Origin of the sequence: Acaryochloris sp. CCMEE 5410, from assembly GCF_000238775.2 — a bacterium.
GTDB lineage: Bacteria > Cyanobacteriota > Cyanobacteriia > Thermosynechococcales > Thermosynechococcaceae > Acaryochloris.
On record NZ_AFEJ02000002.1, the window covers coordinates 115,343 to 173,013 of the forward strand.

The 57,671-nt window shown below is 47.5% G+C and carries 58 protein-coding genes, 1 tRNA gene and 3 pseudogenes (2 of these 62 running past the window's edge); 28 read left to right on the top strand and 34 right to left on the bottom strand.

The genetic code is table 11. The features are described from left to right. A protein-coding gene (locus tag ON05_RS21260; protein ID WP_010469035.1) for a DUF2555 domain-containing protein crosses the window boundary here: on the top strand, nt 1-128 show its 3' portion. The gene continues 85 nt to the left of window position 1, outside the view; only the last 128 of its 213 coding nucleotides appear in the window; the start codon falls outside the window, past its left edge; it ends in the stop codon at nt 126-128. Between the two features lie 32 nt (nt 129-160). Continuing rightward, nucleotides 161-1,366 carry a bifunctional phosphopantothenoylcysteine decarboxylase/phosphopantothenate--cysteine ligase CoaBC gene (gene coaBC, locus ON05_RS21265; protein ID WP_010469032.1) on the top strand — a complete coding sequence of 402 codons (1,206 nt, stop codon included), beginning with the start codon at nt 161-163 and terminating at the stop codon, nt 1,364-1,366. 31 nt (nt 1,367-1,397) lie between these two features. Here coaBC and ON05_RS21270 read toward each other — a convergent pair whose 3' ends face one another. Together ON05_RS21270 and ON05_RS21275 are read right to left on the bottom strand one after the other, a co-directional pair. Continuing rightward, a complete protein-coding gene (locus ON05_RS21270; RefSeq protein ID WP_010469030.1) occupies nt 1,398-2,057 on the bottom strand; it encodes a type IV pilin-like G/H family protein in 660 nt (219 codons plus the stop codon). 222 nt (nt 2,058-2,279) lie between these two features. After that, nucleotides 2,280-2,353 (bottom strand) — tRNA-Arg (locus tag ON05_RS21275). An 85-nt stretch (nt 2,354-2,438) separates the two neighbouring features. Between ON05_RS21275 and moaC the strand changes: the two genes are divergently transcribed. The 4 genes from moaC (at nt 2,439) to ON05_RS21295 (ending at nt 4,960) form a co-directional block, all read left to right on the top strand. Continuing rightward, nucleotides 2,439-2,936 (top strand): cyclic pyranopterin monophosphate synthase MoaC, encoded by a 498-nt coding sequence (moaC, locus tag ON05_RS21280; RefSeq protein ID WP_010469029.1) that lies wholly within the window; start codon nt 2,439-2,441, stop codon nt 2,934-2,936. A gap of 141 nt (nt 2,937-3,077) precedes the next feature. Beyond that, nucleotides 3,078-3,269, top strand: a complete 192-nt coding sequence (locus tag ON05_RS21285; protein ID WP_010469027.1) for a hypothetical protein — start codon at nt 3,078-3,080, stop codon at nt 3,267-3,269. A 153-nt stretch (nt 3,270-3,422) separates the two neighbouring features. Next, nucleotides 3,423-4,040, top strand: coding sequence for a glutaredoxin (locus ON05_RS21290; RefSeq protein WP_010469025.1), 618 nt, complete (start codon nt 3,423-3,425; stop codon nt 4,038-4,040). 134 nt (nt 4,041-4,174) lie between these two features. Further along, nucleotides 4,175-4,960, top strand: a complete 786-nt coding sequence (locus ON05_RS21295; protein WP_010469023.1) for an ATP-grasp domain-containing protein — start codon at nt 4,175-4,177, stop codon at nt 4,958-4,960. A 30-nt stretch (nt 4,961-4,990) separates the two neighbouring features. On the opposite strand, the gene ON05_RS21300 is transcribed toward ON05_RS21295, so the two are convergent. Next, nucleotides 4,991-5,641: a GIY-YIG nuclease family protein gene (locus ON05_RS21300; RefSeq protein WP_010469021.1), complete on the bottom strand. Its 651-nt coding sequence runs from the start codon at nt 5,639-5,641 to the stop codon at nt 4,991-4,993. Nucleotides 5,642-5,775: 134 nt separating this feature from the next. Between ON05_RS21300 and ON05_RS21305 the strand changes: the two genes are divergently transcribed. From ON05_RS21305 to ON05_RS21330, 6 genes are all read left to right on the top strand, one after another. After that, a complete protein-coding gene (locus ON05_RS21305) occupies nt 5,776-6,237 on the top strand; it encodes a carboxymuconolactone decarboxylase family protein (RefSeq protein ID WP_010469019.1) in 462 nt (153 codons plus the stop codon). Between the two features lie 8 nt (nt 6,238-6,245). Next, nucleotides 6,246-6,650: a hypothetical protein gene (locus ON05_RS21310; protein WP_010469017.1), complete on the top strand. Its 405-nt coding sequence runs from the start codon at nt 6,246-6,248 to the stop codon at nt 6,648-6,650. Beyond that, nucleotides 6,614-7,534 carry an RNA polymerase sigma-70 factor gene (locus tag ON05_RS21315; protein WP_010469015.1) on the top strand — a complete coding sequence of 307 codons (921 nt, stop codon included), beginning with the start codon at nt 6,614-6,616 and terminating at the stop codon, nt 7,532-7,534. Before ON05_RS21310 ends, ON05_RS21315 begins: the two co-directional genes overlap by 37 nt. 186 nt (nt 7,535-7,720) lie before the next feature. After that, a complete protein-coding gene (locus ON05_RS21320; RefSeq protein WP_010469013.1) occupies nt 7,721-7,978 on the top strand; it encodes a hypothetical protein in 258 nt (85 codons plus the stop codon). 7 nt (nt 7,979-7,985) lie between these two features. Next, nucleotides 7,986-8,462 carry a putative molybdenum carrier protein gene (locus tag ON05_RS21325; RefSeq protein ID WP_010469011.1) on the top strand — a complete coding sequence of 159 codons (477 nt, stop codon included), beginning with the start codon at nt 7,986-7,988 and terminating at the stop codon, nt 8,460-8,462. Between the two features lie 19 nt (nt 8,463-8,481). Further along, nucleotides 8,482-8,964, top strand: coding sequence for an SRPBCC family protein (locus tag ON05_RS21330; protein WP_010469009.1), 483 nt, complete (start codon nt 8,482-8,484; stop codon nt 8,962-8,964). Between the two features lie 65 nt (nt 8,965-9,029). Here the strand turns inward: ON05_RS21330 and ON05_RS21335 are convergent, their stop codons facing one another. Both ON05_RS21335 and ON05_RS21340 read right to left on the bottom strand, forming a co-directional pair. Further along, nucleotides 9,030-9,185, bottom strand: a complete 156-nt coding sequence (locus tag ON05_RS21335) for a hypothetical protein (protein ID WP_010469006.1) — start codon at nt 9,183-9,185, stop codon at nt 9,030-9,032. Between the two features lie 102 nt (nt 9,186-9,287). Next, nucleotides 9,288-9,563 (bottom strand): hypothetical protein, encoded by a 276-nt coding sequence (locus tag ON05_RS21340; RefSeq protein ID WP_010469004.1) that lies wholly within the window; start codon nt 9,561-9,563, stop codon nt 9,288-9,290. Between the two features lie 637 nt (nt 9,564-10,200). Between ON05_RS21340 and ON05_RS21345 the strand changes: the two genes are divergently transcribed. From ON05_RS21345 to ON05_RS21355, 3 genes are all read left to right on the top strand, one after another. Beyond that, on the top strand, nt 10,201-11,925 hold the full coding sequence (locus tag ON05_RS21345) for a DEAD/DEAH box helicase (RefSeq protein ID WP_010469002.1): 1,725 nt from the start codon (nt 10,201-10,203) through the stop codon (nt 11,923-11,925). A 191-nt stretch (nt 11,926-12,116) separates the two neighbouring features. Then, nucleotides 12,117-12,479, top strand: a complete 363-nt coding sequence (gene ndhC, locus ON05_RS21350) for a photosynthetic/respiratory NAD(P)H-quinone oxidoreductase subunit C (protein WP_010469000.1) — start codon at nt 12,117-12,119, stop codon at nt 12,477-12,479. Nucleotides 12,480-12,554: 75 nt separating this feature from the next. Further along, on the top strand, nt 12,555-13,103 hold the full coding sequence (locus tag ON05_RS21355; protein WP_010468998.1) for an NAD(P)H-quinone oxidoreductase subunit J: 549 nt from the start codon (nt 12,555-12,557) through the stop codon (nt 13,101-13,103). Between the two features lie 80 nt (nt 13,104-13,183). On the opposite strand, the gene ON05_RS21360 is transcribed toward ON05_RS21355, so the two are convergent. The 4 genes from ON05_RS21360 to ON05_RS21375 all read right to left on the bottom strand — a co-directional run bounded on the left by ON05_RS21360 (nt 13,184) and on the right by ON05_RS21375 (nt 16,611). Then, the gene (locus ON05_RS21360) at nt 13,184-14,287 is read right to left on the bottom strand and encodes an inositol-3-phosphate synthase (RefSeq protein ID WP_010468996.1); all 1,104 of its coding nucleotides are present in this window, start codon (nt 14,285-14,287) and stop codon (nt 13,184-13,186) included. A 430-nt stretch (nt 14,288-14,717) separates the two neighbouring features. Continuing rightward, entirely contained in the window at nt 14,718-14,957 is a 240-nt protein-coding gene (locus tag ON05_RS21365) for a hypothetical protein (RefSeq protein WP_139025596.1), read from the bottom strand. 202 nt (nt 14,958-15,159) lie between these two features. Then, nucleotides 15,160-15,657 carry an SMC-Scp complex subunit ScpB gene (gene scpB / locus ON05_RS21370; protein WP_010468995.1) on the bottom strand — a complete coding sequence of 166 codons (498 nt, stop codon included), beginning with the start codon at nt 15,655-15,657 and terminating at the stop codon, nt 15,160-15,162. A 93-nt stretch (nt 15,658-15,750) separates the two neighbouring features. Then, a complete protein-coding gene (locus tag ON05_RS21375; protein ID WP_010468993.1) occupies nt 15,751-16,611 on the bottom strand; it encodes an ABC transporter ATP-binding protein in 861 nt (286 codons plus the stop codon). Between the two features lie 102 nt (nt 16,612-16,713). Here ON05_RS21375 and ON05_RS21380 point away from each other — a divergent pair, with 102 nt between their 5' ends. The 5 genes from ON05_RS21380 (at nt 16,714) to ON05_RS21400 (ending at nt 22,742) form a co-directional block, all read left to right on the top strand. After that, nucleotides 16,714-16,914, top strand: a complete 201-nt coding sequence (locus ON05_RS21380; RefSeq protein ID WP_010468990.1) for a hypothetical protein — start codon at nt 16,714-16,716, stop codon at nt 16,912-16,914. Between the two features lie 464 nt (nt 16,915-17,378). Further along, nucleotides 17,379-18,437, top strand: coding sequence for a glucokinase (locus ON05_RS21385; RefSeq protein WP_010468987.1), 1,059 nt, complete (start codon nt 17,379-17,381; stop codon nt 18,435-18,437). A 95-nt stretch (nt 18,438-18,532) separates the two neighbouring features. Continuing rightward, nucleotides 18,533-20,080, top strand: a complete 1,548-nt coding sequence (locus tag ON05_RS21390; protein WP_010468985.1) for a mercuric reductase — start codon at nt 18,533-18,535, stop codon at nt 20,078-20,080. 104 nt (nt 20,081-20,184) lie between these two features. Next, entirely contained in the window at nt 20,185-21,864 is a 1,680-nt protein-coding gene (locus tag ON05_RS21395; protein ID WP_010468983.1) for an alpha-glucosidase, read from the top strand. Between the two features lie 398 nt (nt 21,865-22,262). Further along, complete coding sequence (locus ON05_RS21400) at nt 22,263-22,742, top strand: hypothetical protein (protein ID WP_010468980.1); 480 nt, start codon at nt 22,263-22,265, stop codon at nt 22,740-22,742. Between the two features lie 271 nt (nt 22,743-23,013). On the opposite strand, the pseudogene ON05_RS38670 reads toward ON05_RS21400, so the two are convergent. Continuing rightward, nucleotides 23,014-23,151, bottom strand: a pseudogene (locus ON05_RS38670) (DUF5615 family PIN-like protein); the annotation flags it as partial. 100 nt (nt 23,152-23,251) lie between these two features. Here ON05_RS38670 and ON05_RS21405 point away from each other — a divergent pair. Then, nucleotides 23,252-24,640: pseudogene (locus tag ON05_RS21405) on the top strand (ISKra4 family transposase). A gap of 9 nt (nt 24,641-24,649) precedes the next feature. Here ON05_RS21405 and ON05_RS38675 read toward each other — a convergent pair. The 3 genes and pseudogenes from ON05_RS38675 to ON05_RS21415 form a co-directional block, all read right to left on the bottom strand. Beyond that, nucleotides 24,650-24,798: pseudogene (locus ON05_RS38675) on the bottom strand (DUF5615 family PIN-like protein); the annotation flags it as partial. A gap of 32 nt (nt 24,799-24,830) precedes the next feature. Next, a complete protein-coding gene (locus ON05_RS21410; RefSeq protein ID WP_010474603.1) occupies nt 24,831-25,061 on the bottom strand; it encodes a DUF433 domain-containing protein in 231 nt (76 codons plus the stop codon). Nucleotides 25,062-25,280: 219 nt separating this feature from the next. Beyond that, complete coding sequence (locus ON05_RS21415) at nt 25,281-26,555, bottom strand: DUF4336 domain-containing protein (RefSeq protein WP_039780492.1); 1,275 nt, start codon at nt 26,553-26,555, stop codon at nt 25,281-25,283. Nucleotides 26,556-27,306: 751 nt separating this feature from the next. On the opposite strand from ON05_RS21415, the gene ON05_RS21420 reads away from it, so the two are divergent. Further along, the gene (locus ON05_RS21420; protein ID WP_010474607.1) at nt 27,307-27,657 is read left to right on the top strand and encodes a hypothetical protein; all 351 of its coding nucleotides are present in this window, start codon (nt 27,307-27,309) and stop codon (nt 27,655-27,657) included. On the opposite strand, the gene ON05_RS21425 is transcribed toward ON05_RS21420, so the two are convergent. Continuing rightward, nucleotides 27,654-28,643, bottom strand: coding sequence for a phosphotransferase enzyme family protein (locus ON05_RS21425; protein ID WP_010474609.1), 990 nt, complete (start codon nt 28,641-28,643; stop codon nt 27,654-27,656). The two genes, ON05_RS21420 and ON05_RS21425, sit on opposite strands and share 4 nt — an antisense overlap. A 387-nt stretch (nt 28,644-29,030) precedes the next feature. On the opposite strand from ON05_RS21425, the gene ON05_RS21430 reads away from it, so the two are divergent. Further along, nucleotides 29,031-29,693 (top strand): type IV pilin-like G/H family protein, encoded by a 663-nt coding sequence (locus tag ON05_RS21430; RefSeq protein ID WP_010474612.1) that lies wholly within the window; start codon nt 29,031-29,033, stop codon nt 29,691-29,693. Between the two features lie 176 nt (nt 29,694-29,869). Further along, nucleotides 29,870-31,096, top strand: coding sequence for a (E)-4-hydroxy-3-methylbut-2-enyl-diphosphate synthase (gene ispG / locus ON05_RS21435; protein ID WP_010474615.1), 1,227 nt, complete (start codon nt 29,870-29,872; stop codon nt 31,094-31,096). Here the strand turns inward: ispG and ON05_RS21440 are convergent. Beyond that, nucleotides 31,062-32,615, bottom strand: coding sequence for a hypothetical protein (locus tag ON05_RS21440; protein ID WP_262562248.1), 1,554 nt, complete (start codon nt 32,613-32,615; stop codon nt 31,062-31,064). The two genes, ispG and ON05_RS21440, sit on opposite strands and share 35 nt — an antisense overlap. Nucleotides 32,616-33,089: 474 nt before the next feature. Between ON05_RS21440 and ON05_RS21445 the strand changes: the two genes are divergently transcribed. The 3 genes from ON05_RS21445 to ON05_RS21455 are packed head-to-tail and all read left to right on the top strand — an operon-like array spanning nt 33,090 to nt 35,682. Continuing rightward, nucleotides 33,090-33,839, top strand: a complete 750-nt coding sequence (locus ON05_RS21445) for a D-alanyl-D-alanine carboxypeptidase family protein (RefSeq protein WP_010474619.1) — start codon at nt 33,090-33,092, stop codon at nt 33,837-33,839. 5 nt (nt 33,840-33,844) lie between these two features. Beyond that, nucleotides 33,845-34,510 carry a hypothetical protein gene (locus tag ON05_RS21450; RefSeq protein WP_010474621.1) on the top strand — a complete coding sequence of 222 codons (666 nt, stop codon included), beginning with the start codon at nt 33,845-33,847 and terminating at the stop codon, nt 34,508-34,510. Beyond that, complete coding sequence (locus ON05_RS21455) at nt 34,510-35,682, top strand: pyridoxal phosphate-dependent aminotransferase (protein WP_010474623.1); 1,173 nt, start codon at nt 34,510-34,512, stop codon at nt 35,680-35,682. Before ON05_RS21450 ends, ON05_RS21455 begins: the two co-directional genes overlap by 1 nt. A gap of 575 nt (nt 35,683-36,257) precedes the next feature. Here the strand turns inward: ON05_RS21455 and ON05_RS21460 are convergent. The 13 genes from ON05_RS21460 to ON05_RS21520 all read right to left on the bottom strand — a co-directional run bounded on the left by ON05_RS21460 (nt 36,258) and on the right by ON05_RS21520 (nt 46,874). Then, complete coding sequence (locus tag ON05_RS21460; RefSeq protein WP_010474625.1) at nt 36,258-36,917, bottom strand: potassium channel family protein; 660 nt, start codon at nt 36,915-36,917, stop codon at nt 36,258-36,260. A gap of 82 nt (nt 36,918-36,999) precedes the next feature. After that, nucleotides 37,000-37,161, bottom strand: coding sequence for a hypothetical protein (locus ON05_RS21465; protein ID WP_010474627.1), 162 nt, complete (start codon nt 37,159-37,161; stop codon nt 37,000-37,002). A 122-nt stretch (nt 37,162-37,283) separates the two neighbouring features. Further along, nucleotides 37,284-37,898: an alpha/beta hydrolase gene (locus tag ON05_RS21470; RefSeq protein WP_010474629.1), complete on the bottom strand. Its 615-nt coding sequence runs from the start codon at nt 37,896-37,898 to the stop codon at nt 37,284-37,286. A gap of 65 nt (nt 37,899-37,963) precedes the next feature. Then, nucleotides 37,964-38,668, bottom strand: a complete 705-nt coding sequence (locus ON05_RS21475; protein WP_010474631.1) for an alpha/beta hydrolase — start codon at nt 38,666-38,668, stop codon at nt 37,964-37,966. A 551-nt stretch (nt 38,669-39,219) separates the two neighbouring features. Further along, on the bottom strand, nt 39,220-40,212 hold the full coding sequence (locus ON05_RS21480; RefSeq protein WP_139025818.1) for a catalase: 993 nt from the start codon (nt 40,210-40,212) through the stop codon (nt 39,220-39,222). A gap of 17 nt (nt 40,213-40,229) precedes the next feature. Continuing rightward, the gene (locus ON05_RS21485; RefSeq protein WP_039780479.1) at nt 40,230-41,639 is read right to left on the bottom strand and encodes a hypothetical protein; all 1,410 of its coding nucleotides are present in this window, start codon (nt 41,637-41,639) and stop codon (nt 40,230-40,232) included. Nucleotides 41,640-41,733: 94 nt separating this feature from the next. Then, the gene (locus ON05_RS21490; RefSeq protein ID WP_010474636.1) at nt 41,734-42,276 is read right to left on the bottom strand and encodes a hypothetical protein; all 543 of its coding nucleotides are present in this window, start codon (nt 42,274-42,276) and stop codon (nt 41,734-41,736) included. A 286-nt stretch (nt 42,277-42,562) separates the two neighbouring features. Further along, nucleotides 42,563-42,940, bottom strand: coding sequence for a transposase (locus tag ON05_RS21495; protein WP_010474637.1), 378 nt, complete (start codon nt 42,938-42,940; stop codon nt 42,563-42,565). 257 nt (nt 42,941-43,197) lie between these two features. Continuing rightward, on the bottom strand, nt 43,198-43,920 hold the full coding sequence (locus tag ON05_RS21500; RefSeq protein ID WP_010474638.1) for a hypothetical protein: 723 nt from the start codon (nt 43,918-43,920) through the stop codon (nt 43,198-43,200). Nucleotides 43,921-44,021: 101 nt separating this feature from the next. After that, the gene (locus tag ON05_RS21505) at nt 44,022-45,332 is read right to left on the bottom strand and encodes a sodium:proton antiporter (RefSeq protein WP_010474639.1); all 1,311 of its coding nucleotides are present in this window, start codon (nt 45,330-45,332) and stop codon (nt 44,022-44,024) included. 40 nt (nt 45,333-45,372) lie between these two features. Continuing rightward, on the bottom strand, nt 45,373-46,125 hold the full coding sequence (locus ON05_RS21510) for a Coq4 family protein (RefSeq protein WP_010474640.1): 753 nt from the start codon (nt 46,123-46,125) through the stop codon (nt 45,373-45,375). Between the two features lie 72 nt (nt 46,126-46,197). Then, nucleotides 46,198-46,353: a hypothetical protein gene (locus tag ON05_RS21515; protein WP_010474641.1), complete on the bottom strand. Its 156-nt coding sequence runs from the start codon at nt 46,351-46,353 to the stop codon at nt 46,198-46,200. Between the two features lie 134 nt (nt 46,354-46,487). Beyond that, nucleotides 46,488-46,874 carry a hypothetical protein gene (locus ON05_RS21520; protein ID WP_010474642.1) on the bottom strand — a complete coding sequence of 129 codons (387 nt, stop codon included), beginning with the start codon at nt 46,872-46,874 and terminating at the stop codon, nt 46,488-46,490. A 399-nt stretch (nt 46,875-47,273) separates the two neighbouring features. On the opposite strand from ON05_RS21520, the gene ON05_RS21525 reads away from it, so the two are divergent. Next, complete coding sequence (locus ON05_RS21525) at nt 47,274-50,876, top strand: eIF2A-related protein (RefSeq protein WP_010474643.1); 3,603 nt, start codon at nt 47,274-47,276, stop codon at nt 50,874-50,876. Between the two features lie 67 nt (nt 50,877-50,943). Here the strand turns inward: ON05_RS21525 and ON05_RS21530 are convergent, their stop codons facing one another. From ON05_RS21530 to ON05_RS21555, 6 genes are all read right to left on the bottom strand, one after another. Then, nucleotides 50,944-51,903, bottom strand: coding sequence for a hypothetical protein (locus tag ON05_RS21530; protein WP_010474644.1), 960 nt, complete (start codon nt 51,901-51,903; stop codon nt 50,944-50,946). Between the two features lie 170 nt (nt 51,904-52,073). After that, the gene (locus ON05_RS21535) at nt 52,074-53,066 is read right to left on the bottom strand and encodes a PstS family phosphate ABC transporter substrate-binding protein (protein WP_010474646.1); all 993 of its coding nucleotides are present in this window, start codon (nt 53,064-53,066) and stop codon (nt 52,074-52,076) included. A 177-nt stretch (nt 53,067-53,243) separates the two neighbouring features. Beyond that, nucleotides 53,244-53,669 (bottom strand): biopolymer transporter ExbD, encoded by a 426-nt coding sequence (locus ON05_RS21540; protein ID WP_010474647.1) that lies wholly within the window; start codon nt 53,667-53,669, stop codon nt 53,244-53,246. 4 nt (nt 53,670-53,673) lie between these two features. Continuing rightward, entirely contained in the window at nt 53,674-54,084 is a 411-nt protein-coding gene (locus tag ON05_RS21545; RefSeq protein ID WP_010474649.1) for a biopolymer transporter ExbD, read from the bottom strand. Nucleotides 54,085-54,119: 35 nt separating this feature from the next. After that, nucleotides 54,120-54,827 (bottom strand): MotA/TolQ/ExbB proton channel family protein, encoded by a 708-nt coding sequence (locus tag ON05_RS21550; RefSeq protein WP_010474651.1) that lies wholly within the window; start codon nt 54,825-54,827, stop codon nt 54,120-54,122. A gap of 147 nt (nt 54,828-54,974) precedes the next feature. After that, nucleotides 54,975-57,671: the 3' portion of an eIF2A-related protein gene (locus tag ON05_RS21555; RefSeq protein ID WP_010474653.1), read on the bottom strand. The gene runs 879 nt beyond the window's last position; only the last 2,697 of its 3,576 coding nucleotides appear in the window; the start codon falls outside the window, past its right edge; it ends in the stop codon at nt 54,975-54,977.

The following is a 57,671-nucleotide window of genomic DNA, read 5'->3' on the forward strand; positions in this document are numbered from 1 at the left end:
ATGACTACGAAACCCCCTTTGCTGCTTTAGAAGATTGGCATTTACTCCGATCCATTGCATTCCAACGTCCAGAGCTAACTGAATCTTATCTTTACCTATTAGATCTAGAAGCATTCGACGAATCCTAATCCCATCCTACGCGTGAGTTTATAGCGACCTAGTGTCTTCCCGCATCGTTATTGGTATCGGTGGCGGCATTGCTGCCTACAAAGTCTGTGAAGTCATCTCAGCATTAGTTAAATCGGGTGCTGAAGTTAAGGCAATCCTCACTTCTGCCGCCCAAGAGTTTATTACGCCCTTAACCATCACCACCCTCTGCCGACAGCCAGCCTATGAGGACACCAGTCTTTGGCAGCCCCACCATACTCGCCCATTACATATTGAGTTGGGAGAATGGGCTGATTTGTTGGTCCTAGCCCCTTTAACCGCAAATACCTTAGCCAAACTAAACGCGGGATTGGCGGACAATCTATTGACCAATACTGTTTTAGCTTCAACTGCTCCTATCCTGGTAGCCCCTGCGATGAATACCACCATGTGGCAACAGGCAGTCGTTCAACGCAATTGGCATCAACTACTTGAGAATCAGCGGTATCACGCATTGGGTCCAGCGGCTGGGATGTTAGCTTGTGACACCGTGGGAGAAGGGCGGATGGCAGAACCCGTCGATCTCTTGACCTACATCAATTCCCTGTTAATGACCACAGGCGAGCGAGATCTGTTGGGCAAACGGCTTCTGATCAGTGCTGGCGGAACACGTGAGCACCTCGATCCAGTCCGGTTTATTGGCAATCCATCATCAGGAAAAATGGGACTGGCTTTAGCTTTGGCAGCTTGGTACAGAGGGGCAAGCGTTCAGTTGGTGCATGGTCCCTTAACATCCCCATTGCCAACAACACCCCAATTAGAAACCGTTGCCGTGACCAGTTCGGCAGAAATGCGTACAGCAATGTTAGCCGCATATCCTCAAGCTGACTGGACTATCATGGCAGCGGCAGTTGGTGACGTGAAGCCAGCCCACTATTTTCCTGAGAAGCTACCGAAAAAATCCCTACCTTCGGATCTGCCCCTCAAACCTATTCCCGATATCCTGGCAGAACTTGGTCAACAAAAACAGCCACACCAAAAACTGATTGGTTTTGCCGCCCAAACGGGAGAGATTATTGCACCTGCCCAAGATAAGTTAGCGAGAAAAAACTTGGATGCGATTGTTGCTAATCCTATTGATCAACTCCAAAGTGGATTTGGTTCTGATCATAATCAAGCTATATTTCTAGATTCGGCAGGGCATCAGGTGGCTATTCCCCAATGCAGCAAATTGTTGATGGCCCATCAAGTCCTGACTCTCATTGATGGATTAGCCTGAACATAGACATATCGATTCCCTAATCCTCGCGCTAGGGTTCACAGTCTATAGGAGGAGGAGTTTTGGATGCGGATTCCGTCTCACAGATAAACGCATTGGTAATCCCATCTTTTACAGTGACTACGCCACTAAAACTTTTGGTGTCTGAGCGCTTGGATGTCGCAGTTGCATAAGCTCGGTTCTCGTCACCTGAAACAATCTGAATATCATAAGATTCGGCATTAAAACGGCTGAGTTCTAACTCTTCATAAGACGTCGCAAAAGTTGGATGCTCAAGTCGATGAGCTTGTTGGGCTCTATTTATAGATCCAAGAGCACTTTTTGCACCAGCTTCTCTCGCTCGACTTGCCTGATTATTTGCCTGACTAGTGATGGCATCAAACAAGGAAACGGGTTTGATGTTCTCAGGTAAATCAGTCTTGTCTGAAACTTTTGTGAGTGGAATTTCAAATACTTTGTCCTCTGTCGTTGTTGGGTCGGGGGCAATCAGATAGACCTTTTGATCTGGCCCTAAGACAAAGGTAACCGTTTCGCCTCTGGCTGGATCTTTCAATTCCCAAGTTCCTTGCCAAGTATTGCTTGTAGATGAATTGTCACCAGTTGGGTTCTCAGTAGAACAACTCGCCAATAATAGAAAAGCTGCAACCGTACTTAGAAGAGCAGTAGGATATCGCAATGATTTATCAGGCATAGAGTAATGGCTACCTCAAATAACAAAATGACGAACCAAAAATACTTGTCCAATAGATTAGCCTGAGTTTGACCTTTCAATAGAAATGACGGCTTTAACTCAACCTTCTTTACATGAAGTGCTTAAAGACAAAACTGGCTTTGTGTTAGGAAGCGTCGTTAGCAAAAGTAAACCCCAGAAAGGATAAAACCATCTGGGGTTACTGGTAATTTTGAAATTAAACGGGCTAGGAGGGATTCGAACCCCCGACACCGTGGTCCGTAGCCACGTGCTCTAGTCCACTGAGCTACAAGCCCCTAAGGGATTATCATCTTACCACAGCCTAACAGTATAGCAAGAACAACTTGTGAAAGCTGTCCACATTAGGAGTCCCTCATCATCATGACGAATCAAAATCCAGCCCTGACTCACCTTGATCACCAGGGGGAAGCCCAAATGGTGGATGTTTCAGAAAAGATCGCAACGGTAAGGATGGCAACTGCCACGGGCCAGGTAAAGATGACCGATGAAACCTTCGAAGCCATCCAAGCAGGGAATGCCCCTAAAGGGGATGTTCTGGGTACTGCCCGACTGGCCGGGATCATGGCAGCAAAACAAACCTCTCAACTGATTCCCCTCTGTCATCCTCTACCACTGAGTAAGGTTGAGGTTTCAATTCAGCCCCAACCCGCTTTGCCCGGATATGAAATTCAAGCCCAGGTCAAAACGAAAGCTGAAACGGGTGTGGAGATGGAGGCTCTCACAGCCGTTTCCATTGCGGCTTTAACGCTCTATGACATGGCTAAAGCTCTGGATAAATCCATGCAGATCGTCAATGTCCAATTGCTGGAAAAAATTGGGGGGAAGTCTGGACACTGGCGAGTAGGTTCTACCGATTAGGAAAGTTGGAATGCGATCGCATTCCAACTAATCGGTTAAAACCCCAATTTGTCCTCTCATACAAAGTTCATCTCCACTTCAGGAGCCTTTCTGTTAAAGCAGACATAGTACCTATAGACGAGCAGCTATTAGGAGTACACTATGTCAGCCTTTAATGTCTTAGTCACGTTGTATCGTTGGACAGAAAGATTGGATTCCGTTGAAGTCGATATTCCGAGTAGAGATCGTCCCTTCCGTGAAGATACAACTTCGGGAACTATCCTTACTGGGCTAGTGAGCGTTCCAGTGGAGTCAGAAATCCGAGAGTGGATGACGGAATGGTGGCAGCCTTAGCTCAGACTCCTGAGCCGGTCCAAATGCAAGAGCGGCCCCATCGTATATGAATTACAAAAAGGCAGGATCTCATCAAACACTAAGCCTGGTTTCAGTGCATTTTTCTTTGGAGTAGCCATAGTGGGGATGTGAAGTTAATAGCGAGCACACACTATGTCAGGCCACGAAGTTAATATCACCTTGTATCGATGGGCGGGAGCATGGGGACCTTTTAAGGTCAAAATTCCTTGTGGCGAATGTACTCTGACCAAGGATGTCATTTTAGACACTTTGGAGCATGAGTTAGCAGGCATTCCCGTCATACTCGAAATTCGCGAGTGGCTCACAGAGTGGTGGAAGCCTTTACTCAAAGGGGGATGGCATGCTCCGATTGTGATGGTCAATGGCAAAGTGATTAGCCAAGGTCATGCACTGAATCGAGGACTACTGACAGAAGCCGTTACAGCTGCCTACGCATCCAAAGCCCCTATCCAAAGAAGTCATTTATTCGGTAAAGAAAGCTGTCCCCACTGCAAACGCGCCAAAGCTTATTTAGACCAAGCGGGTATTCAGTATACCTACCACGATGTGGTTCGCAGTCCTCGCTCACTCTACGAAATGTTGGCCCGAGTAAAGCCCCTCGTTGGCCCCAAAACCCCTATAACTGTTCCCCAAATTTGGCTGGGAGGGCAGTATATTGGCGGGGCTGATCGACTAGAGCAGGTCATGCATGAGCAAGGATTATTCCGGCCTGAGTACAACACTGTGAAGACTACTCTTCAACCTAGATGAGAAAAAGGTGGGGTGTACTAACTTCCAGTTAATAACGACAGGCTAGAGTAGAGACATTGCCGTAAGCGGAAACGTTGAGTCCCGTTAAGCTAATACACGAACAACGAGAATAGGATTGATCCATTCTTGAGTAGATGAATTCTCTCGTTTCTTTATCCATGCCACCGATTAATCGAGCTTTTATTCAAGAGCTAGGAAATGGAAGACTAGAAGCAGAAGAACAACTGGTGGTTGAAGCCTTAAAACAGAAAGGAATACCGTTTTCCTTCTTCACAGCTAAGCGTATCCGTCGCCGACAGCTCCCTCTGGATGGACATTCACTGGTTATTGGCGATATCCCTTGTATTTTAGGGGCATTGAAACAACTGAATATTCCTGTGCCAGAGCTGAATGACTATCCAGTTTGCCTAAACAGCTTCTTGCATCGGCAGCTTTGGCAATCCACCTTATCTGAATTAGCCACAAGATTAGAGAAAGGGGACTATCCAGCCATTTTCGCCAAACCTTGTTCTCGTCGGAAGCAATTTACGGGGGCAATTTTCCAATCTGAGGCGGATTTAGCCCAGGCTTCGGGAATATCTAAGCATGAAAAATTGATTTGCGCCGAAGTCGTCCACTGGCGCAGTGAGTATCGCGTTTATGTTGTTCGGTCTCAGATTAGAGGGATTCACCACTATGAGGGCAATCCACTTGAACCAATAGATCGAGGCGTTGTTGAAGAGGCGATCCGTATCCTTAACGAATCGGGTGAGGCTTATGCAGGTTATGCCATTGATTTTGGTGTACTCGATTCTGGCAAAACCGCTTTGATTGAAATGAATGATGGATTTGCCGTTGGTGCCTATGGGGTAAGTGCCCAAGATTACACCGATATGGTTTGGGCGAGATGGGAAGAGCTGCTCAGCCAGATGGCAACCTAGCTGACATATAGAGAAGGCTTTACTTCAGCCTTATTCAGCATGGGTTTCTTTGGTTTGTTCTCGGATCACTTCACTCCAGTTATCGTCTTTGATCGCCGACTCCAAATTCTGACGCCGTTCTGCTTCGCTCTGGGGCTGGGTACTGCCAGCAACACCTAAAGCCATGGCCTTTTGCAACTTCACCTTTTTCTCTTCATAGGCTTGCCGCTCTTGAGCAGACATGGCTTGAATCGCTGCATCCTTGACCGTGCCAGCCCATTTACCATCTCCGGTATTTCCAGGGGGAAGACTGGGGAAAGCTGCGATCCATTCATCTCTTAACTGCTCCATTTCAGCCCGTTTGGGAAATTTAAAGGGCTGGACTTTAACTTGGGCGCAAATCTCCTCGCCATGTTGGGAAATATGGCTCTTCAAAGAGAGGGAAACATTGCGGGAATAGTTTACGTATTGAGGATTACCTGCTTGATCAAAGACCGCATAAACCCCCGCAATCTTGGCTTCTCCAGAGGCTTCACACCAAGTGGCAACAGGAATCGGAGATTCAGCAGCTTGATCTGTGGTTGGGGTCGTTGTGGTTTCAGCAGTATGTTCGTCATCGGAGCTGTAGAGAAAATCATGCAATCCTTGATGGGCTTGCGGTACATTTTGATGCTCAATTGCATTCGGATTTTCGATACCCACAGGTTTAACTCCCTTGCCGACATGCTCTCATTATCAGTCATCATGATCCCCTCGCCAGAAAATTTAGCCAAACTTGTCACAGCTGGGCCACCTCTCCCGTCTCCTATATAGACATGTAATTTTGGAGAGATTCCATGACGCAACGATTCGATATCAGTCAATCCGATCCAAACGCATATCAAGCCATGGTGGGGTTGGAAACCTATCTCCGTAAGTGCGGCCTGCAGCCACAATTACTGCATTTAATTAAAACAAGAGCTTCTCAGATCAATGGCTGTGCCTTCTGCATTGATATGCACACCAAAGAAGCCAGAGCCGATGGCGAATCGGAACAACGGCTCTATGGGCTCAGTGCCTGGGCAGAAACCCCCTTCTTCACCCCTGCGGAACGAGCTGCCCTAGCCTTAACTGAGGTGGTCACCCGGATCTCTGAGCAAGCGGTTCCTGATGCGGTCTATGCTGAAGCGTGCCAACATTTCTCTGAAACAGAAGTGACACAATTATTGATGGCCATTGTGACTATCAATAGTTGGAATCGACTTGCGATCGCATCCCAAGTCCTACCCGGCAGCTATACCGTACCTGTCGCCGCTTGAGCCACATCATGAATCATCAAACAGCCCCCATCACCCGAGTGGTGATCGCCCATACTCTGATCAGTGCTCTACATGGCCTAGCCCATCTGCTGATTCCGGTTCCGATCTCAGTCCTACAAGCCCTGTTTATTGCGGGGGTGATTTCAGCCCTGCAGATCGTTGCCGTGCTTTTGGTCTGGAGACAGCAGGTTAAATGGGCTTCAACGGTGCTGTTAGTATCAATGGCAGGGTCCTTACTCTTTGGTCTATACAACCACTTTGTTGTTATCAGTCCAGATCATTTTTTTCAGATGCCTCCCACTAGCTTGGGAGTTCTATTTCAGGTCACGGCAGTTCTACTGACCGTCTCGGAAGGCATTGGTATTGGAGTCAGTGTATGGGCACTCAACCCTCGACAGCCTCTCAGTCCCTAACAGATGATTTTTTGGAGCATTGGTCGCTTTTGTTTGCGATCGCATATCGGATGCTGGGTACCGTTATGGATGCCGAGGACATGGTGCAGGATACCTTCCTCAAATGGCAGACTGTATCTAAATCCCAGGTGCGGTCTGCTAAAAGCTATTTGACCACCATCATTACTCGGCTGTGTATTGATCGGTTACGATCCGCTCAAGTCCAGCGCGAGCAATATATTGGCCCTTGGCTACCGGAGCCGATTGTCACTGCTTTCTCAGCTGATCCCCACTATCAGGTGGAACAGGCTGACTCCCTAACCATGGCCTTTTTGGTCATGCTAGAGCGACTCTCTCCCATTGAGAGAGCCGTTTTTCTATTACGAGAGATCTTTGACTATGACTACGACGAAATTGCACCTATTGTTGAAAAGAGTACGGTGAACTGTCGCCAAATTGCTCGCCGTGCTCGTCAACAGGTAACGAAACCGCGATCACGGTTTTCAGCTTCCCCTGAACAGCATCACCAACTCACCTTGAAATTTATGCAGGCTTGCCAGCAGGGAGAGATGGAGGATTTACTCCATTGTCTGGCTGATGATATTACCCTCTGGTCTGATGGCGGGGGGCAAGTTACCGCAGCCCTTAAGCCCATCCAGGGTTCAGTAAAAGTGAGCGGTTTCCTCCGTGCTATCTATCGGTATCAGAGAAAATTGGGGTTCATTCCAGATCTTGAATTAGTACAGGTCAATGGCCAGACTGGCATTCAGTTCTCCATCGCAGGCCAAGTGGAAACAATTGCTGTTTTAGAAACGACCGACCAACAGATCATATCGATCTTTTTTATCAGAAATCCCCAGAAATTAAGGATAGAGCAAATCCATCATTCCAGCATTTTAGATTGAGAAAAATCTAAGTTCTCCTGCTCAAACTTCAATCATGATGCACTCATGATTTATGATGTCTTTTTCTACTAATGGGTAATATACTCTATAAGGGAATTACAGTAAGCTGACCATTTACTCAAACAGCTAAAAAACGAAACGTCGCTAACAGTCAGTGCAAGTTGTAAGTCAATCTATGGGGGGATTGTGACTGACCTTCATATCAAAGCCTTAGATTTAGCCCAAGAGGGGAAATGGCATGAAGCACATCAATTGGTAGAGCATCAATCGGATCAGACCTCTTGCCTGATTCATGGCTACTTACATCGGGTCGAAGGCGATTTAAGTAACGCTAAATATTGGTACCGTCGAGCTTGCGAAGAGATGCCAGATAATACTTTGGCCGAAGAGTTAAGGTGTTTGTATAAAGTTGCCAAGTCTGTAAAAAAACGCCAACAGCTATAGCAATTTTATGTCTGTCTTGTTTCAGAAAATCGTGTCCGGTGGCCAAACAGGGGCTGATCGAGCTGCCTTGGATTGGGCTATTGTTATGGAAATTGAACATGGGGGATGGTGTCCCCAAGGACGACAGGCAGAAGATGGGATTATTCCAACCTGTTACCCCTTACAAGAAACGCCCTCTTCAGACTATGCTCAACGAACAGAATGGAATATTCGCGACTCTGATGCTACAGTCATCTTTTCCCTGTCATCCTTTCTTAGTGGAGGCACCCTCTTAACCCAGCAATTGGCCAAGCAAATCCAAAAGCCTTGGATACATCTCCATGCAGGTATGGGGATAAAGAATGGCGCTGTTGTTCTCCATCAGTTTGTCAGCCAGTTCTCGATTAAAGTCCTAAATATTGCTGGCCCCCGACAGTCGGAAGAACCCACCATTGGCGAGTTCTTGACCCAAGTGATGAACACTGCCTTTACTAGAAATAATTAGCCCCTTTCCCTGGCCTGAGATGCATCATGTCCACGTCAAAATTGTGATTCGAGCTGATCAACAAACCGTTTTTCAGGCCATTTCCGACCATGAGAAGTTCTTGAATCGTCCTGAAGTTAAGTGCCAACTTATCCAAGAAGGTTTCGACTCCATCAATGGCTGCGGTGCCATCAGAGAAGTTACTCTATCCTGGGGCACTTTTCAGGAGGAAGTGACCGTTTTCCAAGCCCCTAACCATTTTGAATATAAGATTCGGTCTTTCTCCAATGCTCAGGGAGAATCAGGTCCCTTCTGGCATGATCGAGGCTGGTTGGATTTTTCATCTGAAAACGAGGGAACACAAATCGATTGGCATACTCGATTTGAAATCCCTAGTCCAATGGGTCAAAGCATCATCGAATGGTTAGCTGGGTGGCGAACCCAAAGGATGTTTATGAAACTATTGCACCAAGTCAAAACCAAACTTGAGAATTCTCTGACGGTTGATACCATAAGTTGCTAAACAGAACCATCGCCATCATGTTGTATGAGACAGTTCCATAACTTTTGCTCAAAGGCAGTCAAAGGCTAGGGAATCAGGCGATCTCTATGGATTTGATGATTCACAACGGTAGATCGAATACGCTGGGAAGCTTCCAAACTCAAAAGCCCCAACACACAATGGTGTTGGGGCTTACACAAATTCGGGATCAGCAGTTCAATCAGGTACTGTTGCTTTTGCAATATCCTTGGCTCAAGTGAGTCTAGGGGTCAACCGCCCTGTTCTAGTCCGCAATCCTGTCTAATGAGGAGCATCAAGCAGTCGAAGAAAATGTCTCAAATCGTCTAAGAAGCAGCAGCTTCAGGAGAGCCTTCCCAAGGATCTTCAACAAAAGTGACCTTAGAAGGATCTGTTTCCTGAATTAACTTCATTTCCATTAATTCTTCGATTAATTCAACCAAAGTTTCCAATGAATTATTGGCCTTAATCAAGAGTTGTTGAAAGGTGGCATTGCCCTTTTGTTGAGCAATAAATTGTAGAAGTTGTAGGGCAGGTTCACTCACATCCTGGTGAACGGTGTAGCGTATATGGGTAAGTGAGGAAAGTTTGCTCCGGGGCATGCTAGTCTCCGATAATCATCTGCTAAGGGCTCTTTCATGCCATTACTAAAAACGGCATTCTCTATACTTAGGATGCCCAAAGTTCCTAGCGATAATAAAGTCAAAAACAAGATTAATTTGAGATAGGAATCTCAGCATTTTCCAGCACTATATTGTGAATTTCTAGTCAATTTACAAAAAGGGCTATCAAAGACAAAGTTCAGTCTTGTTCACAATCCGATAATGTCACCGTTAGAAACTCAGGGGTTAGGTAATGGTCAATCAGGGAGTGTCGGGAGCATGTCACTTTTGCAAGCTAGTATTTATACTCATCTCAGAAATCTTTGCTAGCCTTGCTTTCAGACACCAAATTTTTAATTCTAAATTTTGTGCATCTGCAAAGGTGACATGCTCCCGGGAGTGTCCCCCTTGGGAGTTGAAAGATAAACCGTTCTATCCGGTTTATCAGCCCTATTTCAGAGCTATATCGTTTATGATAGTTAAGTCTTCTGTAGCTAGTGTGTTGGGTCAATCCGTCGCCACAAGCTGGCCCAGACTTCCACCCCTGCGTCCGGGGTATAGCAATATACCCATGTTGTTCCTAATGCCCGATTTGATGTGATGCTGTCAAATCCGGTTACCCATTCATTATTCCCCTATGTCACAACCTACCCTTTCTCGGTTTGCCGATCTTGCGATCGCACCTCCGTTGCTGCAAGCCGTTGAAGAAGTCGGCTACGAATCTCCTTCTCCGATCCAAGCCCAGAGTATTCCTCCGTTATTAGCAGGCCGGGATTTGCTCGGCCAAGCCCAAACGGGAACGGGTAAAACAGCCGCCTTTGCGCTCCCCCTGCTGAGCCAACTGGATCTATCCCAAGCCCATCCTCAAATTCTGGTCTTAGCGCCAACCCGAGAGTTAGCGATTCAGGTGGCCGAAGCGATGCAGACTTATGCTCGCTATCTGCCTGGCTTTCATATCGCCACCCTTTACGGTGGACAGAACATCAGCACTCAGCTCCGACAACTCCGTCGCGGCGTTCATGTGGTTGTAGGAACCCCCGGACGACTGATCGATCACCTCCTCCGAGGCACCCTCAAGCTCGACAACCTCTCGACAGTTGTTTTAGATGAAGCCGACGAAATGCTGCGTATGGGCTTTATCGAAGATGTTGAGAAAATCCTCGACGAAACCCCCAAAGGACGGCAGGTCGCTCTATTTTCCGCCACCATGCCCTCTGCGATACGGCGAGTGGCACAGCGACATCTCAACGATCCTGTTGAAATTAAAATTAAGTCGAAAACGGCAACGGTTTCGACGGTCACCCAGCGTTATTGGCAAGTTCGCGGCCTCAGCAAGCTAGATGCCCTGACCCGCATCCTAGAAGTTGAAGACTTTGAAGCCATGCTGGTCTTCGTTCGCACCAAAGTCATGGCAGCCGAACTAGCTGAGAAGTTAGAGGCGAGAGGATACTCCAGTGCAGTCCTCAGTGGCGATATTAGCCAACCTCTACGGGAAAAAACCATTGAACGAATCAAAGCGGGCCGTTTAGATATCATCGTCGCCACGGACGTGGCAGCTCGGGGACTGGATGTCGAACGAATCAGCCATGTGATTAATTACGACATTCCCTACGATACGGAAACATACGTCCATCGCATTGGGCGCACTGGGCGAGCTGGTCGACAAGGAGATGCCATCCTGTTTGTGTCTTCCCGGGAAAAGCGGATGTTGCGCTCCATTGAGCAGGCCACCCGCCAGCCCATTCAGCCCATGCCAATTCCCAGTCATGCGGATATTGCCGATCGCCGGATTGTCCAGTTCAAGCAGGTGATTACAGACACCATAGAAGATCAGGACCTTGGCTTCTTTGAAGACCTGATCTCCAACTATCAACAAGAACAGGACCTGAGCTTACGAGAAATCGCTGCGTCCCTGGCCTACTTAGTCCAAAAAGATAAGCCCTTGGTCCCCCCCAAAGAAGATTTGTCTTCAGACCCAGGCCATGCGGTTCAAACCAGTAACTGGGCCGCTGATTTGGGTAAGCCTTCCCATCAGCAAATGCAGCTCTTCCGCATTGAGGTGGGTCGCCAACATGAGGTAAAGCCGAAGAATATCGTCGGTGCGATCGCAAATGAAGTCAACCTCGCCCCCCGCTACATCGGTCAAATCAAACTGTTTGATACCTTCAGCACGGTCTATCTACCGGAGTGCATGCCGAAGCCCATTTTTCAACATCTCAAACAGGTTCGAGTCCGGGGGCAGAAGTTAAATATTAGTCTGTGCACAAAAGAGGAGCGATCTAGAAAGCGCTCCGGTAAATCCGTCCACAAAGGTCGCCATAAAAAGCATTCTCACCGCAAAGCAAAGGCTGGCAAAAGCTAAATTCGTCAATCCTTTGTCTTTCTCACTCTGAACAACCCTCAGAATGTAGGGATGAGACAACCACAGGATTGACCTTGATCAGAAAAATCTAAAGCATAGCCTCGGTTTATTTTCCTAAACCCGGGGAATAGGGAAGTCTGACCTTATAATGTTCTACAGAACTCGACGAGAACACATCCAACCTCTACTATATGTTTGCTTTAAGCGGCTACGAATATCTATTAGGCTTCTTACTCCTGTGTAGCTTGGTCCCAGCCTTAGCCCTCAGTGCATCCAAAGTCCTTCGTCCCAGTAACCAAGGGGCCGTTCGGCGGACAACCTATGAATCCGGCATGGAGCCTGTCGGTGGAGCTTGGATTCAATTCAACATTCGCTACTACATGTTTGCCCTGGTTTTTGTCATCTTTGACGTAGAAACGGTCTTTCTCTACCCTTGGGCGGTAGCGTTCCATAAACTAGGTGTTTTGGCCTTTATCGAGGCTCTGATCTTTATTGCCATCCTGATTGTAGGTTTGGTTTACGCCTGGCGAAAAGGAGCCTTAGAGTGGTCCTAGTTAGGTTAGATATCCACTCTTCCTCTTTCAAAAAACGTCTTCTTCATTTTCTAGCGCATATCAAAGGAGCAAACGGTGGCAGAGTCCTCTTCCGAATCAACCCAAGACGAACAATCTGTTGCAGAAGAACAAGCAGCACCCATTATTGAAGCAGGTCCTGTCGCCAAGCATCTTACCCAAGCAGGTTTCAAGGTTGAAGCCCTGGGTGCCGATCATCTCGGCGTAGAAATGATCAAAGTGACCGCTGACCAGCTGGTGGATGTGGCAGCTACTTTGGTCGATGACGGATATAACTATCTCATGTGCCAAGGCGGATATGATTCAGGGCCAGGCCAAGAGTTGGTCAGTATGTATCATCTGCTGAAGCTCAGTGATGATGCAGACCGTCCACCAGAAGTCAGAATTAAAGTTTTTCTCTCTCGAAAAGATCCCCGCGTTCCCTCTCTATATTGGGTCTGGAAAGCCTCTGACTGGCAAGAGCGTGAGTCCTATGATATGTATGGCATCGTCTATGAAGGTCATCCGAATCTGACGCGTATCCTTATGCCTGAAGATTGGGTCGGCTGGCCCCTACGCAAGGATTACATCAGCCCTGATTTCTATGAACTCCAGGATGCTTATTAATCCCGTCTAATTTTCGGTCAAGACGAAAGCCCCGCTGATTAAATCAAGCGGGGCTTTCATTTCTCAAAAATATAGCAATATTAGTCGTCGCGGCGGCCAGCAATAAAATCTTCAGTCATCTCGTAGGCTTCCTGATCCGTAAACTGCTGAGGTGGATGTTTCATAAAGAAAGATGAGGGAGAATGGAGAATTCCACCTTTCTTGGCTTGAAGGGCCAGTTTGCAGCAGCGAATAGCATCAATAGACACTCCGGCAGAATTAGGAGAGTCTTCTACAGACAGGCGAAGTTCCAAATTCATCGGCACATCGCCAAATAGCTTCCCTTCCATGCGGATAAAACAGACTTTATTATCCTGTTGCCAGGACACATAATCGCTTGGCCCCACATGAATATCATGATCTTCTAAGCGATCACCCAAAACCGCCTGAACCGCCTCGGTTTTCGACTCTTTTTTCGAGGCGAGGCGACTGCGATTCAGCATATTCAGAAAGTCTGTGTTACCCCCTGTATTAAGCTGATAGGTTCGCTCTAACTTTACCCCACGCTTCTTAAATAAGTCGGACAGAGTGCGATGGGTAATGGTGGCTCCTAGTTGAGCTTTAATATCATCGCCAACAATGGGGAGGTTATTTTGCTTAAACTTCTCGGCCCACAGGGGGTTACTGGCGATAAAAACCGGAATGCAATTAACAAAGCCAACGCCCGCGTCAATTGCACATTCTGCATAAAAGTTCGTAGCTTCTTCGGAACCGACGGGTAAATAGTTGACGAGAATCTCGGTCCCAGAGTCCTTAAGGGTTTTGACAATATCTGCTTTAGACGGTTCTGCTGCCTGACTGAGAATAAACGTATATTCAGGCTTGTGATCGGTCATATGCTCAGAAAAGCCATCCAAGACTTTACCCATAGAGACTTTGACGCCACTGTCGGGAATATTTGGGCAAAAGACCGTGGTGCAGTTAGGCGGAGAAAAAATAGCTTTAGAGACATCCTGACCCACTTTGCGCTCATCAACATCAAACGCTGCAACGACTTCAATATCGTGGGGTTTAAACCCACCGATATCCCAATGCATGATGCCAATGGCGTCCTCAGGGCTTTTAGTTCTGTAATATTCAATCCCCTGAATCAGGGAGCTTGCACAGTTGCCAATCCCTATTATCGCTATCTTGATTTTTTCCACTAAAACTTATCTCCTTCGCAGAATTTAGGGTTTTGAGCAACCTGTTTGTTATCCAACCAAATGGCCGTAATGTAAAGCCCTTCATCTAAAAATTTTGATGGCAGCCAAACAGATACGTTCTTGTGCGAAAAACTGCTAGAGCTGATCGCGACAATCCCTGAATATCAACAACTTTTTGGTGAAACAGTTCAAGAGTCTGATGAAAACACCCTTCCCAAGTAGATACAACGACAAAAGACCAAAACAATTGTTCCAACAGCCCAGGTTCCCATGGGATAAGAACATCATTGGGGTTGGATTCTCGCTTTAGTCTAGGTCCAGCATGCCAAGGAAGAAGATCAAATCTGTTCACCTAGTATGTTAGGGGACAACGGTATAGCGCATATCCCTGCACTCTACTAGAAGATATTAACTTAGCTTTCACCATTCGTTAACCGGAGTTAACCAAAAACCTATGGTAAACCGAAGCGGTACACAAAAGAAGTAAATTCTTGAGATGCCGGAAAATGGCACCAACCCCATATCGAACTTTATGCAGATGGGACGTTGTCGGTATGAGTTGACGATCGCAATGCTGTAGCGAGTCGAGTTGCTGAAATAAAGCGGTGTCAGTTTGGGCTAAAGCAAGGGGTAAACAAGCCCGTTTTCTCTGACATGTATCGCATAACATACAGAGTCTATATCCTTACGAATTGGGAGGTATTGACTAATCACTAGGATGAGTAAGATCTTAGGGTTTGCTGACAAATCAACCTAAAAATCGCACGTTAGATAGAAGTAACGCTCGGTTGAGTTTGACAGCCCTCGTAAATCTAGCAACCTCCATTCGAAAAAGCGGTTGCCTTGACTACAAAACTCAAATTTGATCAGCGCTAAATTTTGGGAAGCTGGTCAATCTCAAAATACTGATAGAACTGATTGGTCACCTGCACCCGGTAAGACCGTCCAGTCGATTGGCGACGTCTTTGCACAAATCCTTGATCAATCAAGTCATGAACATGCTGATAGGCACCTGACCCCCTTAATTCCACCAAATCAGTTTGGGCAATGGGACCTTTCAAGGCAATTGCCGCTAATGTTCTTAAGGCACCTACTCCAATATCAACGGGAACAAGGGTATTCACCATGCTTTTGTAAGTTTGACGGAGTTGCAGGCTATAACCACCATCAGTTTCAACAATTTCTAGAGCACTATCTCGATGGGCATAATCTTGCATTAGTTCGATCAAGGCATCCTCTGCATCATCGCGATCACATTGGGCGTATTCCACAATTTTGCTGAGGGTCAACGGTTGGGCTTTGAGATAGAGAATGGCCTCAATCACCGTTGCTAAACGGGTAGATGCGGCTGTTTCAGTAGTACCAACCACAGTAAACGCTCCTCGAACAATGCAGGGGTAAAGACAATCTGTCTTGCGCCAATGATAGCTTCTCTACCCGCGATCGCAACAATAGGCCAGGATTTAATCCAAATTGCGTCCCGTTAGTTCCACAAAAATATCTTCTAGGTTGGCAGGACGAACCATCATCCCCACCCGATGGGTTTGACGATCCAGATAGTCTTGGGCTGCCGCCAAGGTGGGGAAAAATTGGTAATCCCATTGGGGACGGCTACTTTCTCCCACCTGTTTAACCAACAACCCTTCTCCATGCTGTTGTTTGAGTTCTGCCAGGGTGCCTAGGGCAATCAGTTGGCCCTTGTCGATAATACCGATGCGATCGCACAAGGATTCCACCTCTTCCATATAGTGGGTGGTCAGTACAATTGTCATTCCTTGGTGGTTTAACTCCTGGATAATTTCCCAAATTCTTCGCCTCGATTGGGGATCAAGCCCGACCGTTGGCTCATCCAGAAATAAAATTTGAGGCTGGTGCAGAAGCGCTCTAGCAATTTGCAGTCGGCGCATCATCCCGCCCGACAGTTGGCGGACAACATCTTGCTGTCGCTGCAGCAGGTCAACATAGTCCAAGTAGTGGTGAATTCTATCCTGGCGGAGGGATTTGGGTAAATGGTGCAGGCGGCCATGCATCTCCATATTTTCCCAAACCGTTAGATCCTGATCCAAACTGACCTGCTGCAAAACCACACCAATTTTGCGCTTAATTTTTTGCCCCTGATCAATATCCAGCCCCGCAATCTGAATATTTCCTTGAGACGGTTTGGTGAGGGTGGTCATCATCCGAATCGTGGTTGATTTCCCAGCTCCGTTCGGCCCTAGCAGTCCAAATATCTCTCCTGATTGAATCCCTAAAGACAGGTTATTGACCACTGTAACTTGGTTATAGATTTTGGAAATATTCTGAAGAGAAACAGATGAATTCATGGATGTGATACGATAAATTGTTCCGCCGACTTCATCTCCTTTCGGTTAGGTGGCGTTAAAGTCCACTAAGATTCGAAGTCCATCGTCCTTGTTGAGGTATTTATGGCTAAGCGCCGCAACCTAAAAAAAGAAAAAGCCCTGCGAAATCAAGCTTATGCCCGGAAGTTTCGTAAGCGTTCAGGATCTGGCCGCTTCGGTCGACGTCAGTATAATTCTAATCGTCAAGAATCCAATTCTGACAATCAAAACGGAGATAATCAGGACTCGAACAACTCTTCTGATACAGCCACAGCTTCAGATTAGTCTTTCCTAAAGCCGTTATCCTTGCTTCGGGGGCCTTTTTCCCGAATATATCTAGCTAAACTTGAGTATCCAAGGGTGATGTAACCTTTGGATGCTTTTGTGTGGGCGGGTATAAACTGTACTTGATCCGTCCTCACTCCTTTGTAAGGTTGGTTGATAGGTTGATCGACCTCGTTTTTCTCAGTTTTCTCAGCAAACCCTCTAGTTCCTCTCAGGTTAGTGCTTTTATCTTTTCAGGAAAACATCATGGTTTTCTCAGAGTAAAACCCTAAGATACCGGCAAAAGAGCTGAGAGGAGTATATTAGATGGGATAGATTTCTAATGCTGTTCATTACACAATTAAACGGATTCTTTCACCTTCTTTTGTTATCCTTTGCAAGCTTGAATTAAAGTTGTCAGCCGCATAAAAGCTTAGGGGTACCATCGCAAGAAGACCGAGAACCGTTTAGGCAAAGGGGAGACTATGCAAACCATTCTTGCTGGGGATATTGGAGGCACTAAAACCATTCTGCGCCTCGTTAAAGCTGAACCGTCGCTGTCCCTACCCTCCATTCCCCAACTGACAACCATATCCGAGCAGACTTATCCAAGCCAAGACTTTCCAGACTTAAGCCCTATGATTGAGCAGTTTCTGGCTCAATTCGATACAGGAACGGCCACCCAGGCAGCCTGCTTTGGCATTGCTGGCCCTGTGGTCGATGACACGTCAGAACTCACCAACTTATCTTGGTCTCTAAATGCTCGTCGTCTGGAGTCAGAGTTTGGCATCAACCGTGTTGCCTTGATCAATGACTTTGCTTCAGTGGGGTATGGCATTTTGGGCTTAGGAGAGCAGGATATTGCGACCCTGCAGGCAGTCCCTGCAAACCCGAAAGCCCCCATTGCCGTCATTGGTGCCGGTACTGGATTAGGGGAAGGATTCCTAATGCCGAATACTAAAGGTTATCAAGTCTTTCCCAGTGAAGGGGGGCATGCAGATTTTGCGCCCCGCACACCGATCGAATTTCAGCTGCTCGATTTCTTGCGAGAGGAGATGAAGCTAGACCGGGTTTCTGTGGAACGGGTCGTATCCGGTACTGGGATTGTCTCAATCTATCGATTTCTGCGCAGTTTAGGGCAACATTCAGAGTCATCTGAAATGGCTCAAGTCTTTCAAGCCTGGGAGCACAGGGAGGATACAGCCGAAAATTTAGTTGATCCAGCAGCTGCGATCGCACAAGCCGCATTGCAGAAAACGGATCCCCTTTGCCAGCAAACCTTAACCCTCTTTGTCGAAGCCTATGGAGCCGAAGCCGGGAATCTAGCCTTAAAACTGTTGCCCTATGGGGGACTGTATATTGCCGGGGGGGTAGCAGCCAAAATTTTGCCCCTACTGCAGACAGGTGCATTCCTTAAAACATTTCAAACCAAGGGACGGGTTAGTCCCCTCCTTCATAAAGTCCCCATTCATGTTGTACTCAATCCCAAAGTGGGGCTCATGGGTTCTGCTATTTATGCAGCCCAGCTCTCAGCAGATTCTTAGAATTTATCCGCATAATGGTTGCGTTGATTTCGACTGCTCTGGGAAAGAGTTTTTCGTTTCTATCCCCATCTAATCCTGAGGAGTTTTAGCAGCCCATGACACAATCTTCGTTCTCTGGTGTGAACATCCCTCCCATGGATGTTCATAATCGCAAGCTGGTGAATAACGTTCATCCGCCTGATTGGGTGAATCCTACCCCGGTTGAATGCTATGACCTCGTTGTGATTGGTTCGGGAACGGCGGGTTTAGTTACCGCTAAGGGAGCAGCTGGTTTAGGGGTTGGCCTTAAGGTCGCCCTCATTGAAAAGCATCTGATGGGTGGAGATTGCTTAAACGTTGGTTGTGTCCCCTCCAAATGCCTGATCCGATCTGCCCGCGTCGCTGCTGATATGCGGGATTCTCAACCCTATGGGATTCATCCACCCACCCAGATTGATGTCGATTTTCAAGTCGTGATGGAGCGGATGCGTGAGGTTCGCGCCCGCATTAGTCCCGTGGACTCTGCTGCTGCCGCTGCTAAATCTGGGGTAGATATGTATTTAGGAGAGGGCAAATTTACAGGTCCCAATACCATATCCGTAGATGGTAAAACCCTCCGGTTTAAGAAAGCCGTGATCACCACAGGCGCAAGAGCGGTTCGCCCCCAGATCGAGGGCATTGAAGACGTTGGGTATCTCACTAACGAAACCGTTTTCTCCTTGACGGAGTTACCCCAGCGATTAGCCGTGATTGGAGGTGGACCGATTGGCTGTGAACTCGCCCAATCCTTTCATCGACTTGGTAGTCAGGTGGTGCTCTTCCATCGAGGGGCTCATCTAATGAGTAAAGAAGATGCTGATGCGGCAGAAATTGTCCAGCAAGCATTTTTAAAGGAAGGCATTAAGCTGGTGTTGGCTTGTCAGATGAAGCGGGTCGAACGTACGCCAGCGGGCAAAGTGATTCACTTTGTTTGTGATGGCCGAGAAGAATCCGTGGTGGTTGATGAAATTTTGGCCGGTGCTGGGCGCGATCCCAATGTCGATGGACTCAATCTTGAAGCGGTAGGGGTTGAATATGACAATCGCAAGGGGGTCGCCGTCAACGACTACCTGCAAACCACAAACCCCAAAATCTATGCAGCTGGTGATATCTGCATGAACTGGAAATTTACCCATGCTGCTGATGCCGCTGCCCGCATTGTCCTTAAAAACACTTTATTTTCACCTTTTGGTATTGGTAAATATAAACTCAGCGATCTGGTGATGCCCTGGGTAACGTTCACGGATCCTGAAATTGCCCATGTTGGTTTATATGAGGGAGAGGCCCAGGACCAGGGTATGGATGTTAACACCATAAAAATCCTGTTTGATGATGTGGATCGAGCCCTTGCAGACGGAGAAGAAGATGGTTTCGTCAAAATCCATCTCGCCAAAGGCTCAGACAAAATTATTGGGGCCACCATCGTCGCCCGCCATGCAGGCGAAATGATCAGCGAAATTACCACGGCCATGATTGGCAAAGTGGGTTTGGGCAGTATGGCCAGCGTTATTCACCCCTATCCCACGCAAGCATCTGCTATTAAGCAGGCGGCAGATGCCTACCGTCGCACCTTGTTAACACCAAAAACCATTAAGTTCCTGGGCTTGTTAACCAAACTCTCCTAGTCGCTTACTCAAAAACTCCAAAAATATTTGGCGCATTTTTATAGCCAGTCCATACCTCCTGGCTGTAAGTTTGGGTGTTGTTATCTATATCAAGGAAGATCTGAATGTCCTCAGCTTTAGACGCCAATCACAAGTGGTGGCACGGGGGAGTAATTTACCAGATCTATCCCCTGACTTTTGCCGATGGGAATGGGGATGGGGTGGGTGATTTACGGGGGATTATTCAACGGCTGGATTACCTAAACGATGGCGACCCGGATAAAACGGCTGACTTGGGCATTGATGCCATTTGGCTGTCTCCCGTTAATCAGTCGCCCATGGTGGATAACGGCTACGATATCAGTGATTATCGGGATATTTGCCCCATCTTCGGCACCCTAGCAGAGTTCAAAGAGCTGCTAGAGCAATGTCATATCCGAGGGATCCGGGTGATTATGGATATGGTGCTGAACCATACCTCCAATCAGCATCCCTGGTTTCTTGAATCCAGCACTAGCCAGGACAATCCCAAAAGCGATTGGTACCTCTGGCAAGATCCGGGCTATAAGGATGGGCTTCCCAATAACTGGTTGTCCTATTTCGGCGGGTCGGGCTGGACTTTTAATGAAGACCGTCAGCAATATTACTTTCACGTTTTTAATGAAAACCAGCCTGATTTAAATTGGCGCAATCCTGAGGTGAAGGCCGCCATTTATGACATGCTGCGCTATTGGCTTGATATGGGCGTTGATGGCTTTCGGCTAGATGCCTCTAGCGTCTATAGCAAGGACCAATATTATCGGGATAACCCGGTCAAATTCGGGGCAACCGATAAGAATGCCTACTATAACCAGGATCACCTCTACGACAAAGATCTGCCTGACAACCATGGGATTATTCGAGAAATTCGTGCCCTGATGGACGAGTACGAAGACCGGGTCCTGATCGGTGAGACCTTTATCGACAGCCGTTTATATGACTCCAATAGCTTCTATGGGGTCAATAATGATGAGCTGCATCTCCCCTTTGCCTTTGAATTTCCCTTTAGTCCTTGGTATCCCGGCTATTTACAACGGGAAATCGAAAAGAAGGAGCGCATCACCCCGACTGGGGCTTGGCCCACTTATTTTCTGGATAACCACGATTTACCTCGCCATTTATCTCGCTGGATTGAATGTGCCTTATGCACGAACCCCACGGAAATTGCTAAGGCCGCAGCCACTCTCCTGTTAACGGTACGGGGAACGCCTGTCCTTTACTATGGCCAGGAAATTGGCATGGTAGACAACGAAGATATCCCCCCAGAACTACAACGCGATCAGGCGGTGGTGGCTAGCCCCACAGGAGAGTTGCCCCCCAACCGAGACGGCTCCCGTACGCCGATGCAGTGGGATGGGTCTGCGAATGCTGGGTTTAGCTTTGGTAAGGAGGTTACCCCTTGGCTCCCAGTTCATGCCAACTATCAGGAAATTAATGTCGAAACGACTTTAAAAGATGAGGAGTCGATCTTAAACTTCTACCGCAAGCTACTCTATGTGCGGGCTCAAAGTGAGGCACTCCGGTTTGGCAGCTGGCGGACGCTGATTCATTATCCCTATGAACATATGGCTTATCTGCGGGAGACGGCATCTGAGCAGGTGCTGATCTTGATCAATTTTGCCTATGAGAAACCTTTAGAGTTGGATGAGTCGATCACCCCAGAGGGCTGGACGGTTTTAGCTTCGAACCAATGGGAGTCTGGGAAAACCTTGGCACTCCCTGAGAATTTGCAATCCTTCGAAATTGATGTTTTAAGAAAAGCATAAAGCTCAGGCGAACATCCCAAAATTATTGGTCCGTTTACATAATCTTCATGCAGTTTCAATAGAAATATTCACACCAATTCAGCTTCAGACAAGCGACCTTCAATCGGGTCATACCCTTTCAGCTGTTCGATGGAAATGCCTGAGTCTGACTGAGGAACTTAATCTTACAGACGTGGAGGTTGATTCTGAGCAGCAGGGGATATTACTGTTGTTGAAAGATTGACGCAATAAAGCCGAAAATAGAAGTGTCATCCGAACTATATGTCGATTTTCTATCCATAGACGACACCTGACATATAACTCCTTTGAGGAGGTAGTTCTACGACATCTGGCATCTAATATCCTGATATAGGGACATACATCAGACTGTTGTAATCATAGTTACGTGCGCAATTCAAGTGCTCTCTGAAATCAACAATCCGGAATTTGCTCGCATCAAAACCGACATCGCGGCGCACTCTCGACTCCACGGCTACTATATCCTCGGTCTTGTTTCGATTCACGCCTTTCGTACCGACGGTACCTCGCAAGAGATCATCCTCAAAAAACTCATCGATCACTTCGATGACGACCCGACCGAACCCGATCCAGACTTCGTGCCGGATCACGGATGGACCGATTACGAAACCACTCTCGATCGTGCACGTGCTCACACCATTGAATCACTGGTTGGTGGTCGCCCTATCGGTCATGCAAACGAAACAATGTCTGAACAGATGGCCGGTGAATTGTTCGATCGCTTTGTCGCAGTTTGTGGCACAAATCCTCGGTTCTATATTGGGCTTGGTATTGGTGATCGCAAATATGCGTTCATGTACGGTGTATTGATTGTCGCGGATGATCGTGCTGGAATACTATGGATCGTCGAGAGTGATTGACGAAAAGTGCACATAACCGGAGCCACGGGCCGCGCGGGGCCTGAAATCAATGTCGTTCGCCGCGGTCCTGTGAACGGTGACGTAAGATTTCATTGACACCAAAGCATCCAAAATTCAACTTCTTTTAATTCTGGAATGTAGATCAGGGGGACAGTCACTACAATACCAACCGTCTACATGGAAGAAACTATTTCTCTGAAGTTTCTCTGGGTAAGGGTTTTGCGGGTGGGGTGATGTTGCGATCGCTCACGCACCACCTCAACTAGATGAATCAGTACAGTTCTAAGCAATGTAGATCAGATTGTTCTAGGAGTTCTTGAATAGCTTCCTGTCCAGCACGGATGAGAGCTTCAACTTGATGTGTAGGTGAATTTCCACACCTTAGCCAAACTACTTTTGGGGGAGAACCTTACAATCGACTTCGGGCGTAAGCACAGAATCGGGGATGTATGGCTCAAAGAAAAACGGGTCAAGGACAATAGATCCTGTACCCGAATCAAAAACTTGTCATGAGCCTAACATCGCAATTGCCAACCGTACTAGAGCATCACGAATTTCTAGAACAGGTCGAAGCACTCAAAGAAGCACCCAGCCTGAGTCAGATGGTTTATATCGTTCTGCAAATGGGTTTGTTTTTGGCTCGCTGGCTTCTGGAGGATGAACTCTCACGGCGAGCAAAAACAGTATTGGAATGGCCGAGGTGTCCCACTTGCGGAACCCGCTTGCACTCGAAGGGATGGGAATCTCGTCAGATGCAGACACTGGTGGGAAATATTGCCTGAAAGCGACGGGTGGGTCGTTGTCCCCACAGGTGTCCAGGTAGTCTATCCGCTCCTTTGGATCAATCCATTGGGATTACCTCCTATCAGCACAGCAGTGAAGAATTGGTTCGTCTAGGCTGCTTGTTAAGTCTATTTATGCCCTATGAACTGGCCAGTTGGATGCTGAGTCAGTGGAGTGGTTTATCCGTCAGCTCATCAAGCTTGTGGAGTTGGGTGCAAGTCATGGGCAACAAAGCTTATCAGGAGCTAGAGACTCAACTCAAAGCTCAAGCCTCAGGTGACCAGACTCCTTGTGAAGCGATTTCAGAGGTGTTGTCTGTTCTACCTTTGGCCATTGCTGCTGACGGTGTGATGGTGCCCTTTCGCCCCACCCCGAAAACCCCAAGGGAAAATCCAGTGGCGAGAAGTCAAAGTTGCTATCTTAGCCCGCCTAGGAACACGGGGCACCCGAGCACAAAAGCGTGTCCCCCAACTACTACGTCGAAGACTGGTGGCAGTATTGGGCGATATCGACCAGTTCATCCCCTTACTGCACCTCGAAGCCCGCAAACAAGACTTTGAATCGGCCCCAAGCGTCATCTGGTTGAGTGATGGGGGCGAGGCTTCTGGCGAGTCTACCGCACCTTGTTCTCTCACTGTGCTGTGGCAGTTCTCGATTTCTTTCATGCAGCAGGCCATCTTGCACGAGCAACAAAAGCGATGTTTGGGGATGCTCGCTCTGCTCAAGCCCAAGCCTGGTTTCGGCGCTGGCGACACCAATTGCGACATGGGCAACACCTATTAGTATTGCGGTCCTTGACGATGTTGATTCACTCACAATTGTTTACGGGCAAATCTTTTACGACGTTGCTCCAGGTACAGGCTTATTTCCAGCGCCATCTGCGACACATCCAATATCGCCACTTTGAACAACTACAGATACCGCTGGGGTCAGGAATGGTCGAAAGTGCTTGTAAGTGGCTGATTCAACAGCGCTTTAAGGGGGTTGGTATGCGCTGGAGTGAGGATGGTTTCAATCATCTACTCATGCTGCGGCTTGCCTGGGTCAATCAACGGTTTGACTCCCTATTCCCAGGGGTAACCATTCCGAAGTCTAAGGCATCCCCGATCCATTAGCTACGCCCATCGACTTCTCTCTGCAAAATCTGCATCTTGGATCACAGTGCAGAAGTCGTTTAACTTAACTCCCAAATCTCTTTATCTGTCTTCTCTGCTAGCCCATGCAACTGGACATGGCTGGCTTTAGGGAAAACATCAGCCCAGCGAGTCACCAGTTTTCGGCTTAAATTTTGATCAAATAGTAGGTTTAAGCAGCACTCACCGAAGCGACTAAACGATGATCCCGATCAGCCGCAAATTCTAAACAGGCTCTAATGTCTGCTTCTGTCAATTCTGGAAAGTCATCAATAATCTCAGCAACAGACATACCAGCGGCTAACCAGCCCAGAACATTGTAAACCGTTATCCGCATCCGACGAATGCAAGGCTTACCACCACGCTTATCTGGCTCAATAGTGATGATGTCGCGGTAGCTCATAATCCAGTTATTACGCTTATTATGTACATCTAAGTCTAGAGCAGGCTAACACTGTGCTGCAATGGACGGAACCAAGAAGCCAAGGCTGCTGGCTGCCGTTGAATTTTGCCGTTAGATTTCATTGACACCAAAAAAGCACCCAAAATACAACGTCCTTTAATTCTTGAATGTAGATCAGGAGGACAGTGGCCATAATGCCAACTGTCTATATGGAAGAAACTATTGCTCTGAAGCTTCTCTGGGTAGGGGTTTAGCCGGTGGTGTGATGTTGCGATCGCACAAGAACTGATCCACCCGGTCCAAAAAGGCCATATCCTCCTTGGGAAAGTTCACAGAAATTGGTTGTTTTTTCGCAAACCACCCCCGTTTGGGAGAGGGTACAGGCCGTAAAAAGTCAAAGGCCTGATTAAATTTTTGGGGCGTGGTCATAATCGGTGCATCCAAATGGCAGGGAATAATGCGGCGAAAATTCCATTGCGCCACTTGATCTGCCCACTGGAGCACCACCTCAGGATTGCGGTTAAAAATCAGCTTTCGCAGAATGGGGGCGACAATCGGATTTCCATTTTGGCGAAACGTATCGAAGGCTCTCTTCCAGTCAGGATTCCACTGGACGGGGAATAAGCCAAAATAAGCTTTCTTGGATCGATCAGGGGCCTGCCGAGCATCCTTAAAGGTTTGTTTGGTGTTAACAACGTCCAACACGCTCGGCTGGAAATAAAAGGCGAATAAAGCCATGCGCTGCCACCCTTTGCGCCGAACCGTTGGCGAATCTTCAACCACATCGAAGGCATTATCCTTGGCATGGAACAGCATAGGATAGGGCGAAAACTGCAATACCTGAGGCGGGTTTACAGGAATAGAAACAATCGAATCCGTAATCAATAGGGTTTTGGTTGGTTTGTGATAGAGGGCGACTTCTTCAAATGGCCCGAGACCTAAATCCACCGGTCCTAAAATGGCATAGTCAAATTCATCGGCAAAGGGCGTATCGGCACTGCTAGCCGGAAGTTTTTGGGTTTGACGGCCAGATAGCCCCAGCCAACTCAAGGGAATATTGAGTGGAAACGTCCATTGGCTGGGAGAGACAAAAACTTGGGCTTTGGGGAACCGTTTAGAGAAAGGTCCCGTAAACACCTTATGCTCAATTCCGGATGCAGTCGGCAGGATGATGTATTTAATCTCACCATGCTGTTCAATCAGATCTTTGACCAGGCGGATACATTCCCGTGTGGGGGCAACTGGCGCATACACCAACAACCCTCCTGCAGCCAGTTTAATAACGGTCATCCGCACCGGAATAATCACATAGAGAATGCCCTGGAGCTGCTCAAAGGTCCAAATCTTTCCTTTGACAATCTCTCTGCAGAGGGTCCGACGTTGACCATAGGGGTACAAGGGCACAAAAGGCCAATAGGGCCATGACCAATCCCTGGAGCGTTGGGGTTGTTTGGGTTCTGATTGATTTTGCTCGCTTCTCTGGGTTGTTGCCACTACCACGCATCCACACTTCAATGATTGCCGCAAAGCGATCGTCTTTGCCTCAATTTAAGAGTGTAGACAAATCCTTGGCTAAAATGTTTGGCATCAAGAAATATTCTCTGGGTCAGCCGAGTCAGCAGACCGACCGATACAGACATCGATTATTGACAGAAGCTAGGACTGCGGCCAATTTAGAGAAGGGTTGATAAGTTGGTTTTGCTCTTGTACTGGCAAAGGAGAGCCAGGCAGCAAATTGGGCCAAGAATTTGACAGCCAAAATAGGGTAACCATGAGCATGACAATCATCGTGGCATGACTGAATACGACGAGGGTCTTGAACTGACTATCCATAATTGGCCTCTCTCTGTAATGCTAAAAGTAGGCTGCCGACGTAGCGATATGAGTCTACAGTGCCACAGGGAGATTCTAAACGGTCAGTTCTTTATATAAATCAAAGAAAAAAGGCCCCAAAAGTATATTTTAGAGCCATTAGCAGGTGATATCTGCATTAGAGGATTTATAGAAGCTTGCGCCCCTATGCCTATATATCGGTCGGCCCTGGAGTTTTTACGCAAGTTCTGGGAAAGATTTAGAAAAATATTTTGGTCGTGCCTGAAAATGCTTACGCCCAAAGGATTTCATAAGATAAAAATTTATACAGGAACTCAACATCAGTTCCTTTTCTCTGTTGCTAGCTCATTGAGAACTGCACCGAGAGCATTCAAGGTAGGATCAAAACCACTAGCGTTAAATCTTAGTCAACATGGCCAAGCGTTCTTCTTCCTCAGTCTCTGATCAAGCTTCTTCTCCAGAGGATCAGGACTTTACGAATTCCATGCGCATTGTCGGTGGGGTCGGCTGGTCCAGCGTCATGACCTTAATCATTGGTATTGTCTTGGTGCTAATCCCTCAATATCCAAGACCCTGGCTGTGGTATGTCATTCCTTTGTGGGTTGCATTATCAGGATTGGGCGTCTTTTTACAATGGTCCGTTGCCAGAGGCCCCTGCCCAAAGTGTGGTTTGGTTCAATCCGTACCCCCAACCTTGAAGCGCTGCCCCAACTGTCGCAGCTATCTGAAAGCGGTTGATCGAAAAATCGTCAAAGTGGGCTAGAACAATTCCCATTCAGGAGATGACAACATTTTGAGCTGCTGAATTCGATGGCTGAAGTAGCTATCGTCTAGGCGACAGTTATCGTGGACCTTGGCTGACTTTAGGCCAATGGACCATTGCCAGATGTGGGCCGCCTGGGAAAAAGGCTGAATGGAGTCTTCTTCCTTGGGAGTCACAGCCTGAACGGTCTGATAGCCCTCTAGGAATGAGTTGCGGACCTTCTTTTCCATGCCAGTGCGAGCTGATACATGAAGGAACTTGGCTAGCTCAAAGGCCCGCCAACCATACCCACATTGGTCAAAGTCAAATAAGGTGACTTGGTTATCGTCGGTGAAATGAACATTGCCACTATGGGGATCGCCCCAGCACACACTCCAAAAAGGCGGATCTTTGGGCATGCCTTGCAGTTTGTTTTTAATTTCAGCAATGATTTCGATGATGTATTCCCGATCTTTAGGGCGATGTTGTAGAAAGGGTGCGATCGCATCTAAGGAATCATCTAACAAATAATCAAGGGTTAACGGTTGCCGATGGGCCTGGCTATGAAAATCCGTCGCGACTTGATGGAGCCGACCAATGGTTTCCCCCAGTTTCTGACCTTGGGTATAGTTCAGATCTCCCAGAGGGACCTGGCCCGGCGCAAAGTCAAATAAAGCTGCATAACGCTTCCCTTCAGGGGCCTCAATTTCGATAGAGAGTTGACCATCTAGGGTCCGTAACGGTCGAGCAACCGGGATATCACGCTGCTGCAAAAAAACCAATAACTCCAGCTCAAAGTCAATTTCTGACTTCGTTCGCCAATAGGCATGAGACACCCTCAGCACAAAGGGTTGCTCCGACGTTTCCACTAAGTAGACATCACTCAAACCTCGATGCCACAGCTTGCAGTTGGTAATATCCTTGATCTGGAAATGGGGCAAGATCCGAGATACTAAAGCATCGCAGGCTAAGGTTGAGTAGGTAACGGGGAAAAAGGGTGAGGTCATGGCGAATGGTGGGTCATCCCGACTGAATCAACAAAACACCAAGCTGATGGTTAGGATGCCGTCAGAACTCTACAAAAGACTGCCAAGAACTAAACATTAAGCAGAACTTGACCATAGGAAGAAAACAAGCTGTTATTATCCTTCGCTAAATCAGAAGACAAAACAGTGTTAACGGTTACAAGTTATGAAAACTCAAACTTATTCATAGACAAAATAATATCAATATCCTGTCGATGAATAAAAAGGCGTCTCTTCTAACATCCGCCCTGTCATCTGCATTGAAGCTGTATTCTTATTGTTCTTTTTGGGGAAGACTCAACTTAGAGAACGACAAATGTTATTTTCGTATTGATTATGGCTTGGCTTAGAAACAGATATTGGATATGTGTGATTGCGAGTAGCTTACTGATTGGCTGTTCAGGCTCAGAGACAGCAAAGCAGTCTCCTCAACCCAACGTAAAGTCTCCGGCACCCAAGAGTGCACCTCAGGCTCCTCAACCCTCTCCTAAGGCCACCACAGCGGCAAAGCCAGCGTCTCAGCCCAAACCTGCAGCACCCAAACCCGCAGCGCCAAAACCTGTATCTGCTCCAGCGAAGGTGAAGCTCTCGCCCGCGCCTAAAGTAGAGCTATCGAAATCAGAAAAACAGCTGGTCAGCAAAGTCCAAAAAGAAGTGCAGAAAAAAGGCTCTGTTGCTAAACAGGATACCGGCCATACTTATTTGGGCAATGTTCTGAGATCGCAACAGGCTGAGAAGTTAGTCACCGGTCGATTCACCACCAATTTACAGAAATTAGAATCTGATTCCCCCAAAGATAGCGGTGAATTTCAACTGCAAGTACTAGAGGCCAATGAGAATAAGGCCATCGTGGCTGCGATCGCAAAACAGAACGGCATCTTTAGCTACACGGGTGCGGTCTATGCCCAGGACGCCAGCATTCCCGTTTCTGCAATTTGCAAATCGAATGAGCCCACTCAAACGCCACCGGGTACTCCAAGGCTCACAGGCTCTACAATTGTCTGTGCCCAAGGCTCAACGGTGGTTGAATAGGGCAATCCTTTGGACTAGAGACTGAATGCTGACTATCTTCAGTAGTGGCAAACATTGAATCTGAAGGCAGAGATTCCCAAGAATAGACCGCCAAACGGGGATCGATCTATGGCAAGCTAGGGGGTGGAGCGATTCTGCTCCCTGAGTTTCCTTATCGTGGCCTTACCCCCTTCACCATGCAGACTTTATCAACCCCTGTCACAGAAACTGACGAGCGGTCCACCCCTGTCTCCACATCAATCATTCGGCGTAAGACACGCCCCGTTCCCGTTGGGGATGTGATTATTGGTGGGGGCCATCCGGTGGTGGTTCAGTCCATGATTAATGAAGATACTCTAGATATTGATGGCTCTGTTGCCGCCATTCGCCGTCTGCATGAGTTGGGCTGCGAAATTGTGCGAGTGACGGTACCTAGCATGGCCCATGCCAAGGCGCTGGCCACTATCAAAGAAAAATTAACGACCACTTACCAAAAAGTCCCCCTCGTTGCGGATGTTCACCACAACGGCATGAAAATTGCCCTGGAAGTGGCCAAGCATGTGGATAAGGTCCGCATTAACCCCGGCCTATATGTCTTTGAAAAAGCCAAGGATGATCGAACCGAGTTTTCACAATCTGAATTTGATGATATTGGCGATAAAATTCGGGAAACCCTAGAACCCTTGGTCGTTTCTCTGCGAGACCAAAACAAGGCGATGCGAATTGGGGTCAATCATGGCTCCCTAGCTGAGCGGATGCTGTTCACCTATGGGGATACGCCAGAAGGCATGGTGGAATCCGCCCTGGAATTTATTCGCATCTGCCAATCCCTGGATTTCAACAATCTGGTGATTTCGATGAAGGCGTCTCGGGTACCCGTGATGCTGGCCGCCTATCGCCTGATGGCGAAGCGCATGGATGAGTTGGGCATGGATTATCCCCTGCACTTGGGCGTAACGGAAGCTGGAGATGGTGAATATGGCCGGATTAAATCGACGGCTGGCATTGCCACCCTCTTAGCAGACGGCATTGGCGATACCCTGCGGGTGTCCCTGACCGAATCCCCAGAGAAGGAGATTCCAGTTTGCTACAGTATCCTGCAAGCCTTGGGCCTCCGCAAAACCATGGTGGAATACGTGGCTTGTCCCTCCTGTGGGCGGACGCTCTTCAATTTGGAAGAGGTACTTCATCAAGTGCGCTCTGCAACGAACCATCTGACGGGTCTGGATATTGCCGTTATGGGCTGTATTGTCAATGGTCCTGGCGAGATGGCGGATGCGGACTACGGCTATGTGGGTAAGCAACCTGGCTATATTTCTCTGTATCGGGGCCGGGAAGAAGTGAAGAAAGTTCCAGAGACTGAGGGAGTTGAAGAATTAATCAACCTGATTAAATCTGACGGTCGTTGGGTGGATCCTGAGTAGTGATACGTTTAATCGTCTCTACGGTGGAATGCACTTGAACCAATTGCTGTGTGGTTGATTGACCAACAAACGGTGCACCCGTATCAAATTTGAATAGGTCTCCTGTTCCGCCATCTAGGATTAGAGTGAGACGGTATTTGCGATCGCTGACCGCATCAAACTGAGACGTCAGTCCTGGGGCAACGTCCTCGCGCCATCCAGCTTGAATGGATTCAACCTTGCCCGTCTTACGGTTAAGGCGTTGTAATCCTGTAATCCCGCTGTCGCCAAAATCAAATTCGACAGTGAGCTGTTGGCGAGTTTGTTCAATCGAATGTCTCTTGCCAGCTAATCCATTGGTGAGCATAAAGTACTGTTGGTTGATAGCAGGACCGTCAAAACTTTCTCGTAGAGGCTTGAAATACCCTACCAACACATCACCGTTGCGCCCCCTATATAGAGTGCCTAGATTTTTAACGTCTAGTCGCGTCATATAAGGATCAGCCTTGATATCCCAATGGGGAATTTCAGGAGCAATTAAATCTGCTAAAGCCGGAGGTCTGGGGACAATCCGCACATCTGTGCTGAGTAACCGAACCAGGGTCGGCCCTAAGTTGAGACTTTGTCGATTAATCTCAGCGATGTGCTGAAAGGCTGGAGTGGGCTGCTTACCAAAGGGTTGTTGAAAAAATGGAGCAGAGAACCGTCCCCCTAGATCTGTCGTGCTGTTGTATGTAAAAGCACTGATAAATTTAAATCCCAGGGTTAAGGCCGTGAATTGCTGCTGTCGGAGTTCCGATTCGGAGGGAAATCGAGGCCAGTTCCCAATCCCTGCAGCTGCACCTTTAAAGGTCTGTATCCATAAGCCATACGGAATAGGCTTACGGCCCGTACCATCATGCCCCGCAAGGGCAAACTTTCGATAACGCATCATAGAGTAGTACAACTGGGCAGGGCGTCCGCCTTGATTTCCTAAATCGTTCCAAATCCCGTAGGGATAGGTATCTTTCATCAACAGATCGGGCTGGATGCGACGCATGTAACGTCTAATACTGAGGTCACTCGTACTGCCATAGCCCCCAAAGCGTTCATCTCCATGCTGATTGGTATATAACAGGGTGTTCGGTAGTCGGGGGCGATAATGTCTGATCCAGGTTTCTAATTCTTGAAGTTCTTTCTCTAAGCCAATATCTTGTTCATCTTTATATTGCCAACCAACTAAATTCTTGACTTGCCTGGATTGAAAGAACTGATCGGGCAAGCTTTGCGTCGGGTTCTCAGAATTGCCGCGCCAAATCACCCATGGCTTCTTTCCTGCAATCGTATCGGTGGATGTTAGGGGTTGAGTGTTCAAATCTAATGTGGTGAAGTGGCTGGATTCCCAGTTTTGCCAAATATCGGCATCATTTTCACGCCCACCCGTTGTTAAGCCAACCACATAAGCATTAAGCTGTAATCCTCGTTGAATAAGGATGCGGTGGCCTTTGTCAAGGGTATGAAGCTGTTCTGGTTTTGCGATCGCATCGCCGCTTCCAGCCACAATCAGTCCCAAAAACAATCCACAGCTTTTGAGAAGCATCGCCGGTGGGGACAGAGGTTTCGATCTGCCGAGACTGGAGCAGACTTGTGTTCTGCAGGGCCTTTCCATTGCCATATTTCCCATCAGTGAGGTGACGATACGGTATCAAATCATTCAGCATGATACCGAAGTGCGATCGCATCCTCCCATATATTTAGAATCCCGCAAAATCTTCAACATCCTACCTTGGGAACCTGCACTTATAGGCCCGGGAACCTAGGGGGCCAAAATTCATCAGTAAGCCTAGTTTTTGACCATCCTCAGAAAATTTTGAGGCAATTATAGAATTGGCGGGATAGGGTTGAGGGACTTTATGATAGGAAGACTAAGACGGATCTTCTGGGGGGAGCTGCAGATTCGTTTCCAAAATGAATCTTTTAGATTAGTCCCTTAGGAAATAATATTAAAATACTTATCTCTCTTGCTTAAGCCTTTATGTACGACGATATTCCAGAGGCCCGTCGGCAGGCCGTTCCAAAAACGGCGTCTTCACCTTCTCGAGGTAACCCTGCCCTATGGATTGGCAGTGGCATTGGACTGTTGGCGATTGCTATTGGAGCCGCATTTGCAGTCGGCTTATTCAAGCCTGAACCCTCCCAAAGCAAGGTAGAAACTAGCCCCACAGCATCCCCCCCTCCAACAGGGGGAACAGAGGCCCCTAATACCCCAGATACGACCTTAGGGCATTTTTCCTACAAGGTGGCCCCAGAGAACGAATTGCAAGCCATCACCGCAGACAACCGGATTCGTTTACGGTCATCCGCCGCTCGGGCCTACAAGCAAATGTCCGCAGCAGCAGCATCAGATGGGATCAAGCTTCAGGCCCTATCCGGGTTTCGAACCGTAGAGGATCAAGATTATTTATTTTTTAGAGTGAAAGAAAAGCGAGCTCAAGGTGCCCAACAGAGAGCTAAAGTCAGTGCTCCTCCTGGACGTAGCGAGCACCATACTGGCTACGCCATGGATATCGGCGATGCAACTCAGCCAAAGACCCATGTGAATGTCACGTTTGAAGAGACTCGGGCCTTTGAGTGGCTGCGAAAAAATGCACCCCGGTATAGCTTTGAGTTATCCTTCCCAAAAGGGAACTCCCAAGGGGTTAGTTATGAACCCTGGCACTGGCGTTATGTCGGTGACAAAGACAGTTTGGAGACCTTCTACAATGCCCGAAATTTAAAATCCTAACCCTTATGAATCAAACTCCATTAAATGCGATCGCACTTTTCGTTGCCCTGCTCAGTGGTTCGATTCTGGTGGGTCCCATACTCCACATTGCCCCAGAAATTCCTTTTGCCTTTGCAGCTCTGGTTCTCGCTTTAGTGGTTGCGGATACCTTTGGATATCAGGGCAAAGGGATGACCTTGTTTCTGGATGGGTTTGCCCGGTTATCTCCTCAGTACCGCCAGCGGGTGATTCATCATGAAGCCGGACATTTTTTAACGGCTTATTTACTGGATCTACCGATTACGGGCTACACCTTAACGGCTTGGGAAGCTCAGCAACAGGGGGGTGGACAAGGGGGCATTTGTATTGAAACTCCAGTTGATTTTTCTGAGACCAGTGCCTTAGAACAGGTCGAACGCTATTGCACGGTTTGGATGGCGGGGGGCGTAGCTGAAACCTTTATCTACTCAGAAGCAGAGGGCGGCAAAGACGATCTACGACAACTTCGACGTACTTTAAACCGGCTCCATATGAATGTCAAAGTCCATGAGCGCCAAGCAGGAAATCGAGCCAGACAACTGATTCGGTCCAATTGGGACGCTTACGAAGCGCTGGTTCAAGCTATGACCGACCGCAAGTCGGTGGCGGACTGCTGCCAAATTCTGGAGCAACACTGCACGGTTGCAGTCTAATGCTTCAGCCATCGGCCCGCGTTGAAGCGGTTCAGGCTCCCATTATTCCTATTATTGGCGATCTGATTCGCCAGCATCCTGGCACCCTGTCCCTCGGGCAAGGAGTGGCTTCCTATAGTCCACCGCCAGAAGCCCTAGCCCAGGTAGCCACCTTCCACCAAAATCCTGGGGTGCATCTCTATCAGTCCGTGCAGGGAATCCCGCCCCTTGTGGATTCGATCACCCAGAAGCTACAGGCTGAAAATCAGTTGAACTTTCACCGTGACCAAATTATGGTGACGGCGGGGGGAAATATGGCGTTTATGAATGCGGTCCTCGCCATTCTCGATCCAGGGGATGAGGTGATTCTGCAAACGCCTTACTACTTCAACCATGAGATGGCCATTCGGTTGGCCAACGGTCAGCCCGTCTGTGTTCAAACGGATCAGCAGTATCAACTCCAGCTCGATCAGATTGAAGCCGCCATTACCGAGCGAACACGGGCAATTGTGACGGTTTCTCCGAATAATCCATCGGGGGCAGTGTATTCAGCAGCGGATTTACAAGCAGTGAATCAGCTGTGTTTGGAACGTAATCTTTATCACATTAGTGATGAAACCTACGAGTACTTTACCTACGACGGCATTGAGCATATTTCACCGGGTCGTTTTGACCCCGAGCAAACCCATACAATTTCTCTGTTTACCCTCTCCAAGGCTTATGGCTTCGCCAGTTGGCGAATCGGCTATATGGTGACTCCCCTGCATCTGCAAGAGGCACTTCAGAAAATTCAGGATACGTTGCTGATTTGCCCACCAGTGGTATCTCAGTATGCAGCAGTTGGTGCGCTGCAAGTGGGACGGGGGTATTGTCATCAACATTTAGCCACTCTGACAGAAAAGAGGAATCTGGTACAGAAGGCCCTTCTGCCTCTTGAGAAGGTATTTGTACCCACTAGTTCTGGTGCGTTTTATGTGTTGATTAAGGTCGATTGTGACTTACCCGATCGAGTCTTGGTAGAACAGTTGATTCGTGATTATCGAGTGGCGGTCATTCCGGGGAGTGCGTTTGGTATGGAGTCGGGCTGCTATCTGCGGATTGCTTATGGTGCTTTGGATAAAGCTACCCTAGTTGAAGGATTGAATCGATTGGTAAAGGGTTTAAAAACAATAGCAGGAGACCCAAAAAAGTAGTTTGGCACCAGGATTATCTCCCATTTAATCCATAAAAATAATATTCACAAAAAATAATTCGCCCGAAGGGCAAAAAGGAACGAGGGCAGAACACTAGAAGTTTCTCGCCGCAAGCCATACGCTGACCAAAGGTATTGAAAACTATGAACGATACCGTCCTTATGCCAACAGCCAAGAACCACCTAAGAGCAAGATATAAAACACTACACCACTTAGAAACCCGACGAAGCGTGTCTCTTTATGGCCTGGGAGTGCTTCTTTGAATTTGAATTAGGTTAATTTGCATTCAGGAATCGCCAGTTATCAATGTTCCCCAATCGCCATTCAACTGAGCGAGGGAAATGACGGCTGAACAATATCTGGAGCGATACGATACGCGAACTGGTAGTGCGGGTCCAATCAAAGGTCATAGTTTGGCGAGCTGTGGCGTAGATGGAACAGCAAACATCTAGGACGTAAAGACAGGAGATTGCCTGCAAACATTTCATGAAGAAAATTGGATTTGGCCTGGTCCATCGCTTTGAGATGTTTCTCATCGCCAAACACATCAATTTGTGGGCAGACTCAAGATTGTTTCAGTCAGGATTGTACCCACCGACTAATCTACTAATAAAAATTGCAGGATAGATGACGCCAATAATTGCCTCAAAATTGGCAACGACCTTGGCCAACTGACTGACGGGCACCACATCGCCATACCCCACTGTGGTCAGGGTTGTAAAACTAAAGTACAACAGATCAAAAGTTTGGATTGTCTCTCCAGCAGAGCTAAAGGCATTGGGATGGAATAAGTGAATGCTGCTATAGAACAGAAACCATAAATCTCCAATAAGCAGAAACACACAGATACCACCGACAATCGTATCGATCGTTACGTTGTTGTTCTCAAACAGCTTGTGGAGCATCAAGATAATGGACAGAATCAAGAAGCCAATATAAACACTATCTGCGATCAAAGCGGGAATTAATCTGTGATAACTCGATTGAGTAAAAAGGATGTAGAAACAGTCGGAAATGAAGGCTAACCCAGCAATCACAATGTAAAAGTAGAATGCTCTTTTTTGGAGAAAAAACGTTCTTACAATCAGAACAATAGCTATCAGTAGAATGAGGGACAAGATAACTTCTGCCGCCATAGCACCAACGACTGCATAGGCCACAAACAGCAGTAACAACGTGAGTAAAAGCTGAGTGTATTTGTGGTTCGTCAAGCTCTGCAAACAGGTGATTTTCATGGATTGCCAACTCCTGATTGATGGCAAATGGTAAGAAGCCACCAGGGAATGAATCTAGAGTTCAGTTATAAAGCGTAAGTTCTCAAGCTTTAGACAAAACCAATGTTTGTTCGATTTTCCTAAAGGTTGATTCCAACAAGCCTGGCGCTAAGTTTGGTTGGGGATAGGTGTCTGCAATAACGGCGGTAATAACAAAGGTTGCAATGAGGCGTTGGATAAAAACTTGTTGTTGAGAGTCAATCATGGCAATTATTCTCCAGCTTTTCGAGATGGGGGCTAGGGTGAATCGGATTCAAAGCTGGTAGTTACCAGCTTTGAATCCAGAGGCTGAGAGGGACAGGTGTTGAAAAAAACCTCTCGCCAGAATTACTGTCCGGTTGGTGCGAAAGCTGAAGCCGAAGAGCAGTTACATTGCAGGTGGTTAAGGTAACTGTGAACGGAACCCAAGAGTGAGTTAACTTCTTTGACGTCTTTTTTAAGTTGGACGCCATCAATGTAGAGTTCGGCTGTTGGGTAGTTCTGTAAGAGTTCCAGAAGGGTTAAGCTATCGTTTTTACTGGCGGAAAGGACTAATGCACTTCGGAGTGCCTGTACATTGGCGCGATCGCTCTTGGTATGGACCACCTTTGCCAATTCTGAAAGCAGGAATTCTCCGGGAGCTGTGTTGAGAACACCATCCACCGTGATTGGATCAACTTTGACATCGTAGGTCAGAAATTGCTGAGCTTCCTTGGGATCTTCCTTAGCCAGTTTCAGAAGTTCTGCTAATTCTCCCGTGGCTTTACCTGTAGAAGCCAGGGTTTCAAATTCTTGGATGGGCACACTGCGAGCGAAGGGACCATAGGTCAAGACGACTTTTTCAGCTGCAAAGGCAGGGACAACACTGGGCAATAAAGCGCTGCAGCAAACGGTTCCAATAGTGAGGGCTTTTGAAAAACGCTGGGTAAACAAACGATTTAAAGACTGGAATGTCAAGACCATAATATTTCTCCTTTGATTCAATGTGTCGGTGTTTGGGCTAATGCTGGTTGTGAGTTTGCGGGCCACTACTTCTGGACCAAGGGCAGGTGACAAGCTATTGGCTTGGATGAAGTCAATTGAGCTGAGGGAAGTTGGGTCTGGGATGTGGCATTATTTTGAGCGGTTTGGCAGTGACAGAGGATACCTTTAAGGAAATCGGGGGCAGGGGTTGTAGAATCGCCTTTTTCAATGCCTTCCGCCAGTTGCTTGATTTGGTTGTAGTCTGTTTCAACTACTTTGAGGTCGATATTGATGGTGGATGCGGGGTAGTCTCGAATGACTTCAATGACGGAGATGTTGCCATCGGCCATCGCCTTCGTAACGGCTTTGTCTAAATCTTCTAGCCCTTTTGATCCACTCTCGTAGACCATTTCGTCAATTTGGTGGAGGACAAACCTGCCTTTAGGGCTGTGGATCAAACGTTCAATAAAATAGGGGATTTTGATTTCTTTGGTGAGGAGTTCGCTCCACTGGGTAGGGACTTTTTGAGTGGTATGAAAAAAGGTTTGGAGGGCTGGGGTTAGCTGGCCCGACTGGGCAAAGCTTTGCATCTCGGGTAAGGTAACGGTTACGGTGTCGGAATTATATTTAAGGGTGACCGACTCAGCTGCGATGGCCCCTGTACCCACCAGCAAACTAGTGCTGGCCCCTAGAATTGCTGCTGCCACCGCAAGACGGGGACTGCGAAATCCAGAGTTAGATACTGTTTGTACTTGGGGAAAAATAGACATCACAAATTCTCCTATTCGTAGGAACAAGTGGAAAGATTGAACATATAGAAAGATTGGGAACTAGAGCTAGTAGTGAACAGTTCTAACTCTTAGTGATTAACCATGAAGAGTGACATCTAGACAGTGCTCATCTCTTCTTTAAAGCCCATTGAGGAATACTCAATAAACTCTTTGATCAACACAAACTAAGCCTATTCATTTCCCCAAAGTTTTTCAGTAAGGTTAAAGTAATATCTTTTTTGGGTACTGAGTGAGCCAACTAGATTTCGAAGTAACTAAAAAGTAATCTCAATTTGCTATGTCGAAGGTTGAGTAATACCCATCAGCCAGTGATAAATAAACTACCCCGCTGCAAGCAGACGGGGTACAGAATACGATTTTCTCCCAAAATTTAGATTTGGATTGTAATCCCATTTCTTCGCTGCAAGCAGCGGGGAATCTACTCCCACTAAATTGAAACTATTTGAAATCCATAAATTTTGGAGGTCTAAATTTCAGAGGTCTCTAATACTGCTAATCGTTGTTCTGAGTTTCTAACGAATTTCAACAAATCAGAGAAACGTCCCAAGTCTGTCATAATCAGCTTTGGTTGGCTCTTGGTTTGTGCCACCCGTAAACCCATGGCGCATTTGTGAACTTCTCTCATAGACAAGCTTGCGACACCGTTGAATACCACCAATCGGTTGGTGCTCCGGCATACAATGCCAAGGCGTGAGCGAAAGGTTTTCGCAGAACTCAAACTGTGAAGGGGCAGTGAAATCTTGTGCGGGTAGGGTTAGCGTTGCGATGGTCTCGAACGGTGTGGGCCAGATAGACTTTGCATCCTCAATTGGCGTTATGGTTTCGTCGATGTAAGCTTGTGCCCCAAACAGAAACTTTGCCGATCTTTTTTGGTGAACGAAATAGTCTTCGAGGACTTCGCGGAGACCATCTGGCGTTGTTGCTGGATTGTAATCGCTGAGATTATCAGGATCTGGTATTAGCGTGAATCTGGCCGCACTTTGTCCCATGGCAAAGGGAACCTCAGCCCAATATTGACGTTCGAGATGACTAGCAATAACAACATTGAACGTCAAATTCAAAGCAAAGTCATGAGGGTGAGCCTTGTAATAGCTAGTAGAGCTACCATTCATTAAGGATTCGAAAAAGGCTACGTAATCTGCAATGTCACTAATAAAGAAGGTGGGCTGATCCAAAAAGATAAAATCTTGAGTGCTAGCCGGTGACCCAGGCACGTCTAGCAGTTTGATCGCGAAGCCATGGGGATTAGGGTCCGAGTCCTTTGAGTTAGGTCCTGTTGATAAGCGGCACAGGGCATCAAATTTTCTAGGTTCAGCAAACACGCCAACGCGCATTGCTTCTGGGACTGAATCTGATATCTCGAAAATACCGCGCAGCAGGGCTTGTTGCTTGGGGTGCTGCCCACGTTTTTTAGGATCTTCACTCTTCATGATGGCAAGCTGCATCTCCATGACACGCTCGATCATCTCGGCTTCGCCTTCTGGAATGATCTCAAGGGGGTGAGGTTTGATTTGGGTCATCATGTTTATGATTTAACTCCTTAATATTGACCGTTTGCTAGACCGCGTAGCGCGGCGATTCCGGGGGCAAAGAAATACTCCCCCCCCTGGACAGTGACAAATTGGCGAATGTCAAACAGGAATGGCATGTCGGCTCCGGGCACCGTGAATTGACCACCCTCTCCATTCGTCCCGATCAGTGGGTCTTTCTCATCGCTGGGTAGGCCGATGAAATCACCCTTCTGAACCCATTCAGCCTGGATAAATTCAAACTGAAGTTCGATATCTGCAACGACAATCATTCCAGCCTGACCCCGAGGAATGCCATCATCGGGTGCGCCTTCAGGTAGCGGTGGACCATATTCAAGACCACGTCGGAGCATGCGCTTACGATTGACATCCGCAGCCGAGGTGATTTTCGACTTGCGTGGATTGACACGACGCAGGTGGGCACCAAGGGGACATTTCACCCCCTCTGGATCGTCGGCATAGTCAAAATCGTTGACTCGATTAGGATCATCTGCCAGTTCGAGATTATCCTGATCGGGGGAAAGCGCTAAGGGACAACCGGAGCGCCAACGTCCAACAATCTTGGCCGCCATCTTTTCTTGATGGGCTTCGTTGGTTGTTCCCCAAAGGTTCATGGCTCCCTGCTTCAGATAATCCCGGAAGCCACTGACATCCTGGGCCGCTTTGCGAAACACGACAAAAGTGCCGTTTACTCCCAAGCTATGGGGTGTGGGGGTTGCCGTCACCTCGCCCAATTCATTCTCGTAGCCAAGTAGAAATTCACCGGGAGCGATGGGTCGCCAATGCTCCCCCTCCCGTGCTCCATCGCCGGGGTTGCCATCGTCAAGCCCGGCGATCGCAGGTTGAGAGATCGGGTCCACATAGCCGAAGTGGGCTGCGGGGCAGCCTGATCGCTGATCAAATACGACGGCGGCTTGCACCACGTGTTTTTCGATAACGCCATAATCAGCGGCCGTGGCACTCATCTGTTGTCTCCATTGGTCAACAGAGGCAGCATCAGGCCCTGTGAGGCTCACCATCACATGGATATCAGCGGTACCCAATCCCCCTTCCCACTTAGACGGATCTGCGGGTCCCGTATCTCCTAATCGATGGGCACGGACCGCCATTCCTTCACGAAAGACATGGGGAAAACTCATCCAAGTTTTCTCGGATACCCCCAGAGCCTTGAGTCCAAAGGCAGAGACAGCGATATTCAGTGCCTGCTCAGGGGCAGGCTGGGTTCGAGCATCCGCTGAAGAAACTACCTGATCAACAAGGCTTTTAAGCCAGTGGCGTCCCTCGCCCGGTGTCCCCACGCTGTAGAACACATAAGCACTGGCTAAGGTTGAGTAATCTTCCAAAAGCCCTCCCTGGATATCTCCCAGGTTAGACTTCAAATCGTTGGCAGTCAGCCGTTCTACAGACTTGACTTGCATCATTACCTCCCTGTGAATCGGTAAAGAAGATTGAAAAAATAAATAAAGGTCGGCCAATAATGGGTGAATCTATTGGCCGACCGAGTATCAACAAGTCTCAGAGTGCGGACACAGCCTGGCCCCACACGGCTTTTTCAGGAGGTTTTGCAAGGTCACGTTGTAGGTCAATGACCTTCATGCGCCAGTCTGCATCACGACGGATTTGATTGACCGTCAGCTCTGGATAAGCGCAGTAGTACTGAAAGACTTCCACTTGCTGAGCCGCCATGAATTCTATTAAGCCTGTGAAATCTGAGTCCGCATCTGGTGCTCCTTCAAAATGAGAGATAAGGGTGCGGAGTTCAGCCTCCAAATCTTTGAATCCCTCGAAATAAGTCACAACATCAGCATCAAAGTTGGTTTGGAACAGAATCTGATCGCGGCTAATACGGGTCAGACAAAAGATATGAATCACAGCCATTTCGTTAACTTTTTCTGCAAACTCTGCCGAACCCGTTATATCTGCAAGCGCTTTTGCATGACCATCTGGATCGTCTTGCTTCAAGGTAATGAGGGCCGCAAATGGCGTTATATTTTCAGCTAGACGCACAGTTTCGTGTAGGCCGTATTTAAGTGGGCCTTTTGCAGTGGTAACAGTCATATTATTTTCTCCGGTAAGATTTGTTGAATGAGCACTGAATGCCATGTCCTTAGTCTCTATCCCGCATCAGTGCTTGAGTTTCACAGTAACGGAAGTTTTTGAGGCGGTCAGTATGTAAGAAGTAATCCTAAAGTGTGCAATTTGTAAGGGGCACATCTAAGCGCTGGAGAAGCAGCCCTAGGCTCAAAAATCCTCCTTGCAAACAGGAAGACTGATCTATTGGCGAGAAAAAAATATAGTAGACTTTCGGTCCCGTCATCCCGCCCATGAATGAAACTGGGTAGTCCTAGTCCTGCAAGGATGTATTGTAGTGATGAATAAACATCCAAATAGCCCCAAAATGATTGTCGAGCTTTTTCAAAAGCGACAGTGTCTTTCGGGTAGTGCTCCTCAAGTAAGGATCTCTAAAAGTACTGGAAGATAGGTAGATGAGAGCACTAAAGGTTTTAGGCTTTGCAAATACTCCAACTCGCATTTTGTCTGGCACTGAGGCAGAAATTTCAAAGGTGCCGCGCAACAAGGCGTGCTGTTGAGGAGCTTGACCCCGTTTTTGGAGATCTTGGCTTTTCATCATGTCCAGATACATCTCAAGGACGCGCTCTATTAGTGATGCTTCACCATCAGGGATGATTTCCAACGGGTGGGGTTTGATATGGGTGAGCATGAATTAACTCTTTACTAAATATCGGCTATTGCCAGGACCACACAGAACGACAATTCCAGGGGCAACAAGATTTTCACTCCCATAGGTGGTGACGAATTGGAGAATATTGAATTGGAATGTTGCTTCAGCACCTGAAATCAAAGACCTACCAAATGCAGAGTGTTGTCGATAGCAAGACGGGAGAGTGTCTTAACGAAATAACCAATCAACCGATGCCTATTAGAAGCCAAACCTGCTATATATCAGCGCTACGGGTATTACTCCAAAAGCCAAGAACCTCCCAAGAGAAGGATATAAACCACCACACCGCAGAGAAACCAAAAGAAACGAGTATCTTTATGGTCTGGGAGTTCTTCCTTGAAGATGTTGAACATCAAGAACCCTGTCAACAGAGCTGTGAGGGTATTAGAGAAGGTGCGATTTGCCGCCTCCGCTAATAGGTCGGTAACAAGTCCACAAACGACGGCTGCGATTAAAACATATCGCCCCTGACGATCAAACAGATTTTTATAGTGTTCACTCAGATGATGATCGGTGGATAGCAGGTGTAAACTCATGGCCAAAATATAGATAAAGGCAAAAGGAATGCTCTGCTCGAACTGTTCAGGAATGGAATAGATCAGCAGAAAGTTATAGGAACTCACGAATATCATCTGTAGCCAAAAGGCTCTTTTGTTGAGTTCCTGGGAATCATCATGTGTCTGTGACCAGATCCACCGTTGGGCACCGTAAAAGAGCAAAAATCCGAATAGGGCCACGATGTGAATAGGAAATCGACCAATAGCGACATCCCCTTCTTCCAACTCCGGTAGTAGATGCAAAAACATATAGGTAATCGCCATCCCTCCACTAAACGAGATGGCGATGTGCTCGGATGTGTACAACCACTTATGCAGCGGGCGGGACCAGTAGTGAATCGCGATAAAGATGATCGCAACTAAGGTTGTTAATTCAAGGATAATAAATGAACTTGTATGCATGAGGACATTCCCTCTTCTAAACTTGCTGCTGGACTGGATCGAGACAAGATGTTGAAGATCCAAAGCTAAGAATCGTCAATTCAATACTTTGCTAAAAACCTCTAAGCTTCAGGCAGATTAGATATGGCTGTTTGCTGGCCATACCTGGACCGATAAGGGAGACGAACAGGCATTTCTGCCACAGTTTGATGCTCTGCTGTTGGTAAGGACTTATCCTTCTCAACTCTTTGGGCATACCAGTTCGCGCCAGGAAACGCTGACAGTCCATGGGCAAAGATACTGAGCAAAACCGTAGAGACCACAATGGAAAAGATCTGCTCTCGTCCCTGGATGGCGTCCCGGTTGAGCACCATTAGCACGTAAAGAATGGAGGCTACACCGCGAGGACCAAACCACCCCAGAAACAGTTGGGTGTCCCATCGAAGTTTCATGCCAACAAGGCTAAGGGAAACACTTAAGAGTCTGGCTGCAGTGAGGCTTAGAACGGCATAGAGAATCACTCTGCCCTGCATTTGCGTAAGAACAGGCAAGACCATTAGTCCGCCAAAAATGACGAAGGTAACGAGGATAAAAAACTGTCCTTCTGTCTCTCCATACTCATACAGGCGAGGGCAAAGTTCTTGATGGGTATTGCCTAAGGTCAGCCCAGCACAGAAGGCAGCGATAAATCCATTGCCACCCAAGGGTTCAGCCAAACAGAAGGCTAGTGCGGCCAAGGAGAGCAGCGATAAGCGCTGATAGTTCTCGGTCATCCAATGGGATCGAGCCGTTGTCGCAATCAGTTGTCCCCCTAAATAGCCCACCAGAATCCCCACTACGGGTCCCATAACGAGCTGGGCTAAAGCAAAACTACCCCAGCTAGCAACGGTTTGTTCTCCCCCCGCTGACTCAGCTAGGGATAAAAAAATCAATAAGATAGGCAGACAAATCCCGTCATTTAGCCCACTCTCAATATTCAAGGCTTGCCGAATTCGCACTGGTACGTTGGGACTATTGACGACGGCCTGTCCTAGGGCGGCATCGGTAGGGGCCAGAATGGTGGCAACGGCGGCGGATTCCCATATATTGAGTTGGGGAAAGAGTGCGATCGCAAACCCGCTACCTAACAGGATCGTTAACGGTAAGCCAATCCCCAACAGTCTGAGGGGCAGTTGATACTGCTGTTTCAAGAGTTTGAAATCAATCCGAGACGCATCGGTGAACAGGACGAAGACCAAGGTTGTGGTGGCAATAATATCTACCACTTCATTATCCACGGACAGATTCAGCAGTTGGCTGACAAAGGGACTGATCAAGAGTCCAAAGGTGGCAAAAATCATCGGTGGCGTAAGTATGCTCTTTTCGATCCGCCCCGAAATGAGGCCAAAGGCCAGGGTAAAGAGGGAAATGATCGTAACGGATTCCAGAATCATGGTGAGTCATGCTGAACAACGAGCTAAGTCGGTTTTTGAGTCAAACAGGGGTCGGTTCTGTAAGTGCGATCGCATCCCGAAGATGAGGACGGCTATACCAACTCCACTGTCCTTCTGTTACTGGCTGGATATTAAACTCAGACCGCAAGTCGTCTAGGGGCTGTTCGAACCGTTCTTCCCACTTCACAGGGAACAGAGGTTTTGCGTCTCGCCCCATCTTGATGCCCGTAGACAGGATGTCATAGTCATATTCAACATCAATACCGTTGTCCTGGGGACCCCCAAAAAAGTCCAGTAACATACCAAGAAGATTGATCAATATCCAACCGGGATAGCCCGTCTGGGCGACGGTGACAGAAAGGACACCCGCTTCACCAAAGTCGTCCATGCTAAAACCAGTCAAAATATGATGTAAATCATGGGTTTTACGAATGCGGTTAATCACATAATCTGCATCCGTCTCAATATTGCGCAGACGGTAGAAGTGGGGCTCATATCCCAAAGCACTCATCACTCGGGCATAGGTCCACCCTAGTGATCCTTCCGGCATCTGCAGCATTTTATCCAATTCATACTCTGGGCCTAAATATTGCTCTTCAATCATTTGAGCAGTGGCTGCATCTTCTCTCATCCAGGTCAGACAGCGCTTCATTTGGGGACTATCTCGCAGCAAGTCGCTAATATCAAATACCTCATTCACGTCCGTCCCGGCCCCAGCCACATGATCAATAAAGGTCAATAGCTGGTTGATATTGTCAGGTGTGGCAATGTCATTGATATATTTGAACCCCATGATCGTCTCCCTCTCGTGTATTTATCGGTTAGTTGGGTTAGTTCTGAAAAGCTTGGTCGATGGCTCTAAGCTTTAAGTCGCAAGCCGTTGGGCATGGCTGTAGAAGCCTGACGTTCTATGAATTAAAAACTCACTATAATCAGCGATATCATCCAGACCAATTGCTGTAAGCAGTACTTCAAGTGCTAGCCAAATTGTGATTTGAGTCAGTAGCGTTTTCCATTTCATGAATGTCCACCTCCTAGCAGTTAGTCTTGTCCTTGGACACTCCTTCCCCTGGAATTAGAGCTTCGGAACGTACAAGCACTAACTGAGGGGAAAGAGGTTCAGAGGCCCTTCAGGCCATCATTGGCAAAATCCAGCTATGACTCCTTAATCAAGGCAGCCCAAGCAGAATTCACGGCTTTATCGAAGCGATCTCCCATGCCTTTGAGTTCAGCTATAAAGGTGTCCCATTTGCGACTGGCATCATCATTGAGTTCTTTAAGAGACTGATCCAAAGCATTGCCTTGTTCTTGGAAAAAGGTCTCTGTTTGATTGAGTGTTGCCTTCGCTTGGCTAATGGCCTGATGATAGGTTTCACGGGTGATTTGGTCAGCAGCAGAAAGTTCAGATTCGGCCCGCTTTTTAATTAAATCGACCAACTCGCCCGCTTTTTGCTTAATCTCATCTGATTCATTCGCCATTTTTTGATTTACTAGGGCTTGGGTTTCTTCACTGACGGGAGTGATTGAGGAAGAAGTAGTCATGATTTTTCTCCAAATTAGAAATAATGAGCACAGCGATTGAGCAGGAAAACAAAGTTTGTTTCCTCGCTATATCGGTGTGACTTGGGTGGATAAGTGACAACCGTGGTTTATTCAACCTTTTGCTACTAGTGCGTGGTCGGCAGCTATCTTCTACTCCCGATGGTTGATTCGGTTTAGGTTTCAGCCATCACCATTCAGGTTGTTGAACTGAGTCTATGGTGATTAATCAGCTTCGTCAGTAATAGAAAAGTAAGAAGCTCAGGTTATTTAGATCACAAAAATTAAGCCGCAATGTGATCAAAAAGTGAGATCGTTATCCTGGCCTAAACTATCCCTCCGCCAGGGCACAGCGGTACAATTGGCCTAAACCTGGATTTTCTGAAGCCTGGAAAGTAAACCTTGATTGCTGTAGATGCTCTGGCTGTCTTAGAAAAAACCCTGCCCCCCGGAACACTCAACCAAGTTAAAACATTGGTGTTTAAACAAGCCTGGGACGGTAAAGGCTATGCAGAAATTGCTGAAGAGGCTGGCTACGACACGGACTATATAAAAAGTGTGGCCGCTCAACTTTGGAAAAGCATTTCCTCAGAACTAGGCGAGAAAGTCACCAAAACAAATTTTCGGTCCTTATTGATTCAGCGATTGGACGAATCTGATGTCAGTGAGGATTCACTAGTTCAACCACCTATCGCAAAGGAATCTACCCCACCTCCTTCAGGGATAGCCAATGGGAAAGCCCCTGTTGTGGACTGGGGCGAAGCCCCCGATGTCACTAAATTTTATGGCCGCAATGAAGAGCTCGCCCAAATTTCCACCTGTAATCTGACCGAGGGGTGTCGATTAGTGGCCGTGTTGGGCATGGGCGGCATTGGTAAAACAAGCTTAATCACTAAACTGGCCCAGCAGGTCCAACATCGCTACGATTTTGTGATTTGGCGATCCCTCCGCAACGCGCCAACAGCGGACGAAGTTCTTGCAGAGCTAATCCCCTTCCTGTCTGAGCAACAATCTGATCAATGCTCGACCCGCCAACTAGTGCAATGTCTGCGATCCTCTAGGTGCCTGATCATATTTGACAATGTGGAGTCGATTCTCCAGGCTGGGCAGGTAGGATACTACCGCCCAGGCTATGAAGAATACGGGAATCTGTTGCGGGTTGTGGGAGAAACGGCTCACCAAAGTTGTTTACTCCTAACCAGCCGAGAGAAGCCGCCAGAAGTGGCCGAATTAGAAGGCTTAGACCTAGCCGTTCGTTCCTTTTCCCTGCGAGGTTCCTCTGAAGTCGCCACTGCATTACTCAATGCCAAGGGAATTGAGGGCAGACCCGCGCAGCAACGGCAGCTGAGCCATCACTATGGGGGGAGTCCTCTGGCCCTCAAAATTATTGCCAGCTCAATTCAGGACTTATTTGAGGGCAATCTAGAGGACTTTTTAGCCCAAGAAACGGTGGCCTTTAACGGCATTCGTCGCCTGTTGGACCAGCAGTTTAAGCGGTTGAGTCCCCTAGAAAAAGTCATTCTGAACTGGTTGGCGATTAATCGAGAATGGACTTCGATTGCTGAGTTGCAGCGAGATATTGTACCAACGGTATCCATGGCCAATCTGCTGGAATCTCTGGAAGCCCTTACCTGGAGAAGCCTGATTGAGAAGAACATCAGTCACCAAGGGCAATCTGGGCAATACACCTTGCAACCCGTCGTCATGGAATACGTGACCAATGATTTAGTTCAACAGGTGTATCAAGATTTGACGAAAGATACAGACCCTCGGACGTTGCAGGCACAAGGTCTGTCTGCATCCCAGTCCTACTTTCATACCCATGCTCTATTGAAAACAACCGTCAAAGACTACATTCAAGACAGCCAAAAACGTCTAATATTAGAGCCCTTAGCCCAATTACTTCGCAACACTTTTTTCTCTGCCCCCATGCTGGCGCAATGGGTACAGTCAGTGCTAAATCAACTCCATACCAGTCCAGTGACTGGATATGGGCCTGGAAATTTGATCAATCTCTGCCGTCAACTCAAGCTGGATTTAACAGGGTATGATTTCTCCCAACTTCCCATCTGGCAGGCAAACCTTCGGGATATGTCTTTGCCAAGGGTCAATTTTAAGGAGGCTGATTTTCAGCAGACCCTTTTCACTCAATCCCTCAGCGGCATTCTTAACATCGCCTACAGCCCTAAAGGAGACTTTCTAGCGACCATAGATGCCACTGGAAGTGTTCGCCTCTGGCGGGTTGCGGATGGTCAACTTCATCTGTCTTTCGAAGATCACACTTACTGGGGGTGGGCATTGGCCTTTAGCCCCGATGGCCAGCAACTGGCCAGTGGCGGCGAAGACGATATGGTCAGAGTTTGGGATGTTACTACTGGCCAGTGTATTAACAGTTTGGAACTCAAGTGTAATGTGGTTTGGACTGTAGCCTTTAGTCCCAATGGTCAGACCCTAGCGATTGGCAACAGCGATACAGATATTTTGCTGTGGGATCTGAAAGAGAATCAGCTGCCCGAAGTATTACAAGGACATACTAGCGATGTGAGATCGCTCCAGTTTAGTCCTGATGGTCAACAGTTAGTCAGTGCCAGTCACGATCACACTCTTAAAATTTGGAATTTACAAACCAGGCAGTGTCAGCAGACCTTTGATGGACATTCTGAGTGGGTCCTTTCTGTCGCTTATAGCTTTGATGGTCAGACCCTAGCGAGCGGAAGTGCTGACCGTACAGTCAGATTGTGGGATGTGAGGACGGGGCAATGTCGCCAGACTTTATCCGGTCATGATCTTATGGTTACGGCTGTTACCTTCAGCCCAGATGGTCAACAGCTTGCCAGTGCTAGTGAAGACCGCACCATCAGAGTGTGGGATGTCCGTGGCCAGCATCTGAAAACCTTAGTTGGTCATCTGCATTGGGTTTGGTCCGTGGCCTTTAGTCCGGATGGTCAAATGCTAGCCAGCGGCGGGAGCGATCAAACCGTTAGATTTTGGCACGTACAAACCGGTCGACCTTTGAAGACCTTGGCTGGTTATATCGACTACTCCTATGCTCTAGCCTGGCTTGCTGATGGACGAGCCCTAATAACTGGAAGCTCTAATCATACGATTCGCACTTGGGAACAAGGTTACTGCAGACAAACCTGGAAGGCTCACGATAACTGGGTCTGGTCCGCTAGCTGTAGCCCTGATGGACAAGTATTAGCCAGTGGGTCCAACGCTGTCAAATTATGGGATGTGAAGACAAATGATTGTATAGCCACATTGCAGGAGAATGAAGGGTTTGTCTTTTGTCTGGCCTGGAGTCCCAAGGGCCGATATTTTGCTACAGGTTCCTCAGATCATCGAGTTAGGGTTTGGAAAGCGGACACTCAGCGATGTCTACAACTTTTGGAAGGACATGAAGGTTGGGTGTTTCAGGTTGCCTGGAGTCCCAATGGTCAAAGTTTGGCGAGCTGTGGCGTAGATGGAATCGCAAAGGTCTGGAACGAAAAAACAGGAGAATGTCTGCAAACGTTTCATGAAGACAATTGGATTTGGTCTGTGGCCTGGAGTCCCGATCACCGATTTCTGGCCTACAGTACAGCCGATGGGAACATTAAATTCTGGGACACCAAAACGTGGAAACTACTGCAGACTCTGACGGGCCATACGGCTCAAGTCACCCGGATCGACTTTAGTCCCTCTGGCAGGCGACTAGCCAGTGGCAGTTATGATCGTACGATCAAAATTTGGGATGTTGAAACTGGCCACTGTCAACAGACATTAACGGGGCATACCCAAATTATTACCAATCTTGCCTTTCATCCCATTGAAACGGGCGATAAATGTCTGTTAGCCAGCGCCAGCGAGGATGAAACCCTACGGATTTGGAATATCCTTTCAGGTGAATGTGAGCATGTTCTGAAACCAGAGCGTCCCTATGAAGGGATGAATGTTGCTGGCACTACAGGATTATCCTCAGCCCAAATCAAGTCCCTACAATCTTTGGGGGCTGTGACCAGTTAACTAAAAACGTCTATTCATCTATGGTTCTCATTAACAAAACAATCGCTAGCCTTTATCCTGAGACTGTTTAGGACGTTCCTGGTTCTGGGTTGGAAAGATTATTCGGGTCCGCTCGCCAAAAAATAACAAAGGTGGCTTTACTGAGCTTCTTAACAGATTTCACCAGATTGACATAGTAGGTTTTATCTTCAACTTTGAATTCATATACTGGCCCCCCTCCATATTCACCAATTTTTTGGGGCTGGGAAGCAGATTTGAAGGCTGGAATGGTCGGGAAAGAGGCTAAAACTTCATCAGGTTCTTTCAGACGGTAATAGCGAGGACTATTAATAATCGCCCCTAAAGCCGTTAGATTTGGATTTTTAACAATATCAAACGCTTTAATGCTTTCTGTCGTAAAGAACTTTTCGGGTTCAGGAAACTCATCAGGACTGGGAATGTAGTCAAACTCAGACTCAACCTCAGCATTAATTAGTTCTTGATCTAACTCTTCAAAAATGGTCTCCACCTCTTCATTTTCAATGGGAGGAGCAGGAGGAGTATCGGTTTCCTGATTTTTAGCATTAAGATCAGACTCTTTCTTGGGATCCGATTCAGACGATTGAGATTCTGAGTCTTTAGGTTCTTGCTTCTCAGTTGTTTGATCCTTAGAATCAGTTTTTTGTTCTGGCTTAGGCTTTTCTGTTTCTGGGGGTTTAGGCGAGGGAGGTAAAACAGGCAGGGGGCGAGGCGTCACGGGTGCTCTCTGAATTCGTGGCTTGGGCTTAGGTTTAGTCTTGGACTTAGGTTTAACCTTCGTCCGCTTTAACGAAACCGTTTTTGTGACAGGTATATCTTTAATTTTAGGTTGTTCGACTTTGGTCTCTAAGGGAACAGGCGTGGCCAGTATGACGCCATGTACGATTGCAGAGATCAATACCAATGGATGTTTGAATAACCACCAAAGAAAAAACCGTTTTGGGGGTTTGGGGGCCTCCGAGATATACGTTTTTGGGGGTGGCGGCGGCGGCTTAATCTGCGTAGTCATGAACAATCAGGGGTCACAGCAAAGGAATCGGCGTGTTGGCTTGATTCAAAGAAGAGAAAAGACTCGGGAGAGCACTCATCATCTACTGGTCAAAAAGAAGTTCCTGAGGAAGAACTCGTGAACTTCCTCAGGAACAAACAGCAGAGTGTGAGAAAACCAAAGTTCGGAGTCTATTTGGATTTGAGAACTTCAGAGACCTTTAGGCCATCTGTGTCCCGACCAGCAAAGAAACTACCAGTCTTACCTTCACGGAAATTCTTAGCAGCTTGCTGATAAGCCGGAGCAGGTAAGGGGATATAGCCAACTTCAGCTGAAAATTCAGCAGCTTTTCTAAGATAGAAATTCACAAACTGGCGAACTTCAGGACGCTTAGCAGCCTTTTTGTTGACATAAATAAAGATAGGGCGAGACAGAGGTGTGTAGGTGCCATTCTCCACTGCATCACGGGAGGGGAGGACGGGGCCATTACCATTGTCAATCGCTACTGCATTCAGGCGATCTTTATTTTGCTCATAGTAGGCAAATCCAAAGTATCCAATTCCATTGGGCTCACGGGAAACGCCTTGAACCAAAATATTGTCATCTTCGCTGGCGGTTATATCTTTGCGATGATTTTTCTTGGCAATGGCGCCATTGAAGTAGTCAAAAGTACCCGAATCAGAACCTGGGGCATAAAAGCTGATTTTATCAGCGGGCCAGCTGGAATTGACGTCTTGCCATGTAGTGACAGAACCCTCTGGGTCTTCTGACCACATCTTCTTGAGTTCAGCAACGGTCATACTCTTGATGGGATTGCCTTTGTTGACCACAACCGTTAAAGCATCAAAAGCAACAGGGATTTCGATATACTCAACCCCTTCACAAAGCTTTTGTTCTTTCTCTTTAATGGGTCGAGATGCGTCAGAAATATCTGTTTCGCCTGCACAAAACTTCTTGAAACCGCCACCGGTTCCAGACACACCAACTGTGACGTTAACCTTATTATTTGTTAACTTTTGAAATTCCTCAGCAACGGCTTCACTGATTGGGAATACGGTACTAGAACCGTCAATTTTAATCTTTTTAGTTTGGGCATCGGCAGAAGTGGCCGAGAAAGCAGTTGTGCTGACGGCGACCGCTAGCGAAACAACCGCACCTGTCAGGGTCGAACGATTCAGCTGCATACCTTTCTCCATAATTAACAATCGATACGTAATTTAGAAAAAATGACTTAAAGCCAAAGCAAGAATACCTAAGCAAGATTAAGGTCAGTTAATGGAAAATGCTGATTTGGTTTATGGGAATGTTATTGCCAGGTTAAGTTTGTCACCCAGAGAAAAATATCTAAACCTTCAATTTTTCTATTTGTCCTGTAGGAGAAGTGACACGCGATCGCCCCCCATTTCCCCCATTTTTTTGAGCAGTGCAGAAACCTTTGAGTAGGGTAATTTTCGGTCGGCACTTAGAATTATTTTCCCTTGCGGGTTTTTATCAATATAAGTAGAGATGCGATCTGCAAGTTTGCCGGAATTAACAGGTTGATTATCTAAAATGATTTCCTCTTTCAATGTCAACCCTACAACCAGCGGATTAGCCTGCTGCGGCAGCTTATTTTTATCTGTTGAGGCGGTATTTGAAGTTGGCAAGGACACTTGCAAAACTTGTTGCCCCGTTAAGGTCATGGAAATGATGATAAAAAACGTCAGCACAGACATTAATACATCCATCAAAGGCACCAAATTCACCTCTGGGATTTGAGAACCAGTTTTGCGAGATCGAAAACGCATAAATTTATTCAATAATTAAAGACACGCGCTCACCCCCGGCAGCTCGCATCAGATCGAGTTTGTGCATCATCTTTTCGTAAGTCAATTTGGGGTTTGGTTTCAAAAACACATTGCCCTTGGGATTATCCAGCAAATACTGGCGAACCTTGGCCTGTAGCTCTTTATCAGAGATGGACTGCTTGTCCCGGGATGCCTGACCTTGGTCATCTAGATCCACCACAAATTGATTTTTAAGATCCGAGAGTTTGATCTCCTGTTGCCCACCTGCTTCTTGAGGAAGTTGAACCTCTAAGCTTTTTTGCTTGCTCAAGGTCATGGTGATCATCACAAAAAAAGCCAAGATTCCCATCATCACGTTGAGCATGGGAATCAAGTTAATTTCGGGAATCGTCGATTCTTGTTGAGCAAATTTCATAAAGCTAAATTCACGGTGTCGCAGGAGCTATCACCCTAGAGGGTTTCTACCGTCACCTGTGTCGGTTCAACCGAACTCCCTTTTGGCAAATAGGCAGGACGGTTGACCTGGTTGGGTTCGTACCAGACCTGTCGGTATATCAATTCCATTTCGCTTCCCACCTCGGAGAATGTATCGACTTGGCGGGCCTGCAAAATCACAAAGATGCGTAAAACAATCAGGGCCAAAATAGCAACAACCATCCCTGCCGCTGTAGTTAAGAGGGCTTCACCAATCCCTGCAGCTGCTTTGGTTGCCTGTTCAGAGGTGCCCCCACTGCCAATATTGAGGTTATTAAAAGTATTGATCAGGCCAGTTACTGTTCCCAAAAGACCCATCAGGGGGGCAACCGCCACAATTGTTTCCAGTAGCTTATCGCCCTTGCGCATTCTGACAAACTCTTTATCTGCCGCCGCTTCCAGGGCTAAACGAAAGGTCTCTGGCGAGGGTTGATGCAAGCGCAGGGGTGCTAACAGAAATCGGCCAATGGGCAAAAACCGAGCATGCTGAGCAATGGCTTCCGCTTCTTCTAAGCTACAGCGAGCTGCATCTAAGACGTCATGAACAATGCGATGTTCTTGACTAATCAAACGGATCCAAAAAATGGTTCGTTCGAAGGCACACGCTAAAGTCAGTACAGATAATCCCGCAATGGGAATCATGACTGGGCCACCCTTGGCCAGGAAAGTATAGATTGTGGACACGGTGTCTCCAGAATTAACCAGGTCTTGTCAGCCTTATGAAGAGAAGACTCACGTCGAATAGGATAACTGAAACCCTTTCAACACTGGGTTAAGAGAACTGCAGGATCAGGTTAAGCATCCATTAATTCGCCTTAACCTTATGGGACCTTACTCCAGTGTATTCACCATAAAATGCTCACAAGCTCCCAATGCTTTTAAGGAGGATTTCTGGGCCTTCGTTAATCCCATCGCTCCAGCAATATTCATCCCATCGTAAAGGGGTTTTACTTTGAGAATTTTTTGGCATGCACTAGAATGCATCTGCCAAATTCTCAAGGTCTGGTCCTGGGAACCACTGGCAATTTGAGGAGGTTCTGCATGAGATAAAGGGGGCAGAAAAGCTATGGATCTCACCTCATTCTCATGGCCTTCAAATGTCCCTATACAGTCTCCCGTCGCCAGATCCCAAAGCTTAATGGTGTGGTCAAGGCTGCCACTGGCTAACGTTTTACCTTCAGGATGAAAGGCAACAGTATAAATGCCGTTGGTGTGCCCCGTTAAGGTTTGCAGGCATTGTCTAGTTTGTACATCCCAGATTTTAATGGTGTGGTCAAAACTGCCGCTCACCATTAACTGGCCATCGGGACTAAAGGCGACTGAGAAGACCCGATCCTTATGTCCGATTAAAGTATGGATGTTCTCTCCAGTTTGAAGATCCCATAGTCTGATGGTCCGGTCACCACTTCCACTAGCAATGTACTGACTATTGGGGCTAACCGCGACGGACCAAATCCAGGTCTGATGGCCCGTTAAGGTCATGGCGCAGGCTTCTGTATTAAGGCTCCATATTTTAATGGCATGGTCACTGGCTCCCGAAACCAACCAGTTGCCATCAGGACTATAGGCCAAACCATAGACCCAACCCCGATGCCCGGTCAGGGTACTGATACATTGACCGCTGGGATAATGCCACAGCTTAATGGCATAGTCGCCGCCACCGCTGGCGAGGATCTCACCGTTGGGACTAAAGGCTAAGGAGTAGACGGGCTGATGATGCCCCTTTAGCGATCGCAACATTGTTCCCTCTTGCCGATTCCACAGACGAATACTTTGATCGAAACTTCCGCTAGCGATGGTTTGTCCATCAAGACTGCAAGTAACAGCGAAAATCCGATTGGTATACCCCGTTAGCACTTTCAGGCAGTCACCAGTGTCGACATCCCATAGCCGCACGGTTTGGTCCAAACTGCCACTGACGACAAAATGTCCATTGGGGTGAAAGGCGATGGCGAAAATACCATGATGGTGTCCCGTAAGGGTGCGGAGACAGTGCCCCTGGTTAACGTCCCACAATTTAATCGTTTGATCGCCACTACCACTCACTAACGTGCTGCCGTCAGGGCTAAAGGTCAAGGAATTCACCCAGTTGCGATGGCCATTCAGGTTTTCTAGAAGCTCACCACTGTAGCTATCCCAGAGCTTAATCGTGCTGTCTGTACTACAGCTGGCTAGACGCTGGGTTTGGGGGCAAAAGGCCACGGACGTGACCCAGTTGTTATGTCCTTGCAGAGTATGCTGACAGGTCCCCTCTTCAACATCCCAAAGCTTGATGGTTTTATCTGAACTCCCACTGGCGATTCTTGAGTTATCAGGGCTAAATGCCACGGTAAAAATAGCTTGTTGATGACCCGCTAGGGTCTGTAGGCAAGTGTAGTCATTAACCTCCCAAATTTTGAGAGTGGTGTCCTTACTGCCAGAAGCCAGCAGTTGCCCATCGGGGCTAAAGGCCACTGCACAGACTTCAGAGTCATGACCGTGGAAGGTGTAAAGACAGTTGCCCGCTTCTGCATTCCAAAGCTTTAAGGTATGGTCGGCACTTGCACTGGCCAAAGTTTGATTGTCAGGGCTGAACGCAACGGAAAGGACGGCATTTTGGTGCTCATGGCCCACCCAAAGTTGCTGATAGGTGTGGGCGCACCAGACTCTGACTTTGCAATCCTGATCTGCGATCGCAAGATATCGACCATCAGGACTAAAAGCCACTGCTTTCACTTCGTCCAGAATTTCTGAAAAGGTAGAATCGCAAAAATTAGCATTGGCGAAGCTGGTTCCGTGTAGCACCATCCCCTGTAAATCTGCTTGGCGAATCGTCATTTCCGAGAAATCACGACCACTCATATCCACCTTCATCACCTTAGCCAGGTGGAGAAGATTACTACAGAAGTACCCCTTTCCCAGATGAACTTGCTCCTTGAGCTGAGGGATTAAGGCAAATATATGTTCAATAATTGCCTCTGGTGTGCCAAATGTAGCTAACAAGCGATCGACAATGGGCTGCACAATCAAGCATCTTTGAGTTTCAACAACGGAAACGGGGGCTTGAGCTTTGACCAATGGGTATTGGGCTAACCAGTTGATCTGGTTCTGTTGGATGGAGGTAGAAACCTCTTGGATCAGCTGGGCGGTCATATATTCCATGACAACAGGCTGCAAGGTGAAAAAATGATCAGATTTCTCGATTAAGGATCGATTTTGGAGCGCAGCCACCGTTTGCAATAGTTCTCCCAAGGAAGTCGGTGATAGGATATCCGCCTGAATATCTGGATAGGAGACAGGTTCTCGATGGATGGCCAGCCAATATAACACCTCTGCCTCATGGGCACTGAGTCGTTGAAATTGCTGACCTAGTAAATCCTGAATGTCATCAAAAATAAAAGGTTCTTGTTGGAGAAAGCTCAAAAAGTGAGTGAGATTGGAGTCAAAAACATCCCGAATAAAAGTGGCCACAATTTTTAGAGCCAAGGGATTACCGATATAGCGCTCAATTAAGGTTGACCAGTCTTCCTCGCCGCCTCTATAAGTGCC

Coding starts and splice junctions, on each gene's coding strand:
- ON05_RS21270 (WP_010469030.1), bottom strand. CDS start 2,057: ATGCCTGATAAATCATTGCGATATCCTACTGCTCTTCTAAGTACGGTT.
- moaC (WP_010469029.1), top strand. CDS start 2,439: ATGACGAATCAAAATCCAGCCCTGACTCACCTTGATCACCAGGGGGAA.
- ON05_RS21285 (WP_010469027.1), top strand. CDS start 3,078: ATGTCAGCCTTTAATGTCTTAGTCACGTTGTATCGTTGGACAGAAAGA.
- ON05_RS21290 (WP_010469025.1), top strand. CDS start 3,423: ATGTCAGGCCACGAAGTTAATATCACCTTGTATCGATGGGCGGGAGCA.
- ON05_RS21295 (WP_010469023.1), top strand. CDS start 4,175: ATGAATTCTCTCGTTTCTTTATCCATGCCACCGATTAATCGAGCTTTT.
- ON05_RS21305 (WP_010469019.1), top strand. CDS start 5,776: ATGACGCAACGATTCGATATCAGTCAATCCGATCCAAACGCATATCAA.
- ON05_RS21310 (WP_010469017.1), top strand. CDS start 6,246: ATGAATCATCAAACAGCCCCCATCACCCGAGTGGTGATCGCCCATACT.
- ON05_RS21315 (WP_010469015.1), top strand. CDS start 6,614: ATGGGCACTCAACCCTCGACAGCCTCTCAGTCCCTAACAGATGATTTT.
- ON05_RS21325 (WP_010469011.1), top strand. CDS start 7,986: ATGTCTGTCTTGTTTCAGAAAATCGTGTCCGGTGGCCAAACAGGGGCT.
- ON05_RS21330 (WP_010469009.1), top strand. CDS start 8,482: ATGCATCATGTCCACGTCAAAATTGTGATTCGAGCTGATCAACAAACC.
- ON05_RS21340 (WP_010469004.1), bottom strand. CDS start 9,563: ATGCCCCGGAGCAAACTTTCCTCACTTACCCATATACGCTACACCGTT.
- ON05_RS21345 (WP_010469002.1), top strand. CDS start 10,201: ATGTCACAACCTACCCTTTCTCGGTTTGCCGATCTTGCGATCGCACCT.
- ndhC (WP_010469000.1), top strand. CDS start 12,117: ATGTTTGCTTTAAGCGGCTACGAATATCTATTAGGCTTCTTACTCCTG.
- ON05_RS21365 (WP_139025596.1), bottom strand. CDS start 14,957: ATGTTATGCGATACATGTCAGAGAAAACGGGCTTGTTTACCCCTTGCT.
- ON05_RS21375 (WP_010468993.1), bottom strand. CDS start 16,611: ATGAATTCATCTGTTTCTCTTCAGAATATTTCCAAAATCTATAACCAA.
- ON05_RS21380 (WP_010468990.1), top strand. CDS start 16,714: ATGGCTAAGCGCCGCAACCTAAAAAAAGAAAAAGCCCTGCGAAATCAA.
- ON05_RS21385 (WP_010468987.1), top strand. CDS start 17,379: ATGCAAACCATTCTTGCTGGGGATATTGGAGGCACTAAAACCATTCTG.
- ON05_RS21390 (WP_010468985.1), top strand. CDS start 18,533: ATGACACAATCTTCGTTCTCTGGTGTGAACATCCCTCCCATGGATGTT.
- ON05_RS21395 (WP_010468983.1), top strand. CDS start 20,185: ATGTCCTCAGCTTTAGACGCCAATCACAAGTGGTGGCACGGGGGAGTA.
- ON05_RS21410 (WP_010474603.1), bottom strand. CDS start 25,061: ATGAGCTACCGCGACATCATCACTATTGAGCCAGATAAGCGTGGTGGT.
- ON05_RS21420 (WP_010474607.1), top strand. CDS start 27,307: ATGGCCAAGCGTTCTTCTTCCTCAGTCTCTGATCAAGCTTCTTCTCCA.
- ON05_RS21425 (WP_010474609.1), bottom strand. CDS start 28,643: ATGACCTCACCCTTTTTCCCCGTTACCTACTCAACCTTAGCCTGCGAT.
- ispG (WP_010474615.1), top strand. CDS start 29,870: ATGCAGACTTTATCAACCCCTGTCACAGAAACTGACGAGCGGTCCACC.
- ON05_RS21445 (WP_010474619.1), top strand. CDS start 33,090: ATGTACGACGATATTCCAGAGGCCCGTCGGCAGGCCGTTCCAAAAACG.
- ON05_RS21450 (WP_010474621.1), top strand. CDS start 33,845: ATGAATCAAACTCCATTAAATGCGATCGCACTTTTCGTTGCCCTGCTC.
- ON05_RS21455 (WP_010474623.1), top strand. CDS start 34,510: ATGCTTCAGCCATCGGCCCGCGTTGAAGCGGTTCAGGCTCCCATTATT.
- ON05_RS21460 (WP_010474625.1), bottom strand. CDS start 36,917: ATGAAAATCACCTGTTTGCAGAGCTTGACGAACCACAAATACACTCAG.
- ON05_RS21465 (WP_010474627.1), bottom strand. CDS start 37,161: ATGATTGACTCTCAACAACAAGTTTTTATCCAACGCCTCATTGCAACC.
- ON05_RS21470 (WP_010474629.1), bottom strand. CDS start 37,898: ATGGTCTTGACATTCCAGTCTTTAAATCGTTTGTTTACCCAGCGTTTT.
- ON05_RS21475 (WP_010474631.1), bottom strand. CDS start 38,668: ATGTCTATTTTTCCCCAAGTACAAACAGTATCTAACTCTGGATTTCGC.
- ON05_RS21480 (WP_139025818.1), bottom strand. CDS start 40,212: ATGATGACCCAAATCAAACCTCACCCCCTTGAGATCATTCCAGAAGGC.
- ON05_RS21485 (WP_039780479.1), bottom strand. CDS start 41,639: ATGATGCAAGTCAAGTCTGTAGAACGGCTGACTGCCAACGATTTGAAG.
- ON05_RS21490 (WP_010474636.1), bottom strand. CDS start 42,276: ATGACTGTTACCACTGCAAAAGGCCCACTTAAATACGGCCTACACGAA.
- ON05_RS21495 (WP_010474637.1), bottom strand. CDS start 42,940: ATGCTCACCCATATCAAACCCCACCCGTTGGAAATCATCCCTGATGGT.
- ON05_RS21500 (WP_010474638.1), bottom strand. CDS start 43,920: ATGCATACAAGTTCATTTATTATCCTTGAATTAACAACCTTAGTTGCG.
- ON05_RS21505 (WP_010474639.1), bottom strand. CDS start 45,332: ATGATTCTGGAATCCGTTACGATCATTTCCCTCTTTACCCTGGCCTTT.
- ON05_RS21510 (WP_010474640.1), bottom strand. CDS start 46,125: ATGGGGTTCAAATATATCAATGACATTGCCACACCTGACAATATCAAC.
- ON05_RS21515 (WP_010474641.1), bottom strand. CDS start 46,353: ATGAAATGGAAAACGCTACTGACTCAAATCACAATTTGGCTAGCACTT.
- ON05_RS21520 (WP_010474642.1), bottom strand. CDS start 46,874: ATGACTACTTCTTCCTCAATCACTCCCGTCAGTGAAGAAACCCAAGCC.
- ON05_RS21530 (WP_010474644.1), bottom strand. CDS start 51,903: ATGACTACGCAGATTAAGCCGCCGCCGCCACCCCCAAAAACGTATATC.
- ON05_RS21535 (WP_010474646.1), bottom strand. CDS start 53,066: ATGCAGCTGAATCGTTCGACCCTGACAGGTGCGGTTGTTTCGCTAGCG.
- ON05_RS21540 (WP_010474647.1), bottom strand. CDS start 53,669: ATGCGTTTTCGATCTCGCAAAACTGGTTCTCAAATCCCAGAGGTGAAT.
- ON05_RS21545 (WP_010474649.1), bottom strand. CDS start 54,084: ATGAAATTTGCTCAACAAGAATCGACGATTCCCGAAATTAACTTGATT.